At 61.9% G+C, this 56937-nt stretch carries 54 protein-coding genes (1 of these 54 only partly in view); 24 read left to right on the plus strand and 30 right to left on the minus strand.

Annotated features, from left to right (window positions below):
• Positions 1 to 37: 37 nt before the first annotated feature.
• From BBG20_RS10740 to pcaR, 13 genes are all read right to left on the minus strand, one after another.
• Positions 38 to 874 (minus strand): IS3 family transposase, encoded by an 837-nt coding sequence (locus tag BBG20_RS10740; protein WP_065899479.1) that lies wholly within the window; start codon positions 872 to 874, stop codon positions 38 to 40.
• On the minus strand, positions 871 to 1173 hold the full coding sequence (locus BBG20_RS33115) for an IS3 family transposase (RefSeq protein ID WP_065899480.1): 303 nt from the start codon (positions 1171 to 1173) through the stop codon (positions 871 to 873). Before BBG20_RS33115 ends, BBG20_RS10740 begins: the two co-directional genes overlap by 4 nt.
• 218 nt (positions 1174 to 1391) lie before the next feature.
• Positions 1392 to 1790 (minus strand): 4-carboxymuconolactone decarboxylase, encoded by a 399-nt coding sequence (pcaC, locus tag BBG20_RS10750; RefSeq protein WP_065902905.1) that lies wholly within the window; start codon positions 1788 to 1790, stop codon positions 1392 to 1394.
• A gap of 250 nt (positions 1791 to 2040) precedes the next feature.
• Positions 2041 to 2832, minus strand: a complete 792-nt coding sequence (pcaD, locus tag BBG20_RS10755; RefSeq protein ID WP_065902907.1) for a 3-oxoadipate enol-lactonase — start codon at positions 2830 to 2832, stop codon at positions 2041 to 2043.
• 10 nt (positions 2833 to 2842) lie between these two features.
• Positions 2843 to 4207, minus strand: coding sequence for a 3-carboxy-cis,cis-muconate cycloisomerase (locus BBG20_RS10760; RefSeq protein WP_065902909.1), 1365 nt, complete (start codon positions 4205 to 4207; stop codon positions 2843 to 2845).
• Between the two features lie 9 nt (positions 4208 to 4216).
• Positions 4217 to 5512 (minus strand): MFS family transporter, encoded by a 1296-nt coding sequence (locus BBG20_RS10765; RefSeq protein ID WP_065902911.1) that lies wholly within the window; start codon positions 5510 to 5512, stop codon positions 4217 to 4219.
• 181 nt (positions 5513 to 5693) lie between these two features.
• Entirely contained in the window at positions 5694 to 6260 is a 567-nt protein-coding gene (gene pcaG, locus BBG20_RS10770; RefSeq protein WP_065902913.1) for a protocatechuate 3,4-dioxygenase subunit alpha, read from the minus strand.
• A 1-nt stretch (position 6261) separates the two neighbouring features.
• A complete protein-coding gene (pcaH, locus tag BBG20_RS10775) occupies positions 6262 to 6966 on the minus strand; it encodes a protocatechuate 3,4-dioxygenase subunit beta (RefSeq protein ID WP_065902915.1) in 705 nt (234 codons plus the stop codon).
• A 17-nt stretch (positions 6967 to 6983) separates the two neighbouring features.
• Positions 6984 to 8186 (minus strand): 3-oxoadipyl-CoA thiolase, encoded by a 1203-nt coding sequence (gene pcaF, locus BBG20_RS10780; RefSeq protein ID WP_177343935.1) that lies wholly within the window; start codon positions 8184 to 8186, stop codon positions 6984 to 6986.
• Positions 8183 to 8962, minus strand: coding sequence for a CoA-transferase subunit beta (locus BBG20_RS10785; RefSeq protein WP_065902919.1), 780 nt, complete (start codon positions 8960 to 8962; stop codon positions 8183 to 8185). Before BBG20_RS10785 ends, pcaF begins: the two co-directional genes overlap by 4 nt.
• Positions 8962 to 9819, minus strand: a complete 858-nt coding sequence (locus BBG20_RS10790) for a CoA transferase subunit A (RefSeq protein ID WP_065902921.1) — start codon at positions 9817 to 9819, stop codon at positions 8962 to 8964. Before BBG20_RS10790 ends, BBG20_RS10785 begins: the two co-directional genes overlap by 1 nt.
• A 269-nt stretch (positions 9820 to 10088) precedes the next feature.
• Entirely contained in the window at positions 10089 to 11429 is a 1341-nt protein-coding gene (locus BBG20_RS10795) for an MFS transporter (protein ID WP_065902923.1), read from the minus strand.
• Between the two features lie 143 nt (positions 11430 to 11572).
• Positions 11573 to 12415: a pca regulon transcriptional regulator PcaR gene (gene pcaR / locus BBG20_RS10800; RefSeq protein WP_065902926.1), complete on the minus strand. Its 843-nt coding sequence runs from the start codon at positions 12413 to 12415 to the stop codon at positions 11573 to 11575.
• 554 nt (positions 12416 to 12969) lie between these two features.
• On the opposite strand from pcaR, the gene BBG20_RS10805 reads away from it, so the two are divergent.
• Together BBG20_RS10805 and BBG20_RS10810 are read left to right on the plus strand one after the other, a co-directional pair.
• Positions 12970 to 13170, plus strand: coding sequence for a hypothetical protein (locus tag BBG20_RS10805; RefSeq protein WP_057701255.1), 201 nt, complete (start codon positions 12970 to 12972; stop codon positions 13168 to 13170).
• 311 nt (positions 13171 to 13481) lie between these two features.
• Positions 13482 to 14957 (plus strand): inorganic phosphate transporter, encoded by a 1476-nt coding sequence (locus tag BBG20_RS10810; RefSeq protein WP_065902928.1) that lies wholly within the window; start codon positions 13482 to 13484, stop codon positions 14955 to 14957.
• 323 nt (positions 14958 to 15280) lie between these two features.
• On the opposite strand, the gene ccoM is transcribed toward BBG20_RS10810, so the two are convergent.
• Positions 15281 to 15397 (minus strand): cytochrome c oxidase subunit CcoM, encoded by a 117-nt coding sequence (gene ccoM, locus BBG20_RS33380; RefSeq protein ID WP_276145525.1) that lies wholly within the window; start codon positions 15395 to 15397, stop codon positions 15281 to 15283.
• 143 nt (positions 15398 to 15540) lie between these two features.
• Positions 15541 to 15735 (minus strand): hypothetical protein, encoded by a 195-nt coding sequence (locus BBG20_RS32415; RefSeq protein WP_141697270.1) that lies wholly within the window; start codon positions 15733 to 15735, stop codon positions 15541 to 15543.
• 100 nt (positions 15736 to 15835) lie between these two features.
• Here BBG20_RS32415 and BBG20_RS10820 point away from each other — a divergent pair, with 100 nt between their 5' ends.
• The 3 genes from BBG20_RS10820 to BBG20_RS10830 all read left to right on the plus strand — a co-directional run bounded on the left by BBG20_RS10820 (position 15836) and on the right by BBG20_RS10830 (position 18443).
• Positions 15836 to 16702, plus strand: a complete 867-nt coding sequence (locus BBG20_RS10820; RefSeq protein ID WP_065902930.1) for a LysR substrate-binding domain-containing protein — start codon at positions 15836 to 15838, stop codon at positions 16700 to 16702.
• Positions 16703 to 16794: 92 nt separating this feature from the next.
• Entirely contained in the window at positions 16795 to 17265 is a 471-nt protein-coding gene (locus tag BBG20_RS10825; RefSeq protein WP_065902931.1) for a RidA family protein, read from the plus strand.
• Positions 17262 to 18443: an aminotransferase class V-fold PLP-dependent enzyme gene (locus BBG20_RS10830; protein ID WP_065902933.1), complete on the plus strand. Its 1182-nt coding sequence runs from the start codon at positions 17262 to 17264 to the stop codon at positions 18441 to 18443. Before BBG20_RS10825 ends, BBG20_RS10830 begins: the two co-directional genes overlap by 4 nt.
• On the opposite strand, the gene BBG20_RS10835 is transcribed toward BBG20_RS10830, so the two are convergent.
• On the minus strand, positions 18440 to 18781 hold the full coding sequence (locus BBG20_RS10835; protein ID WP_065902935.1) for an aspartate-semialdehyde dehydrogenase: 342 nt from the start codon (positions 18779 to 18781) through the stop codon (positions 18440 to 18442). The two genes, BBG20_RS10830 and BBG20_RS10835, sit on opposite strands and share 4 nt — an antisense overlap.
• Positions 18782 to 19000: 219 nt before the next feature.
• Here BBG20_RS10835 and rapA point away from each other — a divergent pair, with 219 nt between their 5' ends.
• Complete coding sequence (gene rapA / locus BBG20_RS10840; protein WP_065902937.1) at positions 19001 to 21847, plus strand: RNA polymerase-associated protein RapA; 2847 nt, start codon at positions 19001 to 19003, stop codon at positions 21845 to 21847.
• A 165-nt stretch (positions 21848 to 22012) separates the two neighbouring features.
• On the opposite strand, the gene BBG20_RS10845 is transcribed toward rapA, so the two are convergent.
• Entirely contained in the window at positions 22013 to 23359 is a 1347-nt protein-coding gene (locus BBG20_RS10845; protein WP_065902939.1) for a spinster family MFS transporter, read from the minus strand.
• A 250-nt stretch (positions 23360 to 23609) separates the two neighbouring features.
• Between BBG20_RS10845 and BBG20_RS10850 the strand changes: the two genes are divergently transcribed.
• The 3 genes from BBG20_RS10850 to BBG20_RS10860 all read left to right on the plus strand — a co-directional run bounded on the left by BBG20_RS10850 (position 23610) and on the right by BBG20_RS10860 (position 28759).
• Entirely contained in the window at positions 23610 to 23975 is a 366-nt protein-coding gene (locus tag BBG20_RS10850) for a YkgJ family cysteine cluster protein (RefSeq protein ID WP_065902941.1), read from the plus strand.
• A gap of 138 nt (positions 23976 to 24113) precedes the next feature.
• The gene (locus BBG20_RS10855) at positions 24114 to 26378 is read left to right on the plus strand and encodes a putative bifunctional diguanylate cyclase/phosphodiesterase (RefSeq protein ID WP_065902943.1); all 2265 of its coding nucleotides are present in this window, start codon (positions 24114 to 24116) and stop codon (positions 26376 to 26378) included.
• A gap of 203 nt (positions 26379 to 26581) precedes the next feature.
• Positions 26582 to 28759, plus strand: coding sequence for a hypothetical protein (locus tag BBG20_RS10860; RefSeq protein ID WP_065902945.1), 2178 nt, complete (start codon positions 26582 to 26584; stop codon positions 28757 to 28759).
• Positions 28760 to 28795: 36 nt separating this feature from the next.
• On the opposite strand, the gene BBG20_RS10865 is transcribed toward BBG20_RS10860, so the two are convergent.
• Positions 28796 to 29887: a hypothetical protein gene (locus BBG20_RS10865; RefSeq protein ID WP_065902947.1), complete on the minus strand. Its 1092-nt coding sequence runs from the start codon at positions 29885 to 29887 to the stop codon at positions 28796 to 28798.
• Positions 29888 to 30138: 251 nt separating this feature from the next.
• Positions 30139 to 30450: a DUF2288 domain-containing protein gene (locus BBG20_RS10870; RefSeq protein ID WP_065902949.1), complete on the minus strand. Its 312-nt coding sequence runs from the start codon at positions 30448 to 30450 to the stop codon at positions 30139 to 30141.
• Between the two features lie 341 nt (positions 30451 to 30791).
• Between BBG20_RS10870 and BBG20_RS10875 the strand changes: the two genes are divergently transcribed.
• The 9 genes from BBG20_RS10875 (at position 30792) to BBG20_RS10915 (ending at position 38509) form a co-directional block, all read left to right on the plus strand.
• Positions 30792 to 31919 (plus strand): branched-chain amino acid ABC transporter substrate-binding protein, encoded by a 1128-nt coding sequence (locus BBG20_RS10875; RefSeq protein ID WP_065902951.1) that lies wholly within the window; start codon positions 30792 to 30794, stop codon positions 31917 to 31919.
• A 228-nt stretch (positions 31920 to 32147) separates the two neighbouring features.
• The gene (gene livH / locus BBG20_RS10880; RefSeq protein ID WP_017735932.1) at positions 32148 to 33071 is read left to right on the plus strand and encodes a high-affinity branched-chain amino acid ABC transporter permease LivH; all 924 of its coding nucleotides are present in this window, start codon (positions 32148 to 32150) and stop codon (positions 33069 to 33071) included.
• The gene (locus BBG20_RS10885; RefSeq protein WP_065902953.1) at positions 33068 to 34321 is read left to right on the plus strand and encodes a high-affinity branched-chain amino acid ABC transporter permease LivM; all 1254 of its coding nucleotides are present in this window, start codon (positions 33068 to 33070) and stop codon (positions 34319 to 34321) included. Before livH ends, BBG20_RS10885 begins: the two co-directional genes overlap by 4 nt.
• The gene (gene livG / locus BBG20_RS10890; RefSeq protein ID WP_012722652.1) at positions 34318 to 35085 is read left to right on the plus strand and encodes a high-affinity branched-chain amino acid ABC transporter ATP-binding protein LivG; all 768 of its coding nucleotides are present in this window, start codon (positions 34318 to 34320) and stop codon (positions 35083 to 35085) included. Before BBG20_RS10885 ends, livG begins: the two co-directional genes overlap by 4 nt.
• A 1-nt stretch (position 35086) precedes the next feature.
• On the plus strand, positions 35087 to 35788 hold the full coding sequence (locus BBG20_RS10895; RefSeq protein ID WP_010212366.1) for an ABC transporter ATP-binding protein: 702 nt from the start codon (positions 35087 to 35089) through the stop codon (positions 35786 to 35788).
• Between the two features lie 258 nt (positions 35789 to 36046).
• Entirely contained in the window at positions 36047 to 36352 is a 306-nt protein-coding gene (locus tag BBG20_RS10900; protein WP_065902955.1) for a BufA1 family periplasmic bufferin-type metallophore, read from the plus strand.
• Positions 36353 to 36375: 23 nt separating this feature from the next.
• Positions 36376 to 37254: an MNIO family bufferin maturase gene (gene bufB / locus BBG20_RS10905; RefSeq protein WP_065902957.1), complete on the plus strand. Its 879-nt coding sequence runs from the start codon at positions 36376 to 36378 to the stop codon at positions 37252 to 37254.
• Positions 37251 to 38027, plus strand: a complete 777-nt coding sequence (locus BBG20_RS10910; protein ID WP_065902961.1) for an HvfC/BufC N-terminal domain-containing protein — start codon at positions 37251 to 37253, stop codon at positions 38025 to 38027. The genes bufB and BBG20_RS10910 overlap by 4 nt, the downstream gene beginning before the upstream one ends.
• Positions 38024 to 38509: a DoxX family protein gene (locus tag BBG20_RS10915; RefSeq protein WP_065902964.1), complete on the plus strand. Its 486-nt coding sequence runs from the start codon at positions 38024 to 38026 to the stop codon at positions 38507 to 38509. The genes BBG20_RS10910 and BBG20_RS10915 overlap by 4 nt, the downstream gene beginning before the upstream one ends.
• On the opposite strand, the gene BBG20_RS10920 is transcribed toward BBG20_RS10915, so the two are convergent.
• Positions 38506 to 39414 (minus strand): LysR family transcriptional regulator, encoded by a 909-nt coding sequence (locus tag BBG20_RS10920; protein ID WP_065902966.1) that lies wholly within the window; start codon positions 39412 to 39414, stop codon positions 38506 to 38508. The genes BBG20_RS10915 and BBG20_RS10920 overlap by 4 nt on opposite strands.
• A 103-nt stretch (positions 39415 to 39517) precedes the next feature.
• Here BBG20_RS10920 and BBG20_RS10925 point away from each other — a divergent pair, with 103 nt between their 5' ends.
• A complete protein-coding gene (locus BBG20_RS10925; protein ID WP_065902968.1) occupies positions 39518 to 40117 on the plus strand; it encodes a short chain dehydrogenase in 600 nt (199 codons plus the stop codon).
• On the opposite strand, the gene BBG20_RS10930 is transcribed toward BBG20_RS10925, so the two are convergent.
• Complete coding sequence (locus tag BBG20_RS10930; protein WP_177343933.1) at positions 40102 to 40482, minus strand: hypothetical protein; 381 nt, start codon at positions 40480 to 40482, stop codon at positions 40102 to 40104. The genes BBG20_RS10925 and BBG20_RS10930 overlap by 16 nt on opposite strands.
• A 181-nt stretch (positions 40483 to 40663) precedes the next feature.
• Here BBG20_RS10930 and BBG20_RS10935 point away from each other — a divergent pair, with 181 nt between their 5' ends.
• Together BBG20_RS10935 and BBG20_RS10940 are read left to right on the plus strand one after the other, a co-directional pair.
• A complete protein-coding gene (locus BBG20_RS10935; protein ID WP_065902972.1) occupies positions 40664 to 41335 on the plus strand; it encodes a COG3650 family protein in 672 nt (223 codons plus the stop codon).
• 106 nt (positions 41336 to 41441) lie between these two features.
• Positions 41442 to 43055 (plus strand): NAD(P)/FAD-dependent oxidoreductase, encoded by a 1614-nt coding sequence (locus tag BBG20_RS10940; RefSeq protein ID WP_065902974.1) that lies wholly within the window; start codon positions 41442 to 41444, stop codon positions 43053 to 43055.
• Between the two features lie 72 nt (positions 43056 to 43127).
• Here BBG20_RS10940 and BBG20_RS10945 read toward each other — a convergent pair whose 3' ends face one another.
• The gene (locus tag BBG20_RS10945; RefSeq protein ID WP_065902976.1) at positions 43128 to 44222 is read right to left on the minus strand and encodes a PLP-dependent cysteine synthase family protein; all 1095 of its coding nucleotides are present in this window, start codon (positions 44220 to 44222) and stop codon (positions 43128 to 43130) included.
• Between the two features lie 216 nt (positions 44223 to 44438).
• On the opposite strand from BBG20_RS10945, the gene nhaA reads away from it, so the two are divergent.
• Entirely contained in the window at positions 44439 to 45614 is a 1176-nt protein-coding gene (gene nhaA, locus BBG20_RS10950; RefSeq protein ID WP_065902978.1) for a Na+/H+ antiporter NhaA, read from the plus strand.
• A 77-nt stretch (positions 45615 to 45691) separates the two neighbouring features.
• Here nhaA and BBG20_RS10955 read toward each other — a convergent pair whose 3' ends face one another.
• The 6 genes from BBG20_RS10955 to dinG form a co-directional block, all read right to left on the minus strand.
• Positions 45692 to 46156 (minus strand): outer membrane lipoprotein, encoded by a 465-nt coding sequence (locus BBG20_RS10955; RefSeq protein ID WP_003189251.1) that lies wholly within the window; start codon positions 46154 to 46156, stop codon positions 45692 to 45694.
• A 265-nt stretch (positions 46157 to 46421) separates the two neighbouring features.
• Positions 46422 to 47069 (minus strand): pyridoxamine 5'-phosphate oxidase, encoded by a 648-nt coding sequence (gene pdxH / locus BBG20_RS10960; RefSeq protein WP_065902980.1) that lies wholly within the window; start codon positions 47067 to 47069, stop codon positions 46422 to 46424.
• Positions 47070 to 47096: 27 nt separating this feature from the next.
• The gene (locus tag BBG20_RS10965; protein WP_065902982.1) at positions 47097 to 48251 is read right to left on the minus strand and encodes an OmpA family protein; all 1155 of its coding nucleotides are present in this window, start codon (positions 48249 to 48251) and stop codon (positions 47097 to 47099) included.
• 144 nt (positions 48252 to 48395) lie between these two features.
• Positions 48396 to 49541 carry a serine hydrolase domain-containing protein gene (locus BBG20_RS10970; protein ID WP_065903335.1) on the minus strand — a complete coding sequence of 382 codons (1146 nt, stop codon included), beginning with the start codon at positions 49539 to 49541 and terminating at the stop codon, positions 48396 to 48398.
• An 82-nt stretch (positions 49542 to 49623) separates the two neighbouring features.
• The gene (locus BBG20_RS10975; RefSeq protein ID WP_065902984.1) at positions 49624 to 51921 is read right to left on the minus strand and encodes a beta-galactosidase; all 2298 of its coding nucleotides are present in this window, start codon (positions 51919 to 51921) and stop codon (positions 49624 to 49626) included.
• A 98-nt stretch (positions 51922 to 52019) separates the two neighbouring features.
• Positions 52020 to 54164: an ATP-dependent DNA helicase DinG gene (gene dinG / locus BBG20_RS10980; RefSeq protein WP_065902986.1), complete on the minus strand. Its 2145-nt coding sequence runs from the start codon at positions 54162 to 54164 to the stop codon at positions 52020 to 52022.
• Between the two features lie 99 nt (positions 54165 to 54263).
• Between dinG and BBG20_RS10985 the strand changes: the two genes are divergently transcribed.
• On the plus strand, positions 54264 to 54728 hold the full coding sequence (locus BBG20_RS10985; protein WP_065902988.1) for a CopD family protein: 465 nt from the start codon (positions 54264 to 54266) through the stop codon (positions 54726 to 54728).
• Positions 54729 to 54888: 160 nt separating this feature from the next.
• On the opposite strand, the gene BBG20_RS10990 is transcribed toward BBG20_RS10985, so the two are convergent.
• Both BBG20_RS10990 and BBG20_RS10995 read right to left on the minus strand, forming a co-directional pair.
• The gene (locus BBG20_RS10990) at positions 54889 to 55647 is read right to left on the minus strand and encodes a collagen-like triple helix repeat-containing protein (RefSeq protein WP_065902993.1); all 759 of its coding nucleotides are present in this window, start codon (positions 55645 to 55647) and stop codon (positions 54889 to 54891) included.
• A 155-nt stretch (positions 55648 to 55802) separates the two neighbouring features.
• Positions 55803 to 56498, minus strand: a complete 696-nt coding sequence (locus tag BBG20_RS10995; protein WP_065902995.1) for an OmpA family protein — start codon at positions 56496 to 56498, stop codon at positions 55803 to 55805.
• 191 nt (positions 56499 to 56689) lie between these two features.
• On the opposite strand from BBG20_RS10995, the gene BBG20_RS11000 reads away from it, so the two are divergent.
• On the plus strand, positions 56690 to 56937 hold the start of the coding sequence (locus BBG20_RS11000; RefSeq protein ID WP_065902997.1) for a DUF6231 family protein. Its footprint extends 250 nt past the window's final position; 248 of the gene's 498 nt are visible here — the first part of the coding sequence; the start codon lies at positions 56690 to 56692; its stop codon lies beyond the right edge, outside the window.

The raw sequence follows: 56937 nt of genomic DNA on the forward strand, positions 1-56937 counted from the left end.
TGAACTGGTCAAGTAATCTTGGACACCGATTAAGGTTTCACGCCACCAGCTTCTCCCTGGCGACTGGTGACCGATAGTCGTTGTAGCTATGCGGCCTGGTGATGTTGTAGCGCGATACATAGCGCTGCACATCCGCTCGGGCCTCATGTTCCGACCCGTAGCCTGCTTCTGGCACCCACTCTGATTTCAAACTTCCAAAGAAACGCTCCATCGGAGCGTTATCCCAGCATTCGCCTTTACGGCTCATGCTTTGTCGGAGTCCATGTTCCAGCAGTTCATTTCTGAATTTATGGCTGGTGTACTGGCAACCTTGGTCGGAGTGAAACAGTACGTCTTTTGGGCGACCGCGCAGTTCAATCGCCATGCGCAGGGCTTCGCAGGTCAGCGTGGCATCAGAGATCATCGAAAACGACCAGCCCACAATCCGGCGAGCGAACAAGTCCAGAACCGCCGCAAAATACAGCCAACGCTTGCCGACTTTGATGTACGTCACGTCCCCACACCACACCTGATTGACCGTCGCAACATCAAACTTGCGTTTGAGCACATGCGGTGCCACCAAAGCCTCCACGCCAGGTGACTTGTACTTATGGCGCCGGCGTTGACGGCTGACAATGCCTGCTTCTCGCATCAAGCTGCGAGCCATGAACCGCCCGACATCATGCCCGCCGGCTTGCAGCTGTTTAGCCAAGGTACGAGCGCCCGCAGACTCTCTCGACGCCCTGTGGTGCTTGACCAGCATAGCCTTGAGTTTCTCTCGCTTAGGGCTCACCTTGCCTTGGCGCTGACGCCATGCGTAAAAGCTACTGCGGTTTATTCCGAACACACGACAGCAATCGTTAACGCCGTACTGCTCGCCCAGCTCACAGATCAACGAGAGTGATCTTTGGCGTCCAAAAGCAGGAGAGCACTGGCCTTTTTTAGGATTTCGATATCCCGGTCTCTTTGCCTGAGCAAGGCTTTAAGTTCCTGGATCTCTCGCTGATCCGCGGTAATCGCCTTGGCTCCCACCGGAGTCGAGCCCAAGCGTTCCTTGCGAACTTGATCGACCCAGCGGCGCAAGGCCGTAGGGCCAATATCCAAGCTGGCACAGACCTCGGGAACCGACTGCCCCTCGTCCAGCACCATGCTGGCAGCCTTGAGTTTGAACTCACATGAATAAGATTTACGCATATCCAAACACCTCAGATTTGGACGCCATCATAGCGCCCGATTGAGGTGTCCAAAATCATTAGGCCAGTTCAGGCTCAGGTCGGATAGGAAGATCCGTAGCGCAGGATAAACACGACGCCCCTTAGGAGCTGTAGGAATAAGCCGCTACGCCCCGTCAGCATAGCTGAAACACTCAACCTCCCATTTTACCGCCCCCAACTGCGTCGCGGAGTCTGCGTTCAGGCCTGTTCCCGCGACTCGACACCCAGTTCATCCCACACCGACTCAGCCAAGTGGAACGTCGCGTTCGCCGCCGGTATGCCGCAGTAAATCGCGCTCTGCATCAGCACTTCCTTGATCTCGGCGCGGGTCACGCCATTGCTGGCCGCGGCGCGCAGGTGCAGCTTGAGTTCTTCGCTGCGGTTCATGCCGATCAGCATGGCGATGGTGATCAGGCTGCGGGTGTGCCGGGGCAGGCCCGGGCGGGTCCAGATGTCACCCCAGGCGTGGCGGGTGATCATTTCCTGGAACTCACTGTTGAACTCGGTCAGGGCATTGAGGCTGCGGTCGACATGCGCATCACCCAGGACTTCGCGGCGCACCTGCAGGCCATCGGCATAACGTTGTTTCTCATCCACAAAAATACTCCCGACTGAATGTGATAAAGGCTCGCCCCACCGTAGCAAACGCACTTGCCGTATCCAGCACACTTGTCTTGCTGAGCGGACATATTGTGGCGAGCGAGCTTGTTGTGGCGAGCGGGCTTGCCCCGCGTTGGGCTGCGCAGCAGCCCCAAATCCAGGCACACTGCTTCACCTGAACAAACGCACCGACTGACTCACGCCCGCTTCGCCCCCCCAACCCTGTGCAATCCCGCTCACCACAGGTTCAATGCGCCAGCAGAAACTCCAGCACCCGCCCACTGAACGCCGCACCCGCCTGCACATTGGACAGGTGCGCAGCATAGAACTCGGCGTATTCGGCGCCCTGCACATGGCTCTGGATAAAGTGGCTGCCGGCCGGTGGCGTGACGGCATCTTCGGTGCCGGCAATCGCCAGGGTCGGCACTTTGATCAAGGCCAGTTGCTCGCGGAAATCGGCGTCGCGCACCGCCGCACAGTTGGCCGCGTAGCCTTCGGGCGAGGTCGCCGCGAGCATGTCGGTGATCTGCTGGGCCTGGTGCGGGTTGGCCGCAGCGAAATCGGCGGTGAACCAGCGCGCAATCGATGCATCGCGCAACGCTACCATCGCCGCCGCGCCATCGCGCAGGACCATCTCGATACGCGGGTTCCAGATGTCCGGCGTGCCGATCTTGGCGGCGGTGTTGCACACCACCAGGCGCTGCAGGCGCTCGCCGGCATGGATGCCGAGCCATTGGCCGATCAAGCCGCCCATCGACAGCCCACAGAAATGCGCCCGCTGGATATCCAGCGCATCCAGCAGCGCAATCACGTCGCGCCCCAGTTGCTCGATGCTGTAGGGCCCCTCGGTGACCAGGGATTTGCCATGGCCACGGGTATCGAAACGCAACACGCGAAAATGCCTGGTGAAAGCCGGGATCTGGATGTCCCACATGTGCAGGTCAGTGCCCAGCGAGTTGGACAGCACCAACACGGGTGCCTCTACAGGTCCATCCAGTTGGTAATGCAGTTCGCCCTCGGCGAGTTGTACAAAAGCCACAGCGTTCTCCTCAGGCGGTCAAGGCAAAATGTTCGGTGACGGCGCGGGTCACCCAGGTGTGCGCCTGGCCCAGGTAGTGGGCCGGGTCGAGCAGGCGGTCGAGTTCAGCGGCGGACAGTTCGTGGGTGATTTGCGGCTCGTCCGCCAGCACCGCACGCAAGTGACGCCCCTCGGCGACCGCGCGTTTACAGCATTGTTCGAGCAGGTGGTGGGCGGTCTCGCGCCCCAGGCGTTGGGCGAGCACGATGCTCACCGCTTCGGCCAGCACCAGGCCCTGGGTCAGGTCGAGGTTCTGCGCCATGCGCTCAGGATTGACCTCCAACCCCTCGCTCACCAGCAAGGCCTGGTGCAGCGCTCCTGAGACCAACCGGCAAATCTCCGGCAGGGTTTCCCACTCGGCGTGCCACAGGCCCAGGCTGCGCTCGTGTTCCTGGGGCATGGCGCTGAACAGTGTCGCCACCAGGCCAGGTACGCGAGTCGCCGCGCTGATCAGTACGGCGGCGCCCACCGGGTTGCGTTTGTGCGGCATGGTCGAGGAACCGCCCTTGCCCGGCGCCGACGGCTCGAAGACTTCCGCCGCCTCGGTCTGCATCAGCAGGCTGATATCACGCCCCAGCTTGCCGAGGCTGCCGGCGATCAGGCCGAGCACACTGGCAAACTCCACCAAACGGTCGCGCTGGGTATGCCAGGGTTGTTCGGGCAGGCCCAGCTGCAATTCGGCAGCCAAGGCCTCGGCGACCGGCATCGCCTGTTCACCGAGTGCTGCCAAAGTGCCGGACGCGCCGCCAAATTGCAGCACCAGCAGACGCGGTTTCAGCTCGGCGAGACGTTGCCGACTGCGCGTCACTGCCCCCAGCCAACCAGCGATTTTCATCCCCAACGTGACCGGTGTCGCATGCTGCAACCAGGTACGCCCAGCTAACGGTACGCCGGCATAACGCTGCGCCTGCACGGCCAGCACGCCGCCCAGTTGCGCCAGGTCAGCTTCGATCAACGCCAGCGCCTGGCGTATTTGCAGGACCAGGCCGGTGTCCATCACGTCCTGGCTGGTCGCGCCCAGATGTACATAACGCTCGGCCCCGGCATCCTCACTGGCGATCAACTTGCCCAGCGCCTTCACCAACGGAATGGCCGAATTCCCCGCCGTGGCAATCGCCACGCCGAGGGCGTCCACGTCGTACCGCGACGCCAGGCAGGCCTGGGCAATCGGGGCAACGGCGGCGTGCGGAATCAAGCCGACCCGCGCTTCGGCACGGGCCAGGCCCGCTTCGAAATCGAGCATGCCCTGCAGGCGCCCCTGGTCGCAGAACACCTCGGCCATGCTGTCAGCGGTGAAGTAGGCGTCGAACAATTGATTGCTCGTGCGCAGCGTCATAACGGTCCCTTACAAATCGTGGTGCAAATACGCCGCCTGTTTCGGCAGGCGCAAGCTGAACAGGAAGGCCACCGCCATCATGCCGGTGACATACCAATAGAAGGTGTTTTCCATGCCCATGGATTTGAGCCCCAGGGCCACGTACTCCGCCGAACCGCCGAAGATCGCGTTGGCCACCGCATAGGCCAGGCCCACGCCGAGTGCGCGCACTTGTGGCGGGAACATTTCGGCTTTCACCAGGCCGCTGATCGAGGTGTAGAAGCTCACGATGGCCAGGGCCAGGGTGATCAGCACAAAGGCCAGGAACGGGCTGCTGACGGTTTTCAGGCTGAGCAGGATCGGCACCGTGCACAGCGTGCCCAGCGCGCCGAACCACAGCATCGAGTTACGGCGACCGATTTTGTCGGCCAGCATGCCGAACAGCGGCTGCATGCACATGTAGAGGAACAGCGCGCCGGTCATGATGTAGCTGGCAGTCTTGGCGTGCATCCCGGCGGTGTTCACCAGGTACTTCTGCATGTAGGTGGTAAAGGTGTAGAAAATCAGCGAGCCGCCGGCGGTGTAGCCAAGCACGGTGATAAACGCAGCCTTGTGGTCACGGAACAGCGCGGCGATGCTGCCGGCGTCCTTGTCCTGGCGGGTTTCCTTGCTGGTGGTTTCCTTGAGGGTGCGACGCAGCAGCAGGGAGATCACGGCTGCAACCGCGCCGATCACGAACGGAATCCGCCAGCCCCACGCCCGCAGTTCGTCTTCGCTGAGCAGTTGCTGCAGGATCACCACCACCAGCACTGCCAGCAGTTGCCCGCCGATCAGCGTCACGTATTGGAACGAGGCAAAGAAGCCACGTTGGCCCTTGAGCGCGACTTCACTCATGTAGGTCGCGGTGGTGCCGTATTCGCCGCCGACCGACAAGCCTTGGAACAACCGCGCCACCAGCAGCAACGCCGGCGCCCAGGCGCCGATGTCTTTGTAGGTGGGCAGGAAGGCGATCACCAGCGAGCCGGCGCACATCATCAGCACCGAGATCATCATCGAATTCTTGCGACCATGCTTGTCGGCCACCCGGCCAAACAGCCAGCCACCGATAGGTCGCATCAGGAAGCCGGCGGCAAAGACGCCAGCGGTGTTGAGCAGTTGGACCGTGGGGTCGTCCGACGGGAAAAACGCCGGGGCAAAGTAGATGGCGCAGAAGGCATAGACGTAGAAGTCGAACCATTCGACGAGGTTGCCGGAAGACGCACCGACGATCGCAAAAATCCGTTTGCTGCGTTCTTCTCCGGTGTAGTGGCTGGTTTTTGTTGTCATGTTTTTTTCACTCAGTGGGAACGGTTATAGCCTAGACATACTTTGCAACAACCATGTTCCGCAAGCAGACTTTTGCACAGCAGTTGCCTGAACCGGCCTCATCGCCGGCAAGCCCGGCGCCCACATGTGGAACGCATCCCACTGTGGGAGCTGGCTTGCCGGCGAAAAATCTCAAGCCAACTCAATAATCAAAAAACACGGTCTCTTCGTCTGTGCCTTGCAAAATCACATTCCACTGATACACACCCGCCGCATCCGCCTTGGCGATCAGCGTGCGCCGCCGCTCCTGGGGCACACACGCCAGCAGCGCGTCTTCCCCGTTCAGCGCCTCGCCGTCAAAGTAAATCCGCGTCAGCAGGTGCTTCACCAGCCCACGCGCGAACACCAACACCACCAGGTGCGGCGCCTGGGTCGTGCCCTTCAAGCCCGGAACGGCACCTGGCTTGATGGTGGTAAAACGAAACCGCCCTTCGGCATCCACCGGCACCCGGCCAAAGCCTTCAAAGTTGGGGTCGACAGCCTTGTCCTGCTCATCCTCGGGATGGTCGTACTTGCCGGCGGCATTCGCCTGCCAGACTTCCAGCATGGCGTCGTTGACGACATCGCCGTTGCCATCCACCACCTGCCCGCTGATCGCCACGCGCTCGCCGAGGGTGGCGGGCACGGTGAGGTCTTCGCGGTTCAGCCAGGTCAGGCCGATGTGGTAATACGGCCCGACGGTGTGGGACGTGGTCGCAGTGAGTGTCATCTCATTTCTCCATCGGCGTGGCGTCGCGGCCGCGCAGGACGATGTCCCAGCGGTAGCCAAGGGCATAGGAAGGAATGGTTTTTTCCAGGTCGAAGCGGGCGATCAGGCGCTGCTTGGCCGAGGTGTCCGGCACGCAGTTGTAGATCGGGTCGTACTCCAGCAGCGGGTCGCCGGGGAAATACATCTGTGTGACCAGGCGCGTCAGCACGCTCGGGCCGAACAGTGAAAAGTGGATATGCGCCGGGCGCCACGCATTGTGGTGGTTGCCCCACGGGTAGGCGCCGGGCTTGATGGTCTGGAACTGGTACCAGCCTTCGGCGTCGGTGACGGTGCGGCCGGTGCCCGTGAAGTTCGGGTCCAGCGGCGCGTCGTGCAGGTCGCGCTTGTGGTTGTAGCGACCGGCGGCGTTGGCCTGCCAGATCTCCACGAGGATGCCCGGCACCGGTTGGCCGTTTTCATCCAGCACACGCCCGTGAATGATGATGCGCTCACCGAGCGGTTCGCCGGCGTGCTGGGCGGTGAGGTCGTTGTCCTGCGCATTGACGCGCTCGGCGCCGATGGTCGGGCCGGTGATTTCCGACAAGGAATGGGGCAGAAACACCAAGGGCTTGGACGGCGAACGCAGGTTCGTCGACTGGTAGGTCGGGTGCAGGTAATCAGGTTGAGTGCCCGCTTGCGGGCGCCGGTAACCGGGCTTGTCACTCATGGAGCAATCCTCTCTTATTAGACGCGTTCAATCGCCAGGGCCAGGCCTTGGCCGACGCCGACACACATCGTCGCCAGGCCTTTGCTGCCGCCGGTTTTTTCCAGTTGATGCAGCGCCGTCAACACCAGCCGCGCACCGCTCATGCCCAGCGGGTGGCCGAGGGCGATGGCGCCGCCGTTCGGGTTGACCTGCGGCGCGTCGTCGGCAATCCCCAATTCACGCAGCACGGCCAGGCCTTGGCTGGCGAAGGCTTCGTTGAGTTCGATCACGTCGAAGTCGCTGACCGCCAGGCCCAGGCGTTCCACCAGCTTGCGCACCGCCGGCACCGGGCCGATGCCCATCACGCGTGGTGCCACACCGGCACTGGCCATGCCGAGCACCCGGGCGCGGGCCGTGAGGCCGTGTTTTTCCACGGCGTCGGCGGAGGCCAGGATCAGCGCTGCCGCGCCATCGTTCACGCCCGAGGCATTGCCGGCGGTGACGGTCTTGTCCGGGCCGTTGACCGGCTTGAGTTTGGCCAGGGCATCGAGGGTGGTGTCCCGTGGGTGTTCATCGTGCTCCACCACGGTCTCGCCTTTTTTGTGCGCAACGCGTACCGGCACGATTTCCTCGGCGAAGTACCCGGCAGCCTGGGCGGCGGCCGTGCGTTGCTGGCTACGCAGGGCGAACGCGTCCTGATCGGCGCGGGACACGTTGAAGTCGTCGGCGACGTTGTCGGCGGTCTGCGGCATTGCATCCACGCCGTACTGGGCTTTCATCAGCGGGTTGATAAAACGCCAGCCAATGGTGGTGTCTTCGAGCTTCATGTTGCGGGAAAACGCCGCGTCGGCCTTGCCCATCACGAAGGGTGCACGGGACATCGACTCGACGCCCCCGGCAATCGCCAACTCCATTTCGCCGCTGGCGATTGCACGGAACGCGGTGCCGATGGCATCCATCCCCGAGGCACACAGGCGGTTCAGGGTCACGCCAGGGATGCTTTCCGGCAGGCCCGCCAGCAGCAGGGCCATGCGCGCGACGTTGCGATTGTCTTCACCGGCCTGGTTGGCGCAGCCGAGGAAGACTTCGTCGACTGCGTTCCAGTCCACCGAAGGGTTGCGCTCGATCAGTGCCTTGATCGGCAATGCGGCGAGGTCATCGGCGCGCACGGTAGACAGGCCACCGCCGAAACGGCCGATGGGGGTACGAATGGCGTCACAGATAAATACTTCGCGCATCAGGCTTCTCCGGGGGCTTGGCCATGGGCGGCGGCGGTACGTGCTTCGAGGTCACGCAAGGCGCTCAACTCGACGTCGGTGGGTTCCTCGGTGGTGCTGACCTGGTCGGCAAATCGAATCGCCCAACCGGTGGCGGCCACGACTTGTTCGCGGGTCACGCCAGGGTGCAGCGCGGTGACCACAAATTCATGGGTGCCCGCTTCCGGCTCCATGATGCACAGGTCGGTAATGATCCCTACAGGCCCAGCCCCTGGCAGGCCCAGGCGTTTGCGTGAATCGCCGCCCTCGCCGTGGCCGACCGAGGTAATGAAGTCCAGCTTGTCGACAAACGAACGCGACGACTGCTTGAGGATGATCAGCACGCTCTTGGCCGAGCCTGCGATCTCCGGTGCGCCGCCGGCCCCCGGCAGCCGCACCTTGGGCTGGTGGTAATCGCCCACCACGGTGGTGTTGATGTTGCCAAAGCGGTCGACCTGGGCGGCACCGAGAAAGCCGACGTCGATACGCCCGCCTTGCAGCCAATAACGAAAGATCTCACCGGTCGGCACCACCGTGTCGGCGGTCTCCGCCAGCTCGCCATCACCGATCGACAGCGGCAACACCGAAGGCTTGGCGCCAATCGGGCCGGACTCGTAGATCAGCACCACGTCGGGCGATGAAGTCAGGCGCGCCAGGTTGGCGGCCTTGGACGGTAGGCCGATGCCCACAAAGCAGACCGAGCCGTTCTTGAGGCGACGCGCGGCGGCGACGGTCATCATTTCATTGGTCGAGTAAGCCATTACTTGGCCTCCTGCACGGTGGCCAGCTTGGCCTGGAATTCACTGAAGTCGGCAGTGCCGTGGATGTATTCGTCGATCCAGGCGGTAAACGTCGCACGGTCGCGGGCAATCGGGTCCCACGCCTGATAGAAGCGGTTATCACGCTCGTTGTAACCATGCGCGTAGGAAGGGTGCGCGCCGCCAGGCACATGGCACACCGCAGTCAGTGCCCACGTCGGCAACACGCAGCTGTTCATCGGCGCGTTGAGGTCATCGACAATTTCCTCGACGGTGACGATGCAGCGCTTGGCCGCCAGGGCCGCTTCCTTCTGCACCCCGAGAATGCCCCAGAGCAGCACGTTGCCCTTGCGGTCGGCCTTCTGTGCATGGATCACAGTGATGTCCGGGCGCACCGACGGCACCGCCGCCAGTACTTCGCCGGTGAACGGGCAGGTCACGGTCTTGATCAGCGGGTTGACCTTGGGCAGGTCGGAACCGGCGTAGGCACGCAGTACCGCGAACGGCAGGCCCGAGGCGCCGGCGACGTAGGCATTGGCCAGGTCGGCGTGGCTGTGTTCTTCGATTTCCAAGGGTTGCGGCCATTGCTTCTCGACCGCGTCACGCAGGCGGTGCAAGGAGCCCACGCCAGGGTTGCCGCCCCAGGAAAAAATCAACTTGCGCGCACAGCCGGCGCCGATCAACTGGTCGTAGATCAGGTCAGGCGTCATACGCACCAGCGTCAGGTCTTTCTTGCCCTGACGAATGATTTCATGACCCGCTGCCGTGGGGATCAGGTGGGTGAAGCCTTCCAGTGCGACGGTATCGCCGTCGTTCACGAATTGCTTCACCGCGTCGCGCAGCGCAAGAATTTCAGCCATGGGGTTCGGGCTCCCGGTGTGGATCGAAAAAGGCGCTGAGGTGGCGCCGAAGTGCTTGAAGATTAAGCCGGGTAAATGGGCTGAACAATCCGATAATCGACTCAGTGTTCGATTATCGAACGGATTGTTGTCTAGCTAATCTTCTCGTCGACACGCCATCAGAAGCGCCCCACCCCTGTAGGAACGGGCTTGCCAGCGACCGCATCACCGCGCTCAATGATTGACCGAGGCGCCCGCATCGCCGCCAAGCCCGCCCCTGCGACGGCGGGTCAGGTGGCGTCGGCGTGGCTGACCATGCCTTTGATGACCACGGCTGCCGTAGCCAGCGCCGCCGGGATCACCAGCGCGGTCAGCACCTGCTCGAAGTTCCAGCCCAGGCCCAGCAAGGTGGCGCCCATCCACGCGCCGAGGATCGCACCGAAGCGGCCGATGCCGAGCATCCACGACACACCGGTGGCACGCCCCTGCGTCGGGTAGAAACGGGCCGCCAGGGACGGCATCGCCGATTGCGCGCCGTTGACGCACATCCCGGCGATCAGCACCAGAGTCGCCAATAAAGTGATATTGCCCAGGCTCTGCCCCACCGCGTAGGCAAACACCCCGGCCAGCAGGTAGAAAGTGCCGATGACCTTGTGGGGGTTGAACCGGTCCATCGCCCACCCTACCCCGACTGCACTCAACACGCCGCCAAACTGGAACAACGCACCGATAAACGCGGCCTGCTCCAGGCTGGCGCCGCTGTCACGCATCAGGGTCGGCAACCAGCTGGTCAGCAGGTACACGATCACCAGGCCCATGAAGTAGGTCAGCCACAGCAGCAAGGTGCCGGCGCTGTAAGTGCCGGAGAAGATCACCGCAAACACGTTGCGCGCCTTGACGGTTTTCTGCTCCGGCACGCTGAAGTGGGTAGCCTGGGCGACGATGGTCGGCTCGATGGGTGACAGGGTTTTGCGCACCTTGTCGGTCCCACGGTTGCGCACCACCAGGTAGCGCGCCGACTCCGGCAACCACAGCACCAGCACCCCCACGAGAATCAGTGGCAGGATGCCGCCGATCATCAACAACGCGTGCCAGCCAAACGCCGGGATCAGCTTGGCCGAGATAAACCCGCCACCCGCCATGCCGAGGTTGAAGCCGCAGAACATGCTGGTCACCAGCAGCGACTTGTGGCGTTCGGGGGTGTACTCCGACAGCAACGTCGTCGCGTTCGGCATGCCGGCGCCCAGGCCCAGCCCGGTAAGGAAGCGCAGCACCAGCAATTGGTCGACATTGCTGCTGTAGGCCGAGGCCAGGCTGAATGCGCCAAACACCAACACCGCGCCGACCAGCACGACCTTGCGCCCGAACCGGTCGGCCAGCGGCCCCGATCCCAGGGCACCGAAGACCATGCCGATCAACGCGGCGCTCATCACCGGGCCGAGACTGGCGCGATCAATGCCCCAGTCCTGGGACAGCGCGGGCGCGATAAAGCCCATGGCCGCGGTATCGAGGCCATCGAGGAACACGATGAGGAAACACAGGATAACCACGCGCCACTGGTAGCGTGACAGCGGCTGGGCGTTGATAAAAGACTGGACGTCCAGCGTGGTACCGACAGAAGGCTGATTCATTATTTTTATTCCACACCGATGGCGGGCTGACGGCCTGGGGTCGTCGTTATTATTGGGCGGCGCTCAGAGCGCTGCCGCACAGTAATAAGCCAGGGGAAACATCGTCAATTGATCAAACCGGGATCTGTGCGGTCACCGAACAGTTAGGCAAACAGCTGCGCGCTCAGATCCCGACTCGCACTCAGCATGCTCGGCAGGAACCGCTGCTCCAGCTCGCTGCGGCTGACCCGCCCGGCGTGGGTACTGACATTGAGCGCAGCCAGCACCTGGCCGGACGCGTCATACACCGGCACGGCGATGGAGCGCAGGCCTTGCTCCAATTCCTGATCGACGATGCACCAGCCCTGCTGACGCACTTGTTGCAGGCATTCGAACAGGGCTTCGGGGGTGGTCAGCGTACGGCTGGTCTTGGTTTGCAGGTCGGCATGGTCGAGGTAATCCTGCAGGGAGGCATCGTCCAGAGCCGCCAGCAGGATGCGGCCCATGGAGGTGCAATAGGCCGGCAAGCGCCCGCCCACCGACAAGTCCACCGAGATCAGGCGCTGGGTGGTGGCCGAACGCGCGATGTAGAGGATGTCGTCCCCTTCGAGGGTGGCCATGTTGCAGGCTTCGTGGAGCTGCTCGCTCATGCGATCCAGGTAAGGCTGGGCCGACACTGCCAGTGGCGTGGATGACAGGTAGGCATGGCCGAGGGTCAGGACCTTGGGCAGCAGCGAATAGGTGCGCCCGTCGGTGGTGGCGTAGCCCAGCTTGATCAATGTGTGCAGGCAACGGCGCACGGCGGCGCGGGGGATTTCCGTGCGATGGCTGATCTGGGCGATGGTGAGGTGACGCTTGCGTTCCTGGAACGCCTGCACCACGGCCAGGCCACGGGCCAGGGAGGTCATGAAGTCCGGATCACCGGTAAAGGCCTGGATACGCTTGGCCGGTGAGGCAACGATCGGCGGCGCCACTGAGGCGAAAGCGTTGCGCAATTGATCGTTCATGTCGGGATCCTTTCTCTTATTGTCAACCGCAAGGGGGTTTGACTGCTATTACAAGCCGCGCCGGCCGGGATGCACAAGGCACGACCGGGAACATTGGGCGATTATCGGACGCTCATTCGATAATCGCAATTTTGCATGACCGTGGACGGGTCCGCCCGCCAACCAACTAAAGTTAGGGCGGGGTTTTAACGTCCGAAGTGGGGTGGATTTTATGACGCCAACTTTTATGCAAACACTGACGCGCTCGTGTAACAAAACGCTCACACAAAGTTGACGCTTTTTAACTTTATGCCGATAGTGTTATTCAAATGCGCCGCTATAATGCACCCTGTATGCAGGTCCGCCCGGTTTCACTGTCGGGACGGGAGCTGGCCAGATGATGCAGATGCCGTGCATTGTTGATCGCAACTACCTGCCTCGAATGTCAGCATTAATCCATGGCCGTTCGTGCCTGTTTCAAGTTCAACGCTGCAACGGTTTAACTTGAAAGAGCCCGAGGGCGACATTCAGGCACCGTGCTGCAATGTAATTACTCAACTCAATTAGGTAACGATGTGACGAAAGACGAACTGCGCGCGGAACTTGAGCGCCAGGAGCAACGTTACAAGGACGTTTACGGCGGGGAAATCACCACCTACGCCGCCCAGCCTGAACCTGAACGCAAACCATGGCGCAAACGAGCCAGCCTGCTCGACCAGGCATTTGCCCAGGAAATCCAAAAGATTGAACAGGAACTCAAAACCGAAGAGCCATAAGCGCTTCGGTTTGAGCCACGGGTTGCGCCAGGCTGCTGGCACATAGCTAGCAGCCGGCTATTCGGCATCCCACTGCCGCGAGCGAAATTTCATACAAATGTTTCAGGCATGCTGTTTTCGCCAAAAAACCCTGCCCCTGGCACCCTCCGCGTTATAAATCAAAGACTTGCCAACCCCCCGAAAACCCTGGGATGGGCGCCTTTTGCCGCGGGTTTTTCAATGAAGATTGTTACCGATGAGCAGCTAGTGCATCGATTACTGAGGTTTTCTGGCATAATCGCGCCCCCTTACGACCGGGTCAGAAAACCTTCATGATCGATTTATTCAGCGGACTGGATGCTTGGGTTCTAGTGAGCCTGTTGCTCGCCCTGGCCTTTGTCCTCGCCTTCGAGTTCATCAATGGCTTTCATGACACCGCTAACGCGGTGGCCACAGTCATCTATACCAAAGCCATGCCGCCGCACCTGGCCGTGTTCTTCTCCGGGGTGTTCAACTTCCTCGGCGTGTTGCTCGGTGGTGTCGGTGTCGCCTACGCCATCGTGCACTTGCTGCCGGTGGAGTTGCTGATCAATGTGAATACCGGCCATGGCCTGGCAATGGTCTTCTCTTTATTGGCGGCGGCGATCACCTGGAACCTGGGCACCTGGTACTTCGGGATCCCCGCTTCCAGCTCCCACACCCTGATCGGCTCGATCCTCGGTGTCGGCCTGGCCAACGCGCTGATCAACGACATCCCCTTGGCTGACGGTGTGAACTGGCAGAAAGCGATCGATATCGGCGCATCCCTGGTGTTCTCGCCGATGGCCGGTTTCCTCGTTGCCGCCCTGGTGCTGATCGCGCTGAAGTGGTGGCGCCCGCTGTCGAAGATGCACAAGACCCCGGACCAGCGTCGCAAGCTCGACGACAAGAAACACCCGCCGTTCTGGAACCGCCTGGTGCTGGTGATTTCCGCCATGGCCGTAAGCTTCGTGCACGGTTCCAACGATGGCCAGAAAGGTATCGGCCTGATCATGCTGGTGCTGATCGGCATCGTGCCGGCGCAATTCGTTCTCGACCTCGGCAGCACCACTTACCAGATCGAACGTACCCGCGACGCGACGGTGCATTTGAGTCAGTTCTACCAGCGCAATCAAGACACCCTCGGCGAGTTCCTGGCCCTGGGTAAAAGCGTGCAGAACGACCTGCCTGGCAAGTTCCAGTGCAATCCGCAGCAGACCGAGCCGACCATCAACGCGCTGGTCAACACCTTGAAAGGTGTCTCCGATTACCATTCGTTGACTGCCGATCACCGCATTGAAGTACGCCGTTATTTGCTCTGCCTGGACGACACCGCGAAGAAAGTCGGCAAGCTGCCGAATCTGTCGGCACGTGACAAGGCCGACCTCGACAAGCTGCGCAAAGACCTGACCGCTACCACCGAATACGCACCGTTCTGGGTGATCCTCGCGGTCGCACTGGCCCTGGGCCTGGGCACCATGGTGGGTTGGAAGCGTGTGGTACTGACTATCGGCGAGAAGATCGGCAAGCAGGGCATGACCTATGCCCAGGGCATGTCGGCGCAAATCACCACCGCCAGCATGATTGGCCTGGCCAACATCTTCAGCCTGCCGGTATCGACCACCCACGTGCTGTCGTCGGGCGTGGCCGGGACCATGGTCGCGAACAAGAGCGGCCTGCAAGGCGGCACCGTGAAGACCATCCTGATGGCTTGGGTGTTGACCTTGCCGGCGACCGTGGGCCTGTCGGCCGGGCTGTTCTGGTTGGCTTCCAAGGCGCTGGGTAGCTGATAGGCTGCCCTCGGAAAAAAAGGCGCGATCCTTGATTGGGATCGCGCCTTTTTTTTGTCTTGTGATAAGGCGCCTTGGATCAAGATCTATAACACGGTGCCCCAACAGCCGACCCGAATAGTGCGGAGGAACACGCTCAACTGTGGGAGCTGGCTTGCCTGCGAAGGCATCGACTGGGTCTCACTGGAAGACCGAGTTGTCTGCATCGCAGGCAAGCCAGCCCCCACCATTCCCGCAATAGTGGACATGCCAAAAAACAAACAAAAAAAAGGGCGACCGAAGTCGCCCAAAATGCCTTGCGTGCTCATGTAATCCAGAAAGACTTACGGTTCTTTACGCTTATTAGCGTCCTTCCAGATAAAAATCCCAAACCCTACAAAAAACAGCACCATGAGGCTGACAGTCAGCACCCCGGCAAATACCACATTATCGATAAACATGACCGGCCTCCTGCACTTGCCCTGTTGCGATAGGGCTAAGTTAATGGAGAAGGCGGATTGGAAAATTGACGAGGATCAATGTCGCCCGCGACGGGGCGTAAAGAAGGGGAATAACTGACCTGCATCAACGGATGCAGGTTGTTTCAACGCTTTTTCGGTTTGTTCTTCGGTTTTTTCTTGGCTTTTCCCAGCGGCATGGCCTGCTCAAATGCTTGGCGCACTTCATTCAGGCGCTTGTCATTGAGGTCATGCACACGCTTGGCACGTTCGGCGTTCAGGTCGATCAGCTTGTCGTCTTCACTCATGGCTAGGCTTACGTCGTGGCGGGAATCGCTCAATAATGCGGGCTCCAGCGCCTCACGGCAATTGAGCGGGCGACAAAATGCAGGCCTTCGCCCAAAATCGGCACTTCCCATCCACCCCAGGAGATGCGCTCACGTGGCACTGCACAAGGACCTTCCCCCGCTGCTGGCCCTGCGCGCCTTTGAAGCCGTGGCGCGGCACTTGAGTTTTATCAAGGCGGCAAGCGAGTTGTCGGTGACCCAGAGTGCACTCAGCCATCAGGTGCAAAAGCTGGAACAGCACCTGGGCAAACCGTTGTTTATCCGTCGCACCCGCGCGATCGATCTGACCACGGACGGCCAACAGTACTACGACGAAATCCGCCCGGCCCTCGACGCCATCGCCGCCGCGACCCGCACTCAAAAAACAGCGCCCAGCACCACCGTGCTGCGCGTCGGCCTGCTCGCCTCCTTTGCCACGCTGTGGCTGGCACCGCGCCTGGCCGGGTTTCTCAACCGCTACCCGCATATCCAGGTTGAGCTGTTACCGGCGATTCAACTGGCGGACGTGGCCGGCGCCGAGGTCGACCTGGCGATTCGCTATGGCAAGGGCGACTGGCCCGACGTGCAGGCGACGCGGCTGATGCCGGAAGTCATCTCCCCGGTGTGCAGCCCGACATTCAAAGCGATGCATGACAGCCCACTGCTGATGGCCACCTCGCACCGCCCCTTCGAATGGACGGATTGGTCAGCGCACTACCACGTCGACCTCGACCGCCACCCGCGCGTGATGCTGCATGACTACAACATCGTGGTCGAAGCGGCCGTGGCCGGCCAAGGCATCGCCATGGGCCGTCATCGCCTGATCCAGCGCAGGCTCCAGGACGGCAGCCTGGTGGAAGCCTTCGACTGGCCGCCGTATCACAGCGACATCGGCTACTGGCTGATCGCGCCGCCCGGCCCGGCTGGTGACGCCGCCGCGTGCTTCAGCGAATGGCTGCTGGAAGCCTGCCGCGACGCGTGAGTTTTTTCGATACGTCGGGTGAGATCTATCCGTTTGTCGCCGCCCTCCTCGGCCAACATGCTGGCACCTCTTAAAACCCAGGAGGATGGATCATGAGCGACTCCCTGCGCCAACGCGTGCAAGCCCTCGGCCTGACGCTGCCGACCCCGAGCCAACCGGCGGCCAACTACATCAACTATGTGATCAGCCAGAACCAACTGTTCGTCTCCGGGCAAATCCCGATGGTCGATGGCAAGCCCGCCTACGTCGGCCGCCTGGGCGAATCCCTCAGCGATGAAGAAGGCGCCCAGGCAGCCGAGCTGGCAGCGCTGGGCCTGCTGGGACAATTAAGCCATGCGCTGGGTGATGACCTGTCGCGCCTGGTGCGCATTTTGCGCCTGGGTGTATTCATTGCCAGCAGCGGTGATTTCCAGCGCCAGAGCGGGGTTGCCAACGGCGCCTCGAACCTGCTGGTCAATGCCCTCGGCGAAAAAGGTCGGCATGTGCGCACCGCCGTTGGCGTTTCCAGCCTGCCGGCCGGCGTGGCCGTGGAGGTTGACGCGATTTTCGAGCTGCAACCGTGAGCCCGCTCGACGTCCAGCAATTGCGCGACAGCACGCCCGGCTGCCAGTCGGGCATCGTGCATTTCAATCACGCCGGTGCCTCGCTGCCAAGCCAGGCGACCCTCGACGCGATTATCGATCAACTGCACCGCGAAGCCCGTGATGGCCCCATGGAAGCCGGCGAGCATGGCGCCGTGCTGGTGGAAAAAGCCCGCCGCGCCGCCGCGCAATTGCTCAACGCACCCGCCGCGTCGATCGCCTTCGCCAGCAGCGGCTCGACCGCCTGGAGCCTGGCATTCCAGGCACTGGGCCCGTGGCAACCGGGTGATCGCATCCTGGTCGGCCGCCATGAATGGGGGGGCAACCTCGCCAGCATGGACCTGGCGGTGCAGGCCGGCGCGCGCGTGGAAGTCATCCCTTGCGATGCCTCCGGCGCGGTCTGCCCGCTGGCGCTGGAGTCGATGATCGATGCGCACGTCAAGCTGATCGACCTGACCTGGCTGCCGGCCAACGGTGGCCTGATCAACCCCGCCGAGGCCATCGGCGCCGTGGCCCGACGTCATGGCATTGCCTATTTCATCGACGCCGGCCAAGCCGTCGGCCAGGTGCCGGTGGATGTGCAGGCGCTGCAGTGCGATGTGCTCAAGTCCGCCGGGCGCAAGCACCTGCGCGGGCCGCGTGGCACCGCGCTGCTGTATGTGCGCCCGGACTTTTTACCGCGCCTGAATCCGGCCCAGCGCGATGTGTTTTCGGCGCCATGGAGCGCAGACGGTTTCGACCTGCGCAACGACGCCCGGCGCTTTGAAACCAGCGAAGTGTCGTTTGCCTTGTTGGCGGGGCTGGGCAACGCGTTGCAGGAGATGAATCGACTGGGGCTTGAGCAAGTATGGGAACGGATCGCACACACCAGTGAGCGAATTCGCCAGGCCTTGCGTCAGATGCCGGGTATTTCCTTGCATGACCTGGGCACTGCGCAATCAGGGCTGATCGCCTTTAACCTGGACGGCTGGGACGCTTTCGAACTCAAGCGCCGCCTGGCCTTGAAGCGCATCAATATCGGTGCCAATGGGGTGGCCTACACGCCGTTGGACATGCAGGCGCGCGGGCTGGCCAGCATCGCGCGGATCTCCGTCAGCCCGCTCAACAACGACGATGACGTCGCGCAGTTGATGACGGCATTGCAGGCGTTGCGCGACTAGACCTCGACGTCCACCCACAAGCCCTGGCGCGGCGCATCTTCGATCAGCGGCGCCACCGGCACGGTGTTGTCGGCATTGAGCAGGTCGCCGGGAATCGCCAGGTGCTGCTCCGGGTCTTCGTCGGCTTCGCGCCGGCGTTTTTGCTGCTCCTGCTGGCGGCGTTGCTCTTCACGCAGCAGAAAGGTCGACTGCTCGGCATCGCCCTTTTTCAGGTCGATCGTGCTTTCGTTGGAGCCCGCTTGTACTGGCACCACGGGCGGGATATCCGGCTTCTGGCGTACCGGGTCGAGTTGCGAAGTGACCGGCACAACGCTGACGGGCAGCATGGGTGGCAGCATAATAGTTATTCTCCTGATCAACAGGCTGTCGGCGGGCCGCGTGGCGACTTGAGAACGCACTCGCCAAGCTGTGACCCAGTCGACACTCGCAAGTGCCTGCCACCCGTCGATTCGGCTTCCGGACGCTGCCGCAAACGGAGTAGTTTTTGTCAGAGTCCTTGGGCGTGGGGCCTTGTTCCGTTAAGATAGTCGGCTTTTTCACGGCGGGAGTCAGGCAGCATGGCGCAGCAGTATCAACCGGGGCAACGCTGGATTAGTGACAGCGAAGCAGAGCTGGGGTTAGGCACCGTTCTGGCACAGGACGGCCGCTTGTTGACCGTGCTCTATCCGGCCACTGGCGACACCCGCCAGTATGCGCTACGGAATGCGCCCCTCACTCGCGTGAGGTTCTCGCCGGGGGACTCCATCACCCATTTCGAAGGCTGGAAAATGACCGTGCAGGAAGTCGACGACGTCGATGGCCTGCTGGTGTATCACGGCCTCAATGGGCAGAACGAGCAGGTCACCCTGCCGGAAACCCAACTCTCCAACTTCATCCAGTTCCGCCTGGCCAGCGACCGTCTGTTCGCCGGGCAGATCGACCCGCTGGCCTGGTTCTCGCTGCGTTACCACACCCTGGAACACACCAGCCGCCAACTGCAGTCTTCGCTGTGGGGCCTGGGCGGCGTGCGTGCGCAACCTATTGCGCACCAACTGCACATCGCCCGTGAAGTCGCTGACCGTATCGCGCCGCGGGTATTGCTGGCGGACGAAGTGGGCCTGGGCAAGACCATCGAAGCCGGCCTGGTGATCCATCGCCAGCTGCTCTCGGGTCGCGCCAACCGGGTGCTGATCCTGGTACCGGAAAACCTCCAGCACCAGTGGCTGGTGGAAATGCGCCGCCGCTTCAACCTGCAGGTTGCGCTGTTCGACGAAGAACGTTTCATCGAGAGCGATGCGACCAACCCGTTCGAAGACACCCAGTTGGCGCTGGTCGCCCTGGAGTGGCTGGTGGACGACGAGAAGGCCCAGGACGCGCTGTTCGCAGCCGGCTGGGACCTGCTGGTCGTCGACGAAGCCCACCACCTGGTGTGGCATGAAGACAAGGCCAGCGCCGAGTACGCGCTGGTCGAGCAACTGGCCGAGGTCATCCCGGGCGTGCTGCTGCTCACCGCGACCCCGGAACAGCTGGGCCAGGACAGCCACTTCGCGCGTCTGCGCCTGCTCGACCCGAACCGCTTCCACGACCTGCAGGCCTTCCGCGCCGAGAGCGAGAACTATCGCCCGGTGGCCGAAGCCGTGCAGGAGCTGCTGGATAAAGGCCGCCTGTCGCCTGCCGCACACCAGACCATCCAGGGTTTCCTCGGTAACGAAGGTGAAGCGCTGCTGACCGCCGTCAACGATGGCGACACCGAAGCCAGCGCGCGCCTGGTGCGCGAGCTGCTCGACCGCCATGGCACCGGCCGCGTGCTGTTTCGCAACACCCGCGCCGCTGTGCAAGGCTTCCCGGAGCGCAAGCTGCACGCCTACCCGCTGCCGAACCCGGACGAATACCTCGAATTGCCGCTGGGCGAGCACGCCGAGCTGTACCCGGAAGTCAGCTTCCAGTCGCAGCCGGACATCGAAGAAGAAAACCGCTGGTGGCGCTTCGACCCACGGGTCGAGTGGCTGATCGACCAGCTGAAAATGCTCAAGCGCACCAAGGTCCTGGTGATCTGCGCCCACGCCGAAACCGCGATGGACCTGGAAGACGCGCTGCGCGTGCGCTCCGGCATCCCGGCCACGGTGTTCCACGAGGGCATGAACATCCTCGAGCGTGACCGTGCCGCCGCCTACTTCGCTGATGAAGAGTTCGGCGCACAAGTGCTGATCTGCTCGGAAATCGGCAGTGAAGGTCGCAACTTCCAGTTCTCCCACCACCTGGTGCTGTTCGACCTGCCGTCGCACCCCGACCTGCTGGAACAGCGGATCGGCCGACTGGACCGGATCGGCCAGAAACATGTGATCGAACTGCACGTGCCCTACCTGGAAACCAGCCCGCAAGAGCGCCTGTTCCAGTGGTACAACGAAGCGCTGAACGCTTTCCTCAACACTTGCCCGACCGGTAACGCCTTGCAGCACCAGTTCGGCCCGCGCCTGCTGCCGCTGCTGGAAAACGCCGACGATGGCGAATGGCAAGCCTTGATCGACGAGGCCCGTGCCGAGCGCGAGCGCCTGGAGCAGGAACTGCACACCGGTCGCGACCGTTTGCTGGAGCTCAACTCCGGCGGTGCGGGTGAAGGCGATGCGCTGGTCGAGGCCATCCTCGAACAAGACGACCAGTTCGCCCTGCCGATCTACATGGAAACCCTGTTCGACGCGTTCGGCATCGACAGCGAAGACCATTCGGAAAACGCGCTGATCCTCAAGCCCAGCGAAAAAATGCTCGACGCCAGCTTCCCCCTGGGCGACGACGAAGGCGTGACCATCACCTACGACCGCAACCAGGCGCTGTCGCGCGAAGACATGCAGTTCATCACCTGGGAACACCCGATGGTGCAGGGCGGCATGGACCTGGTGCTGTCCGGCTCGATGGGCAACACCGCCGTGGCGCTGATCAAGAACAAGGCGCTCAAGCCTGGCACGGTGTTGCTGGAGCTGCTCTACGTCAGCGAAGTGGTTGCCCCGCGCTCGCTGCAACTGGGCCGTTACCTGCCGCCGGCCGCCCTGCGCTGCCTGCTGGATGCGAACGGGAATGACCTGTCCAGCCGCGTGTCGTTTGAAACCCTGAACGACCAGCTGGAAAGCGTGCCACGGGCCAGCGCCAACAAGTTTATCCAGGCCCAGCGCGACCAGCTGACGCCGCGGATCAACGCCGGTGAAGAGAAGATCACCCCACGCCACGCCGAGCGTGTGGCCGAAGCCAAGCGCCGCCTGGCTGCAGACACTGACGAAGAGCTGTCGCGCCTGACGGCGCTGCAAGCGGTCAACCCGACCGTACGCGACAGCGAACTGGTGGCCCTGCGCCAACAACGCGAGCAAGGCCTGGCCATGCTCGACAAGGCGGCGCTGCGACTGGAAGCGATCCGGGTGTTGGTGGCGGGTTGATGACCGCCCTGCTCCGCTGAAAAAAGGCCCGCGCAATGCGGGCCTTTTTTATTCACTTGGAGCAAATCGGAGCCTGTAATTGCCTCTTCGCGAGCAAGCCCGCTCCCACAGTTGGAATGTTTCAACTGGGGGAGCGGGCTTGCTCGCGAAGGGGTCACCTCGGTCTCAAGCCGTCGCCGCCGAAGCCGGCACCTCCACCGCCCCCAACCCATCTTTCATCCGCTGGGCATCACGCACAAAACTGCGCGAGGCCTGGAACAGAAACAGCATGGTCAGGAACAGCGCCACCGGGATCAAGTACATGGCGTCATGCAAGCCCACGGCTTTATACGCTTCGGTCATCTGCGCAGCCCCATCGGCATACATCGCCGAATGGGCAAAGTGATCGGACAGACCGCCCACCACAATTGGCCCCATGCCACCGCCCAGCAGGTACAGCCCGGCAAAGAACAACGCCATCGCCGTCGCCCGCAGGCGCGGCTCGACCACGTCCTGGATCGCCGTGTACACGCAGGTGTAGAAGTTATAAGCAAACAACCAGCCGACACTGAACAGCGCCACGAACACGCCGATCTCGATCCGCCCCGCGTGCAAGGCCCAGGCAGTGGTGACGGTGGAGATGATCAGGCTGAACGCGGCAAACAACAGACGGCCATTGGCGACGCGCTGATGAATCTTGTCGGCAATCCAGCCACCCAGGGTCAGGCCGATCAAACCGGTGATACCGACGATCACCCCGGTGGCGACCGCCGCCTCCTGCAACGGCATCAGGAAATAGCGTTGCAGCATCGGCACCAGAAACGAGTTGCAGGCATAGGTGGCGAAGTTGAAGCACAGCCCGGCCAGCACCAGCCAGAGGAAAGTCGGTACTGCCAGCACGCGGCGAATCGGGCGGTCGACGCGCTCCTGGGAGACCTGCACGGTTTCGGCCGCGCCGCGCTTGGGCTCCTTGATATAGAACATGAACACCGCAAGGATCAGACCCGGCACGGCGGCAATAAAGAACGGCGCGCGCCAGCTGTCGAACGCCTTGACCATCGCGCCAATGGTGAAGAACGCCAGCAACAGCCCCAACGGCAGGCCGAGCATGAAAATCCCCATGGCCCGCGCGCGGCGGTGTGCCGGGAACAGGTCGCCAATCAGCGAGTTGGCCGCCGGCGCATAGCTGGCTTCGCCGATACCAATGCCCATGCGCACCAGCAGGAACGTCCAGAAGCTGCCAACCATGCCGTTGACCGCCGTCAGCCCGCTCCAGGCGAACAGGCCCCAGCCCATCAGTTTGCTGCGCGAGCCGGTGTCGGCGAGTCGCCCGAGCGGCAGGCCGGCAATGGCGTAGACGATGGTGAAGGCGGTGCCGATGATGCCGAGCTGGAAGTCGCTCAGGTGCCATTCCATACGGATCGGCTCGATGATGATCGCCGGAATGGTACGGTCGAAAAAATTGAACAGGTTGGCCAGGAACAGCAGGAACAGAATGCGCCAGGCATTCGCCGCTTGGGTCGAGTTCTGCATGGGTCCGTCTCTTTTATTGTTATGAGAGCTGCGATGCCCGATGCATCCTGCCCGGTACCTGCAACATAGTCAGACGGGCAAGGCTTGTCTGTAATGATTCGTAAAGCTGATAGGGCATGATTTCACCCGGCGCCACGGGACTTGGCCTACAAAAATATAAGTGAGTGCCCCCCTTCCCAACGGCCTTGGCACGGATAGAATGGCGAGCCTTCCGTAGCATCCCCCTTACTCTCTTTTATCGAAGACGCCCATGTCCGAAGCCAGTCCGTGTCTGAATTGCGGTGCCTGCTGTTCACACTTCCGTGTGTCTTTCTTTTGGGGAGAGTGCGCCTCATCGGGGGGCACCGTACCCGATGAGCTGGTGGTGCAGATCAACCCCACCCGCGTGGCGATGATCGGTACCGACCAGAAGCCCGCGCGCTGCTGCAGCCTTGAAGGGGAAGTGGGCAAAGGCACCAGCTGCTCAATTTATGCACAGCGCTCGAGTGTGTGCCGCGAGTTCGACTCCTCCTGGAGCCAGGGCGTGCAGAACGTCGATTGCGACGCCGCCCGCGCCGCGTTCGGCCTGGCGCCGCTGCCAGCCCCGTTCGAGCTGGACCTGCCCATCAGCGCTTAGCATTAAACGCTATGTAGAGCATGCCAAAATGGTTGAGAGCAAAGTGCCATTAGCGCTGACGAATCCCGGGAGGCTTCTATACTCGACTTCATAGGTCATCGCCTCAGGCAGTGACGTGACTCTATGACGGGACATGCTATGGAATGGCTGGGTCTGCATTTTTTTACCGACCTCCCAGAAAGCGGGCACTTATTACTCAATTGCAGTCATAACCCGTTTCTGGTGCTGCTGGCCTACCTGGTCGCTTGTGCGGCCGGGTTCGGCACGCTGGACATGGCTGAGCGTGTCGGCCATGTCGAGGACCCCACCGCAAGGCGCCATTGGCGCTGGCTCGGCGCCGGTTGCCTGGCCGGCGGGATCTGGTCGACCCACTTCATCAGCATGCTGGCCTTCCAGGCGCCCATCGCCATCCATTACGAATTGATCATGACGTTCGCCTCGCTGCTGATCGCCCTGGTTGCCTCGTTGTTCGCCATGCAGACCCTCAGTCACGCCCATCTGCGCCTGCATCAGTACCTGCTGGCATCGGTGTGGATGGGCCTGGGTATCGCGCTGATGCACTACGTGGGCATGTCAGCCATGCGCTCCCAGGCCCAGGCGTATTTCGAGTCGGGGTTGTTCCTGGCCTCGGTCGCGATTGCCATCGGCGCCAGCTTCGCCGCGCTGTTGCTGTCGAGCTACCTGCGCAACGGCGCCGGCGTGTTTCACCAATTGCTCAAATATGCCGCCAGCCTGGTGCTGGGCGCCGGGATCATCAGCATGCACTTTACCGGCATGGCCGCCCTGCGCTTGATGGTGCCTGCCGGGGCGGACCTGTCCTTGCCGCAGGACAACAACCCGATCCAGCTCGGTTTGTCGGTGGCCGTGATCACCCTGCTGGTGATCGGCAGCAGCATCAGCGCCGCCCTCGCCGACAAGAAGCTGCAGCACAAGGAACGTGACCTGCGCCGGGTCAACGCGCTGCTCAGCGAACTCGACCAGGCCCGCGCCTCGCTGCAGCAAGTAGCCCACTACGATGCACTCACCAGCCTGCTGAATCGCCGTGGTTTCAACCAGATCTTTGCAGAGAAACTCGCGGAAAAAACCGCTTCACAGGGGATGATGGCGGTGATCTTCCTCGATATCGACCATTTCAAGCGCATCAATGACAGCCTCGGGCATGATGCGGGCGACCAGCTGCTCACCGTGCTCGCCGGGCACATCAAGGGCTCGGTGCGCAGCCACGCTGACGTGGTCGCGCGTTTTGGCGGCGATGAGTTCTGCATCCTCATCAGCATTCACAACCGCGACGAGGCTCGGCACCTGGCCCAGCGCATCATGCAGAAGATGAAAGAACCCATCGAACTGGCCGGCCGGCGCATGGTGATGACCACCAGCATCGGCATCAGCCTGTTTCCCGATGACGGCCTGACCTGCGAAGAGTTGCTGAAAACCGCAGACCTGGCGCTGTACCAGTCCAAGGACACCGGGCGTAACAGCCTCAACTTCTTCAGCTCCAACCTGAAAACCCGCGCCTTCCTCGAATTGCAACTGGAGGAAGAACTGCGCGGTGCCCTGCGCACCCGCAATCAATTGGTGTTGTTCTACCAACCGATCTTCGACATGAAGCTGGGCAAAGTCACGCGCCTCGAGGCCCTGGTACGCTGGCAACACCCGCAGCACGGCTTGCTGGCCCCGGATCGGTTTATCGGCATCGCCGAAAACAACGGGTTGATTGCCGAATTGGACCACTGGGTACTGCGCCAGGCCTGTCATGACCTGAGCCTGTTGTCCGACAGGGGTTACACCGAACTGACCATGTCCGTGAACTGCTCCGCGTTGAACCTGGCCCGCGACGAACTGGCGGACGAGATCGAAGACGCGCTGCGTTTCAGCGGGATCGCCGCCAATCGCCTGGAACTGGAAGTCACCGAAAACGCGTTGATGGGCAACATCAGCAGCACGCTGGCACTGCTGCGGCAGATCCGCGCGCTGGGGGTGTCGCTGGCCATCGACGACTTCGGCACCGGCTATTCATCGCTTGCCTACCTCAAGCGCCTGCCGCTCAACACCTTGAAGATCGACCGCTCGTTCATCCAGGACATTCCCAAGTCCACCGCCGATATCGAGATCGTCCAGGCGATTGTCGGCATGGCCCACACCCTGCACCTGCAGGTGGTGACCGAAGGTGTGGAAACCCAGGCCCAGTTCGAGCTGTTGCTCAAGCATGGCTGTGATTTCGTCCAGGGCTACCTGTTGAGCCCGGCGGTGCCTGCCAGCGACATCATCGGCGTGATCCAGGGCATCGACATCCGTAACCCGCTCTACCCTTACAGCGTGGCAGGCACCCAGGAAAAACCGCCAGCGAAAGAGCCCTCCACCGGGCGCCCAAGGTCGACTTCCATCGTCAGGCCAATTCGCTGACGCCTAAACTTTGGCATTTCGCCATCATTTGCCTAAAGAACGCCGACAAACGGCCGATTCATCAGAGTCCGGCCAGGTTTTGCCTGAGCATACAGGGTCAAACCCGATCGTTCCGGACAAGGACGCACTGTAAAGTCGCGAACTCCCATTCCGTGATGGCCCTTTGATTCTTTCCAGCCATCCGCCCAGGCACTTGGCGCACAATGACTTCTAAAAATAACTCTGCCACCGTGGTATCCGACGTGTTGCTCCCAGCTCCTGCGGACAAGCCCTCAGGTTCAAAGTCATTGAGCACCGCGCGCCCGCTGGCCACTCAGCAATACCTGTACTTCACCGAGACCAATACCGACCGCATCCTCGATAACCTCGACGGCCTGCGCGATATGGTGTTCCCACGCCCGCCCCACCTGGAAGGCGACGGCGAACAGCGCAGCGAGCAGGAATTCCCCTCGGTGTGCCTGATCGGCCTGGGCCGTTGCGGTTCGAACATCGCGCTCGACGTGGCGGAGTTGGTGTACAACGCCCGCAAGTTTTACCTCAACGAATTCAGTACCGAAGACAAGACGCTGGACAAGGGCTACAGCCCGGCCCAGTGGATCCGCAACAACCTGCGCCTGGGCAGCGGCAAGGCCAGCAAGCCGGTGTTCCTGGTCGAGCCGCTGGTGATGCTGGGCGATCTGGACAAGGACATCGCCGGGCGCATCCGCTTCTCGCGCAAAGGCGAAAAAAGCGGCTTTTTGCGCGACTACAGCAAGATGAAAATCATGGACCTGTCGGAAGTCCATGCCGGTGGCGCTGGTAACGCGCCGATCCTCGGCCAGTACCTGGCCAAGATCATCCTCAACAAGGATACCCAGCGCTTTTCCAGCCCCGACTGGAAGATGATCCACTCGTACCTGATCGACTCCTGCGGCATCAAGGCCAACCAGTCGCGCCTGTACTTCTCGATCTTCAGCGCCGGCGGCGGTACGGGTTCGGGCATGGCCTCGGAATTCGGCCTGGCCCAGCAGCACTCGTACATGAACAAGACGTTCGACACCAAGCCCGCCGACGAGCACGACAGCAAGAGCGGCCACGCCTTTGTGTTCGAGCCGATCTTCACCAGCGGCATCTGCGTACTGCCGAATATTTCCGATCACCGCAGCGAAATGTCCGAAGCCCTGCACATCAACGCCGGGCGCCTGCTGTGCAAGTACCTGTCGGAAGAATGGGATTTCTCATACAACTTCGCCAATGAAGACAGCAGCGAAGCCAGCGTGAAGGGCCGCATCCGCCCCTGGAACGCAATGATGCTGATCTCCAACGACATCATGCGTTACGCCGAAGAAAGCGATGACGGCAATATCCAGAACATTGACGTCAATGCCATGGAAAAACACGCCAACCAGTACATCTCGCAACAGATCTTCAACATTCTGACGGCCCAGGCGGTCACCACTGACTACGACCAGAACTACTTCCGTCGCGCCGGCATCGACATCGGCGAAACCATTCGCCTGGATGCCAACGACCTGTTCATGAGCCTGGCCGGCCCGGTGGCGATTGCCTACGCAGAGTCCGTGGTCCCGGAAACCCCGGCGCCGACCAACGACAAATTCAAGGTGTTCGAAAAAGAGCCCCAGCGCCTGAACATCGACGACCTGTTCTTCCGCTCCATCGACCTGCCGCATTTCAACAAGGTCACCCAGGCCATCGAAGGCATCAGCCTGCTGCCGATCGAGTCCAAGCGCTACAAAGCGTCCCTGGAGCAGTACAAGAACTCCGGCTACGACGCGGCCGCGCTGCATGACCTGCACTTCTTCAAGAACTGCTCGTCGGTGGTCTCGATCGTGTCCCTGCCCAAGGACTATAAACTGTCCTACATGGACCTGAACCGGCTCAAGACTCACCTCAACAGCCTGTTCCCCAACACCACGCTCAAGCGCTACGCCTTGGTGATCGGTGCATCGGCGAACCTGTCGCTGACCACCCTGATCGCGAAAAGCCCGTGCCTGTCGGATGATTTCCTCACGCTGATCGTGGCCTTTATCAAACGCTGCTTTGCGCGCAACCCGTACCGTTTCGACGACACACTGGACAACTCGATCCTGGACTTCATCATCCACGAGGACTTCGACGAAGACCGTATCGACGAGTTGCTCAACGAGTTCGAAAACCCGGCGAAGATCCTCGATACCAACTGGTACGCGATCAAGCCGATGTATGAGAAGAAGTACCGCGAGTTGATCAACGACAAAGACAAGTTTGTGTCGATCAATGACATTCGCCTGTCGCGCGATTGCGTGAAGAAGGCAATCAAATACCTGCGCGAGATCTACCGTCACCGCATCGGCAAGACCAAGGTTATTTCGCTGAATAACCACACCGGCAAGACTGCCTGAACCGCTGCGACGGCGCCGCAGGGCGCCGTCGCGACATCAGCGGGCCGCGCGCTGGCGCAGGAAGGTAAGGATGACTTGCTCGTCTGCGCGCTTCAGCGGCCGGGGCAACTGCTTGGGCCAGCCTGCACCGTCGGTGCCGAAGACCTTCTGCTGTTCTTCCACGTCCCAGCCAAGAATTTCCTTGAAGGCCGACTCCCACCAGCCGTGTCGACACACGTCGTAGTACGGGTGCTTGGGCGCCGAGCTGCCGTAGAGCAAGTCGCGACCGACCCGCTTCAGGTGTTTGCGCTGATTGCGCAGTTTCCATTTGATCCGCAGCCGCTGCCAAGGGGATGGCACGGGCTTGACCTGCGGCACATCCAGGCAACGCGCTACCAGCTCAGGGCCGAACGCTTCGCCATAGAGACTGAAAAAGTGCGCCTGCATGGCGTGGAAGAAGCGCTTGTCGGCGAAGTAGTGATGGACGAACCTGTTCGCCTCGCGCACCGTCTTGTCGCGCATCGCGAAGGAAATCGCGATCTGCTCGATGGTGTGGATATCGAACGAACCCTGGGTCCACTCATCGATCCAGCGAATCGCGGCCTCGAGCAGCGGCGTGTCACTGGCGCGTACGCCACACAGGCCACTGTTATAGAGCTTGAAACTATTGCCGGCGCAAATGCCATGCGCCTGCAGGTGCTCACCCAACTTGAGGTAGTCGGGGCGCTGGCACACGTAGCTCCAGTCGTATTCGAAGCCATCCATCACATACTGGTCGGGCGCGATGAGTTCGAAGACGCGATGGGGGGATTTGAGGAACAGCGTGTCGGTGTCGACGAACAGGGTCTTGTCCGCCAGCTTCAATCCCTGGGCAATCGCACAGGCCTTGCGGCGGTGGGTGTAGCCGTTGCTTCCCTGCCATCGGGCGAGGGTCTGCTCATCGAGGTGAACGGTTTCGACCGGCCAGCCGGCGAAATCCTGCGGGCGATCGGTCATGACCCGGATGCACAGCGACTCGCCCTGCTTGAGCTGCGCCAGCGCGGTGAGGATGCTGAATTTCGCTTCGCGCCGGTAAACATCCTGATTACCGTAAATGAGGTAAAGCAGTTGCTGCGACGTTTTCTCTAGAGGGGGCAGCGCTGAAGGCATAACGGGCTCCGGATGACAGGCGGCGAACTTTACCGGAATTCGTTGCTTCCTACGCTACGATCTGACAGCTACCCGCTTTATATACACACCGAGAAACAATTCCCGGAGCCATCCAGTGCCAGGAGAACTGTTCCCATGACGTGCGCGTCACCTTGGGCTGTGACCTTTCTTCACGGCAAGATGCCATCACCGCCCTGGCGGTTACTCCGCTACACACTTTTGCAGCGAAACAACACGCACCATTAAGGTGCTTACTTCGCCTGCGCCGCCCTTTCCTGGATCAGTATCCAAGGCGAAACCACCACTGCCCACAAGCCTGGATCGCGCTCCACCAGGTCCAATGCCCGCGTCGCAGACACTTCGCCCAAGCTGCCCGAGGCCAGCCAGGCAGCGACTTTGTCACGGTTATCCTCGGCCATGCCCTCGGCGGCCTCGATCAAATCCAGGCCGGCGTCGACCCACAATAGGGCACCCTTGGCAAAGAACGGTTCAAGCTCCTTCCAGGAAATTTCGGCGGTTTCACCGAGCAGCTTGGCATAGAGGGTGCTAGGTTCTTGCTTCATGGGAATTCACCTGAATAAAAAATCGGCGCAATCATAACGTCGCAGGTCAGGCAGAAAAACCCAGTTGCAAATGAGGCATCGATTGAAAGTGTCAGGAAAGCCAAGGATTGCCCGAGACTCTGGCATCACCCCGCCGCAATTCTGTCTTTTTCTTTCATTTAAGCGACATACCCGGGTTTTGCCCCCAGCAGCCAGCTTTTCAAGCGATCAACCGGCGCTCTACACTGTACCGGTACAGTTGCCAGGGCACTGCCGGGGGGATATCCGAGATATCTGATCCGGTTCTACAGCTCACAAGGCCGCTAGAACTATAAAAAATACAACAGTAAGAGTGGAGCACTATGAATAAGGCTACTAAGCAGATTTCCAAACTGTTTGCCGCTATGGTCCTGGCTGGGGTTGCCGGCCATTCGTTCGCAGCTGACACCATCAAGATTGGTATCGCCGGCCCTAAAACCGGTCCTGTGACGCAATACGGTGACATGCAATTCATGGGTGCCAAGCAAGCCATCGCCGACATCAACGCCAAGGGCGGCGTCGACGGCAAGTTGCTCGAAGCCAAGGAATACGACGACGCTTGCGATCCTAAACAAGCCGTTGCCGTCGCCAACAAAGTGGTCAACGACGGCGTCAAGTTCGTAGTTGGTCACCTCTGCTCCAGCTCCACTCAGCCAGCGTCCGATATTTATGAAGACGAAGGCGTGATCATGATTACCCCGGCGGCCACCAGCCCGGAAATCACCGCCCGTGGCTACAAGCTGATCTTCCGCACCATCGGCCTGGACAGCGCCCAGGGCCCTGCAGCCGGTAACTACATCGCCGATCACGTGAAGCCGAAAATCGTGGCTGTCCTGCACGACAAACAGCAATACGGTGAAGGCATCGCCACCGCCGTCAAGCAGACTCTCGAGAAGAAAGGCACCAAGGTTGCCGTCTTCGAAGGCCTGAACGCCGGTGACAAAGACTTCTCCTCGATCATCCAGAAGCTCAAGCAAGCCAACGTCGACTTCGTCTACTACGGCGGCTACCACCCAGAGCTGGGCCTGATCCTGCGCCAAGCCAAGGAAAAAGGCCTGAACGCCAAGTTCATGGGCCCAGAAGGCGTCGGCAACGACTCCATCTCGCAGATCGCCCAAGGCGCTTCGGAAGGCCTGCTGGTGACCCTGCCGAAATCCTTCGACACCGATCCGGCCAACAAGGCCATTGTTGAAGAGTTCGCCAAGAACAAACAGGACCCAACCGGTCCATTCGTATTCCCGGCCTACTCGGCCGTTGAAGTGATCGCCGGCGGTATTGCCGCTGCGAAGAGCGAAGACACCGCCAAAGTGGCAGCCGCCATCCACGCGGGTACCTTCAAGACACCTACTGGCGAGCTGAGCTTCGACGCCAAGGGCGACCTGAAGGACTTCAAGTTCGTGGTCTACGAATGGCACTTCGGCAAACCAAAAACCGAAGTTTCCCCTCAGTAAGCCAGGCGTTACTGGTCAACAAGCCCACTGTGAGAGCAGTGGGCTTTGTTTTACGAGGTTTATGGGCCTGTCACCCGCGATCCGGGCGCTGGCTCACCTGAAAATCTTAAAACCGTCACCAGCGGTTCGCTGGCAAACGCTTTGTGCAAATGTGCTCATAGAACACAGCACAGGGCCGGAACATGACTCCACCAGTGAAATGCGTATCGGGTTTTTAGGAGCGCTGTAATGCCTGAGATCTATCATTTTTTCCAACAGCTGGTTAATGGCCTGACCATTGGCAGCACCTATGCCTTGATAGCCATTGGCTACACAATGGTTTACGGCATCATTGGAATGATCAACTTCGCCCATGGCGAGGTGTACATGATTGGTTCCTACGTGGCCTTCATCGCCCTTGCCGGGCTGGCCATGATGGGTATCCACTCACTGCCGCTGTTGATGACCGCCGCGTTCATCGCGTCGATCGTCGTGACCAGTGCCTATGGCTACAGTATCGAGCGGGTTGCCTACCGTCCCTTGCGTGGCAGCAACCGTCTGATCCCGCTGATTTCCGCTATCGGCATGTCGATTTTCCTGCAGAACACCGTATTGCTGTCCCAGGACTCCAAGGATAAATCCATCCCCAACCTGATCCCGGGGAGCATCTCCTTCGGTCCGGGTGGCGCGGAAGAAGTCCTGATTTCCTACATGCAGATCCTGGTCTTCGTCGTCACCCTGGTGGCCATGCTGGGCCTGACCCTGTTCATCTCCCGCTCCCGTCTGGGGCGCGCCTGCCGGGCCTGCGCCGAAGACATCAAGATGGCCAACCTGCTGGGCATCAACACCAACAACATCATCGCCCTGACCTTCGTCATCGGTGCCGCACTCGCGGCAGTGGCTGCCGTGCTGCTGAGCATGCAGTACGGCGTGATCAACCCCAACGCCGGTTTCCTGGTAGGCCTCAAGGCCTTTACCGCGGCGGTATTGGGCGGCATCGGCAGCATTCCGGGCGCCATGCTCGGCGGGCTGGTGCTGGGTGTGGCCGAGGCCTTTGGCGCCGATATCTTCGGCGACCAGTACAAGGACGTCGTGGCGTTCGGCCTGTTGGTTCTGGTGCTGTTGTTCCGTCCGACCGGCATCCTGGGCCGTCCGGAGGTTGAGAAAGTATGAGCAGATATCTTAAATCGGCGTTTTTCAGCGCCTTGCTGGTGTGGGCCGTGGCCTTCCCGGTACTCGGCCTCAAGCTGAGCATTGTCGGCATCAACCTCGAAGTGCATGGCACCGGCCCCGTGACCCTGACCATCATTGCCCTGTGCTCGGTGCTGATGTTCCTGCGCGTGCTGTTCACCCAGCAGGTCGGCGCCCTGTTCAAGCGCGACCGTGGCCCACTGGTTTCGCCCAAGGTCAGTCAATTCCTGACCCTGCCGCGCACCCAGCGCTACATCATCATTGCCTTGATCATCGCTGCGCTGATCTGGCCGTTCTTCGGCTCGCGCGGTGCGGTCGACATCGCGACCCTGATCCTGATCTACGTGTTGCTGGGCCTGGGCCTGAACATCGTGGTGGGCCTCGCCGGCCTGCTCGACCTGGGTTATGTGGGCTTCTACGCCGTGGGTGCCTACACCTACGCGCTGCTCTCGCATTACCTGGGGTGGAGTTTCTGGATCTGCCTGCCCCTGGCGGGTATGGCCGCGGCTACGTTCGGCTTCCTGCTGGGCTTCCCGGTCCTGCGCCTGCGCGGTGACTACCTGGCCATCGTGACCCTGGGCTTCGGTGAAATCATCCGTCTGTTCCTGCGTAACCTGACCGATATCACGGGCGGCCCCAACGGCATCAGCAGCATCCCCAAGCCTACGTTCTTCGGGCTGTCGTTCGACCGCACCGCAGCCGAAGGCATGCAGACCTTCCACGAGTACTTCGGGATCGACTACAACCCGGTGAGCAAAGTGGTGTTCCTGTACCTGGTGGCGCTGTTGCTGGCATTGGCCGCCCTGTTCGTGATCAACCGCCTGCTGCGCATGCCGATCGGTCGCGCGTGGGAAGCGCTGCGCGAAGATGAAATCGCCTGCCGGGCCCTGGGCCTGAACCCGACCATCATCAAGCTTTCCGCGTTCACCCTGGGCGCCGCGTTCGCCGGTTTTGCCGGCAGCTTCTTTGCCGCGCGCCAAGGCCTGGTGACCCCGGAGTCGTTCACCTTCATCGAGTCGGCGATCATCCTCGCCATCGTGGTGCTGGGTGGCATGGGCTCGCAACTGGGCGTGATTCTGGCGGCGATCGTGATGATCCTGCTGCCGGAAATGATGCGTGAGTTCAGCGAATACCGCATGTTGATGTTCGGCGCCATGATGGTGCTGATGATGATCTGGCGACCTCAAGGCTTGCTGCCCATGCAACGTCCACACATGGAGCTGCGCAAATGAGCCGCGAGATCCTGAAAGTCGAAAACTTGAGCATGCGCTTCGGCGGCTTGCTGGCGGTCAACGGCGTGGCCCTGACCGTGAAAGAGAAACAAGTGGTGGCGCTGATCGGCCCGAACGGCGCCGGCAAGACCACGGTGTTCAACTGCCTCACCGGTTTCTACAAGCCGAGCGGCGGCAGCATCCTGCTGGACGGCCAGCCGATCCAGGGCCTGGCCGGTCACGAGATCGCCCGCAAGGGCGTGGTGCGGACCTTCCAGAACGTGCGGCTGTTCAAGGACATGACGGCGGTCGAGAACCTGCTGATCGCCCAGCACCGTCACCTGAACACCAACTTCTTCGCCGGCCTGTTCAAGACCCCGGCGTTTCGCAAGAGCGAGCGCGAGGCCATGGAGTACGCCGAGTACTGGCTGGACAAGGTCAACCTGACCGAGTTCGCCAACCGCCCGGCGGGCACCCTCGCCTACGGTCAGCAACGTCGCCTGGAAATCGCCCGCTGCATGATGACCCGCCCGCGGATCCTGATGCTCGACGAACCGGCGGCCGGCCTCAACCCCAAGGAAACCGAAGACCTCAAGGCGCTGATCGGCGTGTTGCGTGAGGAAAACAACGCCACGGTGCTGTTGATCGAACACGACATGAAACTGGTCATGAGCATTTCCGACCACATCGTGGTGATCAACCAGGGCACGCCGCTGGCCGACGGGACGCCGGAGCAGATCCGCGACAATCCTGAAGTGATCAAAGCCTATCTGGGGGAAGCGTAAAATGCTGCAATTCGAAAACGTTTCCACTTTCTACGGCAAGATCCAGGCCCTGCACAGCGTCAACGTGGAAGTGCGCCAAGGGGAAATCGTCACGCTGATCGGCGCCAACGGCGCCGGCAAATCGACCTTGCTGATGACCCTATGCGGTTCGCCGCAGGCCCACAGCGGCAGCATCCGCTACATGGGTGAAGAGCTGGTGGGCCAGCAGTCGTCGCAGATCATGCGCAAGAGCATTGCGGTCGTGCCGGAAGGCCGCCGTGTGTTCTCGCGCCTGACCGTCGAGGAGAACCTGGCCATGGGCGGGTTCTTCACCGACAAGGGCGATTACCAGGAGCAGATGGACAAGGTGCTGCACCTGTTTCCACGGCTCAAGGAACGCTTCAGCCAGCGCGGCGGCACCATGTCCGGCGGCGAGCAGCAAATGCTCGCCATCGGCCGTGCGCTGATGAGCAAACCCAAGCTGCTGCTGCTCGACGAGCCTTCCCTGGGCCTGGCGCCGATCATCATCCAGCAGATCTTCGACATCATCGAACAGCTGCGCAAGGACGGTGTGACGGTGTTCCTGGTGGAACAGAACGCCAACCAGGCGCTGAAGATCGCCGACCGTGCCTACGTGCTGGAGAACGGCCGGGTGGTGATGCAAGGTACCGGCGAGCAGCTGCTCACCGATCCAAAGGTGCGTGAGGCGTACCTGGGCGGTTAAGAGAAGGTTGCGGTAGCAACCGGATCAAAAATGTGGGAGCGGGCTTGCCCACGAATACGCTGGACCAGCCAAGTATCTAATGGCTGACACAGCGCATTCGTGGACAAGCCCGCTCCCACATTTGCTTTGTGTGGTGCCTGAATGTTGCCAAGCCTGAAATTATTTTTGCTGGGTTTGTAACGAATTCCCCCCCAACATCTCTAGTGGTACAAGCAGGCACTCAAGCCCGCCAACTCAACCCACTGCTGGAGATTCATCATGACCACCACTACCCGCTCGCTGTCCGCCGCTACCCTCGTCCTGGCCCTGGGTTCTGCCTTGAGCCTGTCCGCCCTGAGCACCACTGCCCACGCCGCCGACGACATGCAGAAATGCTTCGGTGTCGCCGAGGCCGGCAAGAACGATTGCGCCGCAGGCGCTGGCACATCCTGCGCCGGCACCTCGAAAGTCAAAGACCAGGCCAACGCCTGGAAACTGGTACCGGCCGGCACCTGCGCCAAAACCCCAAGCTCCACCTCGCCGACCGGTTTCGGCCAGGAAGCTGCCTTCACCGCCAAGTCCTGAAACCCTGGTCAGCCTGAGTACTGATGATGACGCTTTCATCCCTGCAAACGCCCTCGCCGGCTCAGGCGCCCGGCCTCCCCTGTCGGGCCGGGCTGGGGCTGAAGACCGAGCACTTCGCGCACGTGCTCGAGACTTCGCCCGACCTCGGTTTTTTTGAAGTACACGCCGAAAACTACATGGTGGCCGGCGGCCCGTTTCACCACTACCTGGGGTTGATCCGCGCGCAGTACCCGCTGTCGCTGCACGGCGTGGGCCTGTCCATCGGCGGTGAAAGCCCGCTCAACCGGGACCACCTGGCACGCTTGGCGGCCCTGATCGAACGCTATCAACCCCACTCATTTTCCGAACACCTGGCCTGGTCGAGCCACGGCCCGGTGTTTCTCAACGACCTGCTGCCGCTGGCCTACGATGCCGCCACCCTGAACCGGGTGTGTGCGCACGTCGACCAGGTCCAGGACACGCTCAAGCGGCCGATGCTGCTGGAAAACCCGTCGACGTACCTGCAGTTCGAGCGTTCCACTTTGGACGAGACCGACTTCATCAGCGAGGTCATCCGGCGCACCGGCTGTGGCCTGCTGCTCGACGTGAACAACGTCTACGTGTCGTGCATCAACCATCAACGTGACCCGCAGGCCTATCTCGACGCCCTGCCGCTGCACGCGGTGGGTGAGATTCATCTGGCCGGCTTTGCCGAAGACACTGACAGCTTGGGCGACCGCCTGCTGATTGATGACCACGGCGCGCCCATCGATAACGCCGTGTGGCAGTTGTACGAGCAGGTACTGGCACGCATCGGCCCGGTGGCGACGCTGATCGAGCGAGACAACCAGGTACCGGCCTTCAGCGTGCTCTTGGCCGAAGCCGAGCACGCCGAACGGCACTTGTCGCAGGTACGCCCATGAGCCTTCACGACGCATTTGCCAGGGCCCTGCTGGCGCCCGACCAGGCTTGCCCCGACGGACTCTTCAGCAGCAATGGCGCCGACCCGGCCAGCCGCTTTGCGGTGTATCGCAACAATGTACACAGCGCGTTGATCAACGCCTTGGCGACAGCCTACCCGGTGACCTTGCAACTGGTGGGAGATGAGTTCTTTCGCGCCATGGCCGGGCTCTACGTGCAAGCGTCGCCCCCTGCCAGCCCGCTGATCAGTGAATACGGCAGCACGCTGGCCGAGTTCATCCAGGCGTTCGAACCCGCCGCCAGCGTGCCGTACCTCGCTGACGTGGCACGCCTTGAGCGTCTGCGCGTGTGCGCCTACCACGCTGCGGATACGCCTGCGCTGGAGCAGCCGGCCATTCTCCATGCGCTGCAAGGCCAGACAGATCTGGGGCAATTGCGCCTGCAATTGCACCCGTCCCTCGCCACCCTGAATTCCGCCTATGCGGTGGTGGCAGTGTGGGCCGCGCACCAGACCGAGGACGCCATGGCCACCCTGAATCCCTGGCATGCCCAAGGCGCGCTGGTGTTGCGCCAGGGCCTGGCGGTCAAGGTGTTCGCCATCGACAGCGGCTCAGTCGCCTTTATCGACAGCCTCAAGCACGGCGCAGCGCTGGAAATGGCCGTGACCGACGCCCTCGAAGCCTCGGCCGAATTCGACCTGCACCACTGCCTGACGCTGCTGATCAGCCACGACGTCATCACTCACTTGCACTTGGAACCAAAGGTATCGCCATGAACACATCCCCATCGTGCCTGGTGAAGCGGGCCATCGCGCTTTTCGAAAAAATCCCCTACAGCCTGATCGCCTTTCTCGCACGTTTCTCGATTGCCGCGGTGTTCTGGAAGTCCGGGCAGACCAAGGTCGAAGGCTTTGCGATTGACCTGGTCAGCGGCACCTTCCAACTGGGCGCGCCGAAGCTGGCGGCCTCGACCTTGCCGCTGTTTCGCAGCGAATACCACGTACCGTTGCTGTCACCGGAAGTGGCGGCGCACCTGGCAGCGTTTGCCGAGCATTTTTTCCCGGTGCTGATCCTGGTCGGGTTCGCCACGCGCTTCTCGGCCCTGGCCCTGATCGGCATGACCCTGGTGATTCAGCTGTTTGTATACCCCGATGCCTACCCGACCCACGGCACCTGGATTGCCTTGTTGCTGCTGTTGGTCGCCAAGGGACCGGGTTGCCTGTCCATCGATCACCTGATCGCACGCCGCTACCGTTAAAGCCGGTCCAGGGCCTCGCCGCTGCGCTTGAACCAGTCCACCAGGTAATCGGCCAGTACCTGGGTGCGGCGCGGCAGCCCGCCCTGGTAAGGATGGACCAGGTACATCGGCAGGCTCCGCGTCTGATAATCGCGCAGCAGCCAGCGTAATCGGCCGTCAGCCAGTTCCGCCGGCAAGACGTAAGACGGCAGGCGAGCGATGCCGGCCCCCACCAGGGCGGCCTTTTTCAGCAGGTTGTAGTGGTTGGAGGCGAAGGTGCCACTGACCCGCACCCGCAGCAATTCGTGTTGCTGGTGGTACAACCATTCCTCACGCCCGCTGTAGTGGCTGTTGAGCAGGCAGCGGTGTGCGGCCAGGTCTGCCGGGGTCTGGGGTTCGCCATATTGCTCGAGGTAAGCCGGGCTGGCACACGTCATCTCGTGCCAGGCCAGCAACGGCTTGGCCACCAGGCGCTCGTGTTCAATCGCCCCCGAGCGCACACCCAGGTCAAAGCCGTCCCGCGCCAGGTCCCGGTAGCTGTTATTGAGCTCCAGTTCGATCTGCACCTGCGGGTATTGCTTGGAAAACTCCAGCAACAAGCCATCGAAGAAGGTTTCGCCCAGCGACACCGGCACCGTCATGCGCACCGGCCCGGCCAGGTCGTCCTTGAGCCGCGCCAACGCCTGGCGGGCGCGATCTACTTGCACCACCAGCGCCTGGGCCTGGGGTAACAAGGCCGCACCGGCAGCGGTCAGGCTGAGCTTGCGCGTGGTGCGGTGCAGCAGCACCACGGCGTACTGCGCCTCCAACTGGCTGATGCGCTTGGACAATTGCCCCTTGCTGCAGCCCAACTGCTCGGCCGCCACGGTAAAACTGCCCGCCTCGATCAGTACGGCGAAGGCCGCCAGGTCATCCATCTCGCTCATGGATTGTTTCCATTTGAAAACCAAAGGTTGCCTATTAGCGCGTTTATCCAGCAGAAAAGCCACACTAGACTGAACCTTCACTTACCCCTGGAGGAACAGCACCATGAAAATCCTTTTGATTGGCGCCAGCGGCACCGTCGGCTCTGCGGTCAAGGCAGAACTGGCCCAGCGTCACGACGTGATCAGCATCGGTCGCAGCAGCGGCGACTTCCAGGTGGACATCAGCGACAGCGCCTCGATCCGCCGGCTGTTCGAACAAACCGGCAAGTTCGATGCACTGGTCTGCGCGGCAGGCAGCGTGAACTTCGTGCCGCTGGGTGACATGCACGACAGCGACTTCGAACTCGGCCTGCGGGACAAGCTGATGGGCCAGGTCAACCTGCTGCTGATCGGGCGTGAGTACGCCAACGATGGCGCCTCGTTCACCTTCACCAGCGGCATTCTGAACCGCGACCCGATCCGTACCGGTGCCTCGGCGGCACTGGTCAACGGCGCGCTGGATGCGTTCGTCAAAGCCGCCGCAATCGAATTGCCACGTGGCCTGCGCATCAACTCCGTCAGCCCGACGGTCCTGCTGGAAGCCATGGACAGCTACGCACCGTACTTCCGTGGCTACAAGCCGGCGGCCGGCGCCGACGTGGCATTGGCCTACGCCAAAAGCGTGGAAGGCTTGCAGACCGGCCAGACCTACATCGTCGGTTGAGACGCGACGGCCTCACGGGAGAATTGAGACATCCATTCATTCACCAGCGCGCGCGGGGCAAACATCACGAACTCCCCGCCCAGCTGGCCTTGAACCCTGGACGTATTCAGCCGGTAGCCGTCCACATAGAGCGTCAGGTACCGCTGATACGTCAGCAGCGTGATGGACTGGGTCCTCGCCCTGGCCTCTGGACTCAACGTGACACTGACTTCAACGCGAGACGGGTCGGGGTCTTCAGGTCTTTTCAGCGTCACCGAGATCTTCGTGAAGTCGGTGGCCGACCAGTAGACGAGCCGGGCGGGCTCGTCTGCACAGGCCGCACTCGCCCAGAGCAGGAGAACGCACAGGCTCCATTTGATGTTCATGGCAATCTCCGACCCAAAGATCTCGACTTTCTCACGACGTATCTGCCCTAACTATAGGAAACATCCCCCTTTGCACCGCCTGATTTCCCAACGCGTGGAGAACAGGTATTCAAACTGTGTCCCGTACTTGTGATGCAGCGCCAGCCTGCGTAACGTGGCGGCACTTGTCTGGAGACCCGATATGCGCGCCGCCCGTACCCTCGCCCTGTTTGCCTTGCTCCCCCTGTTCGCCGCCTGCCAGATGTTCGAAAGCGAGCCGGCCAAGCCGTCTCTCGCCGGGATGACCCGCATGCAGGGTGAACTCACCGCAGTGGGTGGCAAGCTGCTGTTCCAGCCGTGCAACGATAAACGCAACTACGTGGTCAACGACACCGGCGGCACCAGCATCCTGCAGGAGGCCGCCTCCCTGGCCGGCCAGCAGGGCGCGTTGTTTGCCGACCTGCGCGGCAAGTTTTCCGGGGTCGCCAGCGGCACCCAGGGTTCGGTAGACCTGCAACAGCTCTACCGTGTGGAACGCTCGACCTCGGCCTGCGACGACCCGGACTTCAAGCGCATGATCCTGCGGGCCAACGGCCACAAACCGGCCTGGGCGATGAATGTCACGGCCAAGGGCATGGTGCTGGAACGCGAAGGCCAGCCACCACTGGCGGTGCCATACGTCGAAGAGCAGATGGGCGACGGCCGTTTCAACCTGATGACCGAAGCCAATAACCAGCACATCGAACTGTGGGTGGCCCCGCAGCGTTGCATCGACAGCGTCAGCGGCAGCTTGCAACACATGACTGCCGAGTTACGCGTCAACGGCCAGGTACAGCGTGGTTGCGCGTCGTTCGGCGGCTCGCGGGACGACTGATTCGGCCCTGCGCTGTTTTAACATGTCGGAAAACCGCCATTGGGGCTTATAATCGCCGGTTTGCAAAACAGCCGGCCTCTCTGCCCGCCGCCTACCGGATCCCGTCATGTTACGAATCACCGAACTCAAGCTGCCCATCGACCATCCCGAAGAAGACCTGCGGCCTGCCATCGTGCAGCGCCTGGGCATCGCCAGTGATGACCTGCTCGATTTCACCCTGTTCAAGCGCAGCTACGACGCCCGCAAGAAGTCGTCGGAGCTGTGCTTCATCTACACCATCGACCTGAACGTGAAAGGCGAAGCCGCGCTGCTGCTCAAGTTCGCCGACGACCGCAACGTCAACCCCGCGCCGGACGTGAGCTACAAAGTCGTCGGCCAGGCGCCGGAAGGCCTGGTCGAGCGCCCAATCGTGGTCGGTTTCGGCCCGTGCGGGATCTTCGCCGGGCTGTTGCTCGCGCAGATGGGCTTCAAGCCGATCATCCTCGAACGCGGCAAGGAAGTGCGCCAGCGCACCAAGGACACCTGGGGCCTGTGGCGTAAAAGCGTGCTCAACCCCGAGTCCAACGTGCAATTCGGCGAGGGCGGCGCCGGGACCTTTTCCGACGGCAAGCTCTACAGCCAGATCAAGGACCCGAAATTCCACGGCCGCAAAGTCCTGCACGAGTTCGTCAAGGCCGGCGCGCCGGAAGAAATCCTCTACGTCAGCAAGCCGCACATCGGTACATTCCGCCTGACCGGCGTGGTGGAAAACATGCGCGAGCAGATCATCGCCCTCGGCGGTGAAGTGCGCTTCGAGCAGCGGGTCACCGACGTGCTGATCGAGGACGGCCAACTGAACGGCGTGGTCATCGACGGTGGCGAGCAGATCCTTTCCAGGCACGTGATCCTGGCCTTGGGCCATAGCGCCCGCGACACCTTCCGCATGCTGCATGGCCGTGGCGTGTACATGGAAGCCAAGCCGTTCTCGGTGGGGTTCCGTATCGAACACCCGCAGTCGCTGATCGATGCCGCGCGCCTGGGCAAATACGCCGGGCACCCGAAACTCGGCGCCGCCGACTACAAACTGGTGCACCACGCCAAGAACGGTCGTTCGGTCTACAGCTTCTGCATGTGCCCGGGCGGCACCGTGGTGGCAGCAACCTCCGAGCCGAACCGCGTGGTCACCAACGGCATGAGCCAGTACTCGCGTAACGAGCGCAACGCCAACTCCGGCATCGTGGTCGGCATCACCCCTGAGGTGGACTATCCCGGTGGCCCGTTGGCCGGTATCGAGTTGCAGGAACGCCTGGAATCTCACGCCTACATCCTCGGCGGCAGCAACTACGAAGCACCGGCGCAGCTGGTAGGTGATTTCATTGCCGGCAAGCCGTCGACCGCCCTTGGCAGTGTGGAACCGTCCTACAAACCGGGCGTGGCCCTCGGTGACCTGGCCCTGGCCTTGCCGGACTTTGCCATCGAGGCAATCCGAGAAGCGTTGCCGGCGTTCGAGAAGCAGATCAAGGGTTACTCGCTGCACGATGCGGTGTTGACGGGTATCGAGACTCGCACCTCGTCGCCGCTGCGGATTACCCGTGATGAATCGATGCAGAGCCTGAACGTGAAAGGCCTGTTCCCGGCGGGTGAAGGCGCAGGCTATGCCGGCGGGATTCTATCGGCCGGTGTTGACGGGATTCGGATTGCCGAGGCGTTGGCGCGGGATATGTTGGGCCTCCAAGCCTGACACATTCCCCTGTAGGAGCCCGGCTTGTCGATTCGGCGCAGCGCCTCGAATCGGCAAGCCGGGCTCCCAAGGTTAAATGTTGGCGCGCAGGATGCTGTCCGGCAACGCCTCGCCGTGCTCCACGCTGGCCGCCACGGCCGCGATCAAACCGTCCAGGGCATAGCCCTGCCCCGCCAGCCACGCCTGATCGTAATAGGTGGTTGCATACCGCTCGCCGCCATCGCACAAAATCGCCACGATCGAACCCGACTCCCCCGCAGCCTTCATCTGCTGCGCCGCCACCAGCGCGCCAATCAGGTTGGTCCCGCTGGAACCCCCGACCCGCCGCCCCAACCGCTCGGCCAGGTAATGCATGGCCGCCAGTGACAGCGCATCCGGGACCTTGACCATCGCATCAATGACCTTGGGCAAAAACGACGCCTCGACGCGTGGCCGGCCAATGCCTTCGATGCGCGAACCGCAGTCCAGGCGCAGGCTGGCGTCGCCACTCTGGTAGAAATCGAAAAACACCGAGCGCTCGGCATCCGCACACAACACGCGGGTGCAGTGCTGGCGGTAGCGCACATACCGTCCGAGGGTGGCGGTGGTGCCGCCAGTGCCAGGGCTGGAGATCAACCAGCTTGGCTCAGGATGCTGCTCGAAGCGCATCTGCTGGAAAATCGACTCGGCGATGTTGTTGTTCGCGCGCCAATCGGTGGCGCGTTCGGCGTAAGTGAACTGGTCCATGAAGTGCCCGCCGCTTTCCTGCGCCAGGCGCTCGGATTCGGCGTAGATCTGCGTCGGATCCTGGACCAGATGGCTCTTGCCGCCATAGAAGGCAATCTGCGCGATCTTTTCCTGGGAGGTGGTGGCCGGCATCACCGCAATGAACGGCAAGCCGAGCAGGCGCGCGAAGTAGGCCTCGGATATCGCCGTCGAACCGCTGGACGCCTCGATCACCGGCGCGCCGGGCTTGAGCCAGCCATTGCACAGTGCGTACAGGAACAGCGAACGCGCGAGGCGATGTTTCAGGCTGCCGGTGGGGTGGCTGGACTCATCCTTGAAGTACAACTCGATACCCGGCAAGCCTGGCAGCGGCAAGGGAATCAGGTGCGTGTCGGCGCTGCGCTGGAAGTCTGCTTCAATGATACGAATGGCTTCGCGGGCCCAAGGACGGTGGTCGCTCATGGCGGGGTTCTCTAAGGGTTTCAGCCCTAACTTTAAGGGTTTTCCTACACTGCACACAGATACAGTGAAGACTCAATTGGACACACAATTGCTAGGCTCAGGCGCAATGCCGCCCGAGCCTGTCCCTTATAACAAATAAGAATATAACTTTTGTTTTAACAACTAACGGTACGGGTTAGGGTACCCACCTAATTGAACCTCATTGGAGAGCATCCCTTGCCTCTGCGTAGCACTTTCACGCGTTTCTTCCAGCTGGAAGCCGCCAGCGGTCTGTTATTGATCGCCGCTGCGGCCCTGGCCCTGATTATCAACAATTCGCCCTTGTCACACCTGTACGCGGCGTTTCTCGACGTGCCGGTGGTGGCGCAGATCGGCGCGCTGAAAATCGCCAAGCCAGCCCTGTTGTGGATCAACGATGGCCTGATGGCCTTGTTCTTCCTGCTGATCGGCCTGGAGGTCAAGCGCGAGCTGCTTGATGGTCACCTGTCCAAGCCATCGCAAGTGGTACTGCCCGGTGCAGCCGCCATCGGCGGCATGGTCGTGCCAGCGCTGATCTACTGGGCGATCAACAAGGACTACCCCGCCGCACTCTCCGGCTGGGCGATTCCGATGGCCACCGACATCGCCTTCGCCCTGGGCGTCCTGGCGCTGCTGGGCAAGCGCGTGCCAGTGTCGTTGAAGCTGTTCCTGATGACCCTGGCGATCATCGATGACCTGGGCGCGATCATTGTCATTGCCGTGTTCTACTCTGCCGACCTGTCGGGTGCCGCCCTGGCAGGTGCGGGCGCCTGCCTGATCGCCTTGATCGCGATGAACCGCCTGGGCGTGATCAAGCTCGGGCCGTACCTGATCATTGGCCTGATCCTATGGGTCTGCGTACTCAAGAGCGGTGTACACGCGACCCTGGCCGGCGTGACCCTGGCGTTCTGCATCCCGATGCGCACCAAGAACGCCGAAGCCTCGCCACTGATGACCCTGGAGCACGCCCTGCACCCTTGGGTGGCCTACGGCATCCTGCCGCTGTTCGCCTTCGCCAATGCGGGTGTTTCGCTGACGGGCGTCAGCCTCGAAAGCTTCACCCACCACGTGCCGATGGGCATCGCCGCCGGCCTGTTGATCGGTAAAACCGTCGGGGTGTTCGGCCTCACCTGGCTGGCCATCAAGACCGGCCTCGCCGCCCTGCCCAGCGGCGCAAATTGGGGCCAGGTGTTCGGCGTGGCAATCCTGTGCGGCATCGGCTTCACCATGAGCCTGTTCGTCGGTTCCCTGGCGTTTGTACCGGGGGCCAGCGAGTTCGCCGGCGAGGACCGCATGGGGATTCTGACCGGGTCGATCCTCGCGGCATGCATCGGCTACGCGGTAACGGCGATGGCGAGCCGCAAGAAAGCCTGAGCTGACTGAACCCACCCCCATGAAAAAACCCCAACCGGTTACCCGGTTGGGGTTTTTCTTTGCCTGCCGATTACCGCTTAGCGGGTAACGCGGCTGGTGCCATCAACGGTCATGATGCGCACGCGGTCGCCGATGCGGAAGATTTCATTCTCCTGCACGGCCTGCACGTAGGCGCGCATGCTGCCATCGTCTTCACGAACGGTGATTTCCACACCTTGGGTGCGGGTCAGGCCTTCTTCGGTAGCCGAGCCCAGCAGGCCACCGGCAACGGCGCCGATCACGGCAGTCACGATGCTGCCACGGCCGCCACCGATGGCGCTGCCGCCAACGCCGCCGATGACTGCGCCAGCAGCGCCGCCGATTGGGGTCTTGGTACCTTCGATTTTCACCGGACGCAGGGATTCGATGGTGCCCATGCGCACGGTCTGCACACGACGTGCTTCGTCACGGGAGTACGAGTCGCCGGTCAGACTCGAGGCGCAGCCACCCAACAGCAACGACAGGGTGGTAAAGCAGGCAACCAGTAAAACGGACTTACGCATAGCATCAACTCCAAAGGACAGGTATTCATTAGACGCTGCGGCTTGGCGCCTGTCACGGCAAGCCCCGCAGAAAATTGCTTTCATTCAGCCTGAGTACAGACAGCCAGTAACAGAAAACTCGACGAACGGTAGCTTGGCCTTTGTGCCAAGAGATGTATCGACTGCTCCACCATTGTAGCCGCGCAGCCGCACGCAACCCAAACCTCCTGATATAGAGACGTGAGCGCGGCGGACAACATTCAGGCGAAGTGACGAAAGGTGAGGTTCAGGGCGCGAGGCGCTCGCGGACCCAGTCGGCCCCTTGCAGGCGGTAGTTCAGGCGATCATGCAGGCGGCTCGCGCGGCCTTGCCAGAACTCGATGCGCTCGGGCAGCAGGCGGTAACCGCCCCAATGCTCGGGACAGTCGGGCTGGGTGTCACTGAAGCGCTGCTCGGTGGCCTTGAGCAGGTCCTGCAGTTCTTCGCGATCACGGATGACCCGGCTCTGCGGAGACGCCCAGGCTCCCAGGCGGCTGCCCAAGGGGCGCACCTGGTAGTAAGCGTCCGATTCCTCAGGCGTGACCTTGACCACCCGCCCTTCGATGCGCACCTGGCGCTCGAGGGTCGGCCAGAAAAAGGTCATGGCCGCGAAGGGCCGCGCCGCGAGCTGTTCGCCCTTGGCGCTCTGATAGTTGGTGAAGAAGGTAAAGCCCTGCGCATCCAGGCCCTTGAGCAACAGGATGCGGCAATGTGGGCGACCGTCCTGGTCAACCGTGGCCAACGTCATGGCATTGGCCTCCACCGGCGGTTGCTCGGTTTTCACCGCATCGCCAAACCACTGGTGGAACAACGCAAACGGTTCGCTCGGGGCCTGGGCCTCGCTCAAACCGTCCCGTGTGTAGTCACGGCGCATATCGGCCAGTGCCTGGGTCATGCAGCTTTATCCTTCTGGTTCAACGGATCAGTTTTTCGCCTGGTCGTTCGCGGCCGGAGTAGCGGCCTTGGCCTTGGCTGGCGCCGGCTTCTTGGCAGCGGGCTTGGCCGGGGCCTTTTTGGCGGCGGGCTTGGCAGCGGCTTTCTTGGCGACAGGCGCTTTTTTCGCCGCAGCCTTGGCGGCCGGAGCCGGTGCTGGAACATCCTGCACGGCAACCATCTCAGCCACAGGCGGCGTTTTGCCCGACTGGTATTTGCTCAGCAAGGCCAACATCGTTGTACGCTGAGTGAACATGATTTCCATGCGACGGTTCAGCGCACGCCCCTGAGTGCTGTCGTTGGCGGCACGCGGCATAAGGTCGCCCATGCCACGCAGCATCAGGCGGTCCTGCTTGAGGCCACTGAGGCTGAAGATCGAGGCGATCGATTGCGCACGTTCCTTGGTCAACGCCTGGCTGGCCGGAGCAGTGCCGGTGGCATCCACATGGCCGAGTACCAGTACGGCGGTTTTCGGATCCGCTTCAACTGCCTTGGCGACGCGCGTGAACGGGCCCAGGGTGACCGGCAGCAACATGGCCGGGCGCTTAGGGTTGTAGGAGCCGTCTACCGGGGCGATCACCACCAGTACATTGTCACGACGCTCCAGTTGCAGGTTGCTGTCCTTGATGGCGGCGCGCAGGCGTGGCTCATAGTCGTCCAGCCAGGCCTGGGTGATTTTCGGGTCAGGCATCGGCACGTTGGTCACGTCGACCTTGGCCAATGGCTTGGGTTTGCTTTCGAACGGCCACCACCAGTGGGTCTCGGTGTCGGTCTTGGCAACGGTCGGTGCAGGTTCCGCAGCCTTAAGATCGGCTTTCAGGTCAGCCTTGGCATCAGCGGCTTTCTCGTCGGCGCTCTTGGAAGAGAACGGCCACCAGCTGGAACCGGTGTCAGCCTTGGCGACCGGCGCAGGCGCAGCGGCTGGTGCCGGGGCAGCAGCGGCGGCTACCGGTGCGGCAGGCTTGGCGCCGGCAGCAGGCTTGGCATCCGGCTTGGCGTCGGTTTGGGCGACTGCATCCTTGGTAGCGGCTTTATCCGATCCAAATGACCACCAATGCCCGCCTTCGGCATCATTTTGTGGAGTTTGTGCGCAACCGGTAATGGTGAGGCAAAGCGCCAGTGCCAAGGACTTGTTCGATAACATGAGATATCCACAAAATGAGAAAAGAAACGGGGGTCTGGATGACCCGTTAAACAGACGCTTACAGAACATTAAAGTTACAACATTTCGTTCAGCGTCTTTCTTATAGTTGCCTTTGTAACAAAAAAACGTGAAACAGCAAGGGGTTTACAGACAACCGGCCAATATTCCGACCAACTTCTGTGCCCGTGGGTCCATTAGTACGTAAGGCCCCAGTGTATTAGTCACGAAACCGAACGCTACATCATGTTCCGGATCGGCAAAACCCACCGAACCACCGGCGCCAGGGTGCCCGAAAGCACGCGGGCCAAGGCCGAAGGTGGCATTGGGCAGCTGCGGTTGATCCAACATACAACCCAGGCCAAAACGGGTTTGTGTCAATAATGTTTTATCCGGCCCGATACTGTGTTCGCGGGTCAATTGTTCGAGCATGTCGGCTTCGAGCAAACTACCGTCCAACAAACCGCTATAGAAACCCGCCAGGCTGCGCGCATTACCGTGGCCATTTGCCGCCGGCTGCTGCATGCGTCGCCATTCCGGTTTATTAGTACTGGTCAGAATAGACGGTGGGTTGGCAAATGCCCGCGTAGTCATGGCGGTCGGTTCCCGCATCATTACTTGCAATAAGCGTTGTGCGGCTTCATCACCCATATTGCCTTTGCTGCGCGCTATATGGGCGACGCGATAAAACTCTTCATCGGCCAGGCCGACATGAAAGTCCAGTCCCAGCGGCCGCGCCACCCGGGCCACGATGGACTCACCTGGCCCACGCCCGTCGGCGCGGCGCAGCAGTTCACCCACCAGCCAACCATAGGTGATCGCCTCGTAGCCGTGGCCTTGGCCTGGGGTCCACCACGGCGCTTCGGCCGCCAGGGTGTCGACCATCAGTTGCCAGTCGTACAGGGCTTCGGTGGGCAGCATCTCGCGGATCGCCGGCAAGCCCGCCTGGTGGCAGAGCAGTTGGCGCAGGGTGATGGCTTCCTTGCCAGCAGCGGCAAATTCCGGCCAGTAGTTGGCGACGGGCGCATCCAGTTGCAGCTTGCCTTCGGCGACCAATTGCAGGGCCGTGACGGCGGTGAAGGTCTTGGTGCAGGAGAACAGGTTGACGATGGTGTCGCTGTGCCAAGCCTCGGTTCCATCCTTGTCGGCGGTACCGGCCCACAGGTCGACGACGGTTTCGCCGCCGATCTGGATGCACAGCCCGGCACCACGCTCCTGCGGGTCATCGAACAAGGCGGCGAACGCTTCACGTACCGCTTCAAACTGGAGTTCGTAATGACCCTGAATCTGCACCTGAGCGCCCTCGAAAAACACCGTTAAAAGTGGCCGACATTGTTCCAGCCCTTGTGGCTTTTGTGAACCCGTCAGCCCTCAATCAATGCCCATTTCCAGAGTGCCCGCCCGCATGCCCGGCGCCCTGCCCCGGGCCTTTGCCTTCATGCCCACCGCGCCCGCCTTCGCTCTCACGCACGGCGTTGGCGGCCTTGGCTTTTTCCGCTTCCTTGCCCAGTTGGTCGATTGCCGCCAGGTTGCTTTTGCGCACACTGTCGACGAAGCCCTGGAACGGTACATCGGTGATGCCGACCAGGCCGAAGTGACCGTTTTCACCGTCCAGCAAGCGACCGGTCACCGGTTGGTCCAGGTACTGGAACCAGTGCACACCGACAATCGATGGCTCGGCCATGGCCTGCTTGAGGAAGGTGTTATAAGCCGCGCCGCGATCTTCTTCGCGGGCCAATTGCGTCACGCCACCCCAGAACGGGCCGCGGTCGGCCGAGCCGAAGTTGAATTCGGTGATCAGCACCGGCTTGTCCAGGGCACGCAGGGCGGCAAAGTCATAACCGTCCTGGGGCTTGAGGGTATACATGTTGAAGCTCAGCACGTCGCAATACTGCGCGCAGGACGCCACGGCCTCCGGCGTGCTCACCGCAAAACGGCCGCCCAGCAACAGCTGGTTGGGCGCGTGCCACTTCAGCGAATCGGAGATGGTCTTGAAGTAGGCATCGGCGAAGGTTTTCTGGAAGTACTTGAAGTCAGCTTCGATTTCCGGGTGCTCGGGGCTCGGCATCGGCGGTTCGAAGCCCGGGTCTTCCATCAGCTCCCAGCCCGCCAGGTGGATGCCCCAGGCTTTCGACAGGCCTTCTTCATTCCGGTACTTGTCGCGCAGTTGCTTGAGGAACGCGCGCTTGGCCGGTACGTCGGTGGTCATGCGCAGCGTGCCGTAGGCCAGGGCGTAGCGCGATTTCGGGTCATCACCGGGGCCTGCCCAGGCCAGTTCGTTGTCGGCAAAGAAGCCGATCAGCCAAGGGTCATCGCGGTGGTCACGGGCCGCGATGGCCACGGCGCGCTCGGTGGCCATGGCGAAACGCGGGTCGAACGGATCAGGCATGCCGCCCCACCAGTCAGTACCGGTGCTGATGCTGGCGTAATCGCCGACGATCGACAGTGGCAAGGTGTACGGCACGCGGTCGGCAGTGGCCAGGTCCGGCTCGCTCCAGTTGCCCACGGTATTGAAACCCCAGGCTTGCAGGCGGTCGAGGGTGTGGCTGACCCAGCGTTTCTGGTCGAAGCCATCGGTGTCATAGGTGCGCTGCAGGTTCGCGCCATAGAAGTCGTACCAGCGCCCGACGTTGAAGCCCCGGCCCTGATCGGCGCCGTTGCCGCCACGGTTGTCACCACGGCCGTAGTACTTGTCGAAGGGCTCGCCGGCCTTGGGCAGCGCGGCAAACATCCATTCACGCCCGGCCACGTAGGTCTGGTTGTTGTCCGCCGCCACGGTATTCACGCCCAGGGAGTAGAACGGGTGGCCTTCCGGCGTCACCAGGTACCAGCGACCGTCGCGTTTTTCGGTGCGGAAGAAGCCGCTGGCGTCGAACGCCGGGCCTTTGTTCCAGCCGCCATACTGATCCAGCGAGGATTTATCCCGCTCGGCCAGCCAGCCCTTGAGCTGTTGCTGCTCCTTGGCGGCGGCCGCCTTGAGTTGCTCGTCGCTGCTAACTTTTTCCGGCCAACGCGCACGGGTGGACTGGCCATAGGCATCGACGAGTTCGCTGTAGGCTGCTTTCAACACCGGCTCGCTGTCCTGCACGCCGAAGCGCTCCAGCAGGATGCTCTGCGCGGCGACAGGCTTGATCATCGACAGGGTCACCGAGACCACCTGGCTGCGGTCGATTGCCCCGGCGCTGGCGGCGAGCAGCACGCGCTGGCCGTCCACGGTGATCGGCATCGGCGGGCCGGCCTTCATGCCCTGGCTCAACGGGGAATTGGCTTGCAGCGGCACCAGCAGGGTCTGCACCGGGCCGGCAGGCAGGTCGATGCGGCTGACCAATGTCTTGCCGTCGGCGCTCTGCACCTTGACGTAGAGCGTCAGCGCCCAGTCCATCGCGCTCTGGATGCGCAGGCTCATGGCGCCGGACTGTGACCAGTCCCACACACCGGTCTGCGGGCTGAGCACCAGGCTCGGCTCGGCGGCCGGGTTGAAGGTGATGCGGCGCAGCACCTCGCCTTCGGGGGTTTGTTCGGCATTGTATTGCGGCAGGCTGGCGTCCTGGGTCGCCACCTTGACCACATCGGCAGGCCGGACGAAGTTGAACAATGTCTGTTGCCCGACAGGCGCGGCCATCAAGGGCGCGGCGAACAGCAAGGCAAAAAGGGCGGGCAGCGTGCGAATCATACGAACAAGGTTCTCCCAAACGGCCGATGAATGGCCTGATGACGTAAAGCGTTGGCAGTCAGATAGACCACGAAGTGGGCGAATTCGCCCACAGTGGCTTAAGAAATTTCGCGCCTGAACGGCGGCAAGGCATTCAGGATAGCCTTGCCATAGCGCTGGGTAACCAGGCGGCGGTCAAGCAAGGTGATGGTGCCCCGGTCTTCTTCGGTGCGCAGCAAGCGACCGCAGGCCTGCACCAGTTTCAGGGACGCATCCGGCACCGAGATTTCCATGAACGGGTTACCGCCGCGCGCCTCGATCCATTCGGCCAATGCCGCCTCGACCGGATCATCCGGCACCGAGAACGGGATCTTGGCGATCACCACGTGTTCGCAGTAGGCACCGGGCAAGTCCACGCCTTCGGCGAAGCTTGCCAGGCCGAACAGCACGCTGGAATCGCCGCCATCGACGCGCGCCTTGTGCTTGTTGAGGGTTTCCTGCTTGGACAGGTTGCCCTGGATAAACACCTGCTTGCGCCAGTCGCGGTCGAGGCCGTCGAACACGTCCTGCATCTGTTTGCGTGACGAAAACAGCACCAGCGTGCCGCGCGAGCCCTCTACCAGTTCCGGCAGGTCGCGGATGATCGCTGCAGTGTGCGCCGCCGCATCCCGAGGGTCGGCCTTGAGGTCGGGCACGCGCAACACGCCGGCGTCGGCGTGATGGAACGGGCTCGGCACCACGGCCGTGACGGCTTTTTTCGGCAGGCCGGCACGCATGCGGAAGCGGTCGAAAGTGCCCAGGGCGGTCAGCGTCGCCGACGTCACCAGGCAGCCGTAGGCCACGTTCCAGAGGTTGCGGCGCAGCATTTCGGCCGCGAGGATCGGGCTGGCGTTGACCTCGATGTCGAACAGCGCACCGCTTTCCGACAGGGTCAACCAGCGGGCCATCGGCGGGTTGTCTTCCGGGTCTTCGACGGTAAACGCAGTCCACAACTCCCAGTTGCCCTGGGAGCGCGACAACAGGCTGCCAAACAGCGGGTACCACTCCTCGGCCTGGTTGCTGGCGATGCCGATGTTGACCTCGCCGTCCATGCCTTCCTTGAGCAGGTCGGTCAGGCGGGTAAACAGGTCGGTCAGGCGCGAGAAACCTTTTTTCAGCTCGATGCCCATTTCGCGCATGTGCTCGGGGATCAGCCCGCCGACAAAACGGTGGCGTGGACGCTCGCGCCCCTCCACGTCTTCACCGGGCTTGAAGTCAGCGACCTGCTCGCAGGCGCTGAACATGAATTGCTGCTGGGTCTTGATCTCGCGCGCCAGCTCCGGCACTTGTTCGATCAACTTGCCCAGGTCACCGGGCAGCGGGTGCTGGGCGAGCAGTTTGGTCAGGTTCTTGGCGGTGGTTTCCAGCCAGTCGGCGGTGGAGCGCAGGCGCGTGTAATGGGCGAAGTGGCCGATGGCCTTGTCCGGCAGGTGATGGCCTTCGTCGAATACGTAGAGCGTATCGCGCGGGTCCGGCAGCACGGCGCCGCCGCCCAGGGCCAGGTCGGCCAGGACCATGTCGTGGTTGGTGACGATCACGTCGACCTTGCCCATGCCTTCGCGGGCCTTATAGAAGGCGCACTGGCCGAAGTTGGGGCAATGGCGGTTGGTGCACTGGCTGTGGTCGGTGGTCAGGCGCGCCCAGTCGGAATCTTCCAGGGCGGTGGGCCAGCTGTCGCGGTCGCCGTCCCATTTATTCCCGGCGAGTTTCTCGATCATGCTGGTGAACAGCTTCTGGCTGGCTTCATCAACTTCGATCTTGAAGCCTTCTTCTTCGAACAGCTGCGCCGTGGCGGTTTGCGCGTGGCCTTCCTGCAGCAGCACATCGAGTTTGGACAGGCACATGTAGCGCCCACGGCCCTTGGCCAGGGCGAACGTAAAGTTCAGGCCGCTGTTGCGCATCAGGTCGGGCAGGTCTTTGTAGACGATCTGCTCCTGCAGGGCGACAGTCGCGGTGGCGATCACCAGGCGCTTGCCGGCTGCCTTGGCGGTGGGGATCGCGGCCAGGCTGTAGGCCACGGTCTTGCCGGTACCGGTGCCGGCCTCGACGGCCACGACGGCGGGCTCACCTTCGCGGCGGCCTTCGTCGTCGACGTCGATATCCCCGAGGACCTTGGCCACTTCGGCGATCATCAGGCGTTGGCCGTAGCGCGGTTTCAAGCTCTTGGCTTCGAGAAAACGCGAATAGGCGCCCTGGATCGTGGTTTTGAGTTCAGTGCTGATCATGGATAGTCGGGCGCAAAAAACGCTGGATAAATTTTCAGTGGTTCGGATCGGCCGCTATCATACCCCGCTAATTAATCCCGCGCAGAACGGAGTACCACAATGACCGCGTTTAGCCTCGCTTACACCCTGCATGTATTGGCCGCCCTGGTATGGGTCGGCGGTATGTTTTTCGCCTGGATGATCCTGCGCCCCGCCGCCGTGGCGGCACTTGAGGGCCCCGCACGGCTCAAGTTATGGGCAAATGTGTTTCAACGTTTTTTCGTATGGGTGTGGGTGGCGGTGCTGGTTTTGCCGATCAGCGGCATCGGCCTGTTGCAACTGCGCTTCAGTGGCTTTGAAACCGCGCCGCGCTACGTGCAGGTGATGATGGGGTTGTACCTGGTGATGACGGCGCTGTTTATCCGTATCCAGGCGTTGAAATACCCGGAATTGCGCAAGGCAGTGGCGGCTGAAGACTGGCCGGCAGGCGCGGCCGCGCTGGGTCAGATCCGCAAATTGGTCGGGATCAACTTGATCGTGGGGCTGGTGGTGGTGGCAATCGCGTCGGCCCGGCCGATGTTCTGAGGCCGGCCAAGCCCCCTGTGGCGAGCGGGCTTGTCCCGCGTTGGGCTGCGAAGCGGCCCCTCCAGGAATCGGTGCGTTGTTTCAGGCAAACCGAGGTGTTTGGGTTTGGGGCCGCTGCGCAGCCCAACGCGGGACAAGCCCGCTCGCCACATTAGAGAGGTTACAGACGCTGTACGGTCACAGTGCCCGCAGGCCCTGCTGGCCCCGGTTGCCCTTCCAGCCCTGGGCGGCCCTTCTCGCCGCCGTCGGCGCGGTACACCAGGCAGCCCTTGGACTCGCCACCTTTGCCAGGCTTGCCCGCCGTGCCGGCCAGACCGCCGGCACCGCCGTCGACCCAGACCTTGATCTGTTGGGCCGGGAAGTCCTGCGGCAACTCGACCCGCACCTGCGCGCCCGCAGCGCCCGGCAAGCCGTCGCCGCCATTGTCACCGTTGGCGCCACGCCCGGCCGACCCCCAGGTGCAACCCGGGTCCACGCCGTTGGCACCATCCAGCCCGGCATACCCTTGGGCGCCCGCGCCGCCACGGGCATCCACCGACAGCTCTTCAGCCACCAGTGAATTGATCCGCAAGGTCAGGTCACGCCCGGCCTTGGCCGGTTTTTCATGGGTGCCCGGCGCGCCCCGCGAAGTGATCTGGCTGCCGTGGTCCAACTGCGCATGGCGCACCTGCAGTTGCAGCACGGTGCCACCGGGGACAATCGCAATCCGCGCATCGCGGCCCAGGTGCAGCTCATCCACCGTGACCTGGCTGATGGTGGCCGGGATCAGCAAGGTGCCGTAGTCCGCTACCTCCAGACGCTCCAGTTGCAACACGCTGGTGCTGTTGGGCAGGCGCATCAACGAATTGGTCTCAACACTGACGCTCTGGGCCAGGGCGACGGGGCTGACCAACGCGGCCAACAGTAAAACCTTACGCATCATGGGGCTCCTGACTGATTTCGAATTTTTCTTTGGACGCACAGTAACGACTTCTACAGGCGATTTGCCAGTGAAGCATCAAAAAACTTGTGCAGGGAGAGGTGCAGGCGAGGCGCGCGGCAATGCCCCTGTGGATCCCACAGGGGCAAGGTTTGTCAGCGGTTGATCTGGATTTCCGTACGACGGTTCAAGGCACGACCTTCAGCGGTTTTGTTGTCGGCAACCGGATGGCTTTCGCCCGCCCCCGTCACAGACACAAAGGCACTGCGCGGCACGCCGGCGCCGATCAGGTAATCGGTGACCGAGTGAGCACGTTTTTCCGAGAGTTTCTGGTTATAGGCATCCTTGCCGACGCTGTCGGTATGCCCGCTGACCCGCAGTTGAGCACTCGGGGCTTCCTGTTTCAGGCGCGTGGCAATGGTGTCGAGCTTGGTTTTATCGGCGGCGGTCAGCCTGGCCGAGTCGAACTCGAAGTGCACATCGCGAATCACGATGGTTTCTTCCTTGACCACCACCACTTCCTCAACCACCGCAGCCGGCGGCACCGGTGGGCAGCCATTGGCATCGACCTGCACGCCTTTTGGCGTGTGCGGGCACTTGTCGCGGCTGTCCGGCACACCATCGCCGTCCTCGTCGCCATCACCGTGCACCCAGCAATAGGCGCCGGCCATACCGCCGACCAGCAAGGCGCCATAGCCTGCATAGGCCGAGCTTTCCGTGGCGCCGATCGCCGCGCCGGTCACACCGCCAACGGCAGCGCAGGTCGGCCAATCGGTTTTTTGCAAGCCTGCGCAACCTGTCAATAACCCGGTGAGCAGAACCAAGGGTAGAGCTGTCCGCATGATGCTCATCTGACTTTCTCCTGAGGGGATCGGCGGGGGCCGATGGGTGGAGTAAAGACCGCTCTTTTCAACTGCGCCACTACGCCACGCCCCCGTATTTGTTAGGGATCGTCGTTCTCGCCGGACTTTTCGCAGCCGCCCGCTCTAGGCCCGCACGCTCAGCCGCGCTAGTCTCTAGCGTCTTGATGTGAGGATCTCTGATGACCGCTGGCATTTCTTCCCGTACGCCCCAGCAAGCCTTGGCTGCCTTGCTGGATCTGCACCAGCCCAAACGCCTGCTGTTATTGGGCGCCAGTCAGTTTCCGGCGCTGGACGCGTTTCAAGCCGCGCACCCGGATACCCAGGTGTCCGTGGCAGCCCCCGGCGCCCTGCCGGCGGAACTTGCGGCGCAGCGTTTTGACCTGGCGCTGGTGGTCGACTGCCTGGAGCACCTGTCAAAACCGCAAGG

This window comes from Pseudomonas aylmerensis, from assembly GCF_001702265.1.
In the GTDB taxonomy this organism is placed as follows: Bacteria; Pseudomonadota; Gammaproteobacteria; order Pseudomonadales; family Pseudomonadaceae; genus Aquipseudomonas; species Aquipseudomonas aylmerensis.

Bases quoted from the DNA above. Each gene is read 5' to 3' on its own strand.
- BBG20_RS10835 (WP_065902935.1), bottom strand. From the start codon at position 18,781: ATGCTGCCACCCATGCTGCCCGTCAGCGTTGTGCCGGTCACTTCGCAA.
- livH (WP_017735932.1), top strand. From the start codon at position 32,148: ATGCCTGAGATCTATCATTTTTTCCAACAGCTGGTTAATGGCCTGACC.
- BBG20_RS10915 (WP_065902964.1), top strand. From the start codon at position 38,024: ATGAACACATCCCCATCGTGCCTGGTGAAGCGGGCCATCGCGCTTTTC.
- BBG20_RS10790 (WP_065902921.1), bottom strand. From the start codon at position 9,819: ATGGCTGAAATTCTTGCGCTGCGCGACGCGGTGAAGCAATTCGTGAAC.
- BBG20_RS10875 (WP_065902951.1), top strand. From the start codon at position 30,792: ATGAATAAGGCTACTAAGCAGATTTCCAAACTGTTTGCCGCTATGGTC.
- BBG20_RS10885 (WP_065902953.1), top strand. From the start codon at position 33,068: ATGAGCAGATATCTTAAATCGGCGTTTTTCAGCGCCTTGCTGGTGTGG.
- BBG20_RS10940 (WP_065902974.1), top strand. From the start codon at position 41,442: ATGTTACGAATCACCGAACTCAAGCTGCCCATCGACCATCCCGAAGAA.
- BBG20_RS10985 (WP_065902988.1), top strand. From the start codon at position 54,264: ATGACCGCGTTTAGCCTCGCTTACACCCTGCATGTATTGGCCGCCCTG.
- BBG20_RS10935 (WP_065902972.1), top strand. From the start codon at position 40,664: ATGCGCGCCGCCCGTACCCTCGCCCTGTTTGCCTTGCTCCCCCTGTTC.
- BBG20_RS10785 (WP_065902919.1), bottom strand. From the start codon at position 8,962: ATGGCTTACTCGACCAATGAAATGATGACCGTCGCCGCCGCGCGTCGC.
- BBG20_RS10845 (WP_065902939.1), bottom strand. From the start codon at position 23,359: ATGCAGAACTCGACCCAAGCGGCGAATGCCTGGCGCATTCTGTTCCTG.
- pcaG (WP_065902913.1), bottom strand. From the start codon at position 6,260: ATGACACTCACTGCGACCACGTCCCACACCGTCGGGCCGTATTACCAC.
- pcaH (WP_065902915.1), bottom strand. From the start codon at position 6,966: ATGAGTGACAAGCCCGGTTACCGGCGCCCGCAAGCGGGCACTCAACCT.
- BBG20_RS10945 (WP_065902976.1), bottom strand. From the start codon at position 44,222: ATGAGCGACCACCGTCCTTGGGCCCGCGAAGCCATTCGTATCATTGAA.
- BBG20_RS10895 (WP_010212366.1), top strand. From the start codon at position 35,087: ATGCTGCAATTCGAAAACGTTTCCACTTTCTACGGCAAGATCCAGGCC.
- BBG20_RS10850 (WP_065902941.1), top strand. From the start codon at position 23,610: ATGTCCGAAGCCAGTCCGTGTCTGAATTGCGGTGCCTGCTGTTCACAC.
- BBG20_RS33115 (WP_065899480.1), bottom strand. From the start codon at position 1,173: ATGCGTAAATCTTATTCATGTGAGTTCAAACTCAAGGCTGCCAGCATG.
- BBG20_RS10900 (WP_065902955.1), top strand. From the start codon at position 36,047: ATGACCACCACTACCCGCTCGCTGTCCGCCGCTACCCTCGTCCTGGCC.
- BBG20_RS10865 (WP_065902947.1), bottom strand. From the start codon at position 29,887: ATGCCTTCAGCGCTGCCCCCTCTAGAGAAAACGTCGCAGCAACTGCTT.
- BBG20_RS10860 (WP_065902945.1), top strand. From the start codon at position 26,582: ATGACTTCTAAAAATAACTCTGCCACCGTGGTATCCGACGTGTTGCTC.
- dinG (WP_065902986.1), bottom strand. From the start codon at position 54,164: ATGATCAGCACTGAACTCAAAACCACGATCCAGGGCGCCTATTCGCGT.
- BBG20_RS10930 (WP_177343933.1), bottom strand. From the start codon at position 40,482: ATGAACATCAAATGGAGCCTGTGCGTTCTCCTGCTCTGGGCGAGTGCG.
- rapA (WP_065902937.1), top strand. From the start codon at position 19,001: ATGGCGCAGCAGTATCAACCGGGGCAACGCTGGATTAGTGACAGCGAA.
- BBG20_RS10855 (WP_065902943.1), top strand. From the start codon at position 24,114: ATGGAATGGCTGGGTCTGCATTTTTTTACCGACCTCCCAGAAAGCGGG.
- BBG20_RS10955 (WP_003189251.1), bottom strand. From the start codon at position 46,156: ATGCGTAAGTCCGTTTTACTGGTTGCCTGCTTTACCACCCTGTCGTTG.
- bufB (WP_065902957.1), top strand. From the start codon at position 36,376: ATGATGACGCTTTCATCCCTGCAAACGCCCTCGCCGGCTCAGGCGCCC.
- BBG20_RS10990 (WP_065902993.1), bottom strand. From the start codon at position 55,647: ATGCGTAAGGTTTTACTGTTGGCCGCGTTGGTCAGCCCCGTCGCCCTG.
- BBG20_RS10765 (WP_065902911.1), bottom strand. From the start codon at position 5,512: ATGACAACAAAAACCAGCCACTACACCGGAGAAGAACGCAGCAAACGG.
- BBG20_RS10825 (WP_065902931.1), top strand. From the start codon at position 16,795: ATGAGCGACTCCCTGCGCCAACGCGTGCAAGCCCTCGGCCTGACGCTG.
- BBG20_RS10910 (WP_065902961.1), top strand. From the start codon at position 37,251: ATGAGCCTTCACGACGCATTTGCCAGGGCCCTGCTGGCGCCCGACCAG.
- BBG20_RS10920 (WP_065902966.1), bottom strand. From the start codon at position 39,414: ATGAGCGAGATGGATGACCTGGCGGCCTTCGCCGTACTGATCGAGGCG.
- BBG20_RS10760 (WP_065902909.1), bottom strand. From the start codon at position 4,207: ATGACGCTGCGCACGAGCAATCAATTGTTCGACGCCTACTTCACCGCT.
- ccoM (WP_276145525.1), bottom strand. From the start codon at position 15,397: ATGTTTATCGATAATGTGGTATTTGCCGGGGTGCTGACTGTCAGCCTC.
- pcaR (WP_065902926.1), bottom strand. From the start codon at position 12,415: ATGAACGATCAATTGCGCAACGCTTTCGCCTCAGTGGCGCCGCCGATC.
- BBG20_RS10975 (WP_065902984.1), bottom strand. From the start codon at position 51,921: ATGATTCGCACGCTGCCCGCCCTTTTTGCCTTGCTGTTCGCCGCGCCC.
- BBG20_RS10795 (WP_065902923.1), bottom strand. From the start codon at position 11,429: ATGAATCAGCCTTCTGTCGGTACCACGCTGGACGTCCAGTCTTTTATC.
- BBG20_RS10870 (WP_065902949.1), bottom strand. From the start codon at position 30,450: ATGAAGCAAGAACCTAGCACCCTCTATGCCAAGCTGCTCGGTGAAACC.
- BBG20_RS10925 (WP_065902968.1), top strand. From the start codon at position 39,518: ATGAAAATCCTTTTGATTGGCGCCAGCGGCACCGTCGGCTCTGCGGTC.
- livG (WP_012722652.1), top strand. From the start codon at position 34,318: ATGAGCCGCGAGATCCTGAAAGTCGAAAACTTGAGCATGCGCTTCGGC.
- BBG20_RS10995 (WP_065902995.1), bottom strand. From the start codon at position 56,498: ATGAGCATCATGCGGACAGCTCTACCCTTGGTTCTGCTCACCGGGTTA.
- BBG20_RS10965 (WP_065902982.1), bottom strand. From the start codon at position 48,251: ATGTTATCGAACAAGTCCTTGGCACTGGCGCTTTGCCTCACCATTACC.
- BBG20_RS10810 (WP_065902928.1), top strand. From the start codon at position 13,482: ATGATCGATTTATTCAGCGGACTGGATGCTTGGGTTCTAGTGAGCCTG.
- pdxH (WP_065902980.1), bottom strand. From the start codon at position 47,069: ATGACCCAGGCACTGGCCGATATGCGCCGTGACTACACACGGGACGGT.